Source organism: Pseudomonas sp. NPDC086251, from assembly GCF_044746405.1.
In the GTDB taxonomy this organism is placed as follows: domain Bacteria; phylum Pseudomonadota; class Gammaproteobacteria; order Pseudomonadales; family Pseudomonadaceae; genus Aquipseudomonas.
Window position 1 is genome coordinate 57,672 of the sequence record NZ_JBIVBY010000015.1, and the last position, 57,671, is coordinate 115,342.

Annotated in this window: 48 protein-coding genes (2 of these 48 cut by a window edge); 16 read left to right on the forward strand and 32 right to left on the reverse strand. The window is 59.3% G+C overall.

Annotation, left to right across the window (positions count from 1 at the left end):
* The 3 genes in view from ACIPL2_RS18840 to ACIPL2_RS18850 are tightly spaced (at most 17 nt apart) and all read right to left on the reverse strand, a layout consistent with a single transcriptional unit that may run on beyond the window.
* A protein-coding gene (locus ACIPL2_RS18840) for a GMC oxidoreductase (RefSeq protein WP_401358504.1) crosses the window boundary here: on the reverse strand, positions 1–356 show its beginning. It extends 1,255 nt beyond the left edge of the window; only the first 356 of its 1,611 coding nucleotides appear in the window; it begins with the start codon at positions 354–356; its stop codon lies beyond the left edge, outside the window.
* Positions 357–373: 17 nt separating this feature from the next.
* The gene (locus tag ACIPL2_RS18845) at positions 374–2,161 is read right to left on the reverse strand and encodes a thiamine pyrophosphate-binding protein (protein WP_401358505.1); all 1,788 of its coding nucleotides are present in this window, start codon (positions 2,159–2,161) and stop codon (positions 374–376) included.
* A complete protein-coding gene (locus ACIPL2_RS18850; RefSeq protein WP_401358507.1) occupies positions 2,158–2,883 on the reverse strand; it encodes a ThuA domain-containing protein in 726 nt (241 codons plus the stop codon). Before ACIPL2_RS18850 ends, ACIPL2_RS18845 begins: the two co-directional genes overlap by 4 nt.
* Positions 2,884–3,278: 395 nt before the next feature.
* Here ACIPL2_RS18850 and hisD point away from each other — a divergent pair, with 395 nt between their 5' ends.
* Positions 3,279–4,562, forward strand: a complete 1,284-nt coding sequence (gene hisD / locus ACIPL2_RS18855; RefSeq protein ID WP_401358509.1) for a histidinol dehydrogenase — start codon at positions 3,279–3,281, stop codon at positions 4,560–4,562.
* Between the two features lie 334 nt (positions 4,563–4,896).
* Here the strand turns inward: hisD and ACIPL2_RS18860 are convergent, their stop codons facing one another.
* The 5 genes from ACIPL2_RS18860 to ACIPL2_RS18880 all read right to left on the reverse strand — a co-directional run bounded on the left by ACIPL2_RS18860 (position 4,897) and on the right by ACIPL2_RS18880 (position 10,741).
* Complete coding sequence (locus tag ACIPL2_RS18860) at positions 4,897–6,483, reverse strand: GMC family oxidoreductase (RefSeq protein ID WP_401358510.1); 1,587 nt, start codon at positions 6,481–6,483, stop codon at positions 4,897–4,899.
* A 172-nt stretch (positions 6,484–6,655) separates the two neighbouring features.
* Positions 6,656–7,735: an ABC transporter ATP-binding protein gene (locus ACIPL2_RS18865; RefSeq protein ID WP_401358512.1), complete on the reverse strand. Its 1,080-nt coding sequence runs from the start codon at positions 7,733–7,735 to the stop codon at positions 6,656–6,658.
* A gap of 5 nt (positions 7,736–7,740) precedes the next feature.
* A complete protein-coding gene (locus ACIPL2_RS18870; protein ID WP_401358514.1) occupies positions 7,741–8,532 on the reverse strand; it encodes an ABC transporter permease in 792 nt (263 codons plus the stop codon).
* Between the two features lie 31 nt (positions 8,533–8,563).
* Entirely contained in the window at positions 8,564–9,499 is a 936-nt protein-coding gene (locus ACIPL2_RS18875; RefSeq protein ID WP_401358516.1) for an ABC transporter permease, read from the reverse strand.
* Positions 9,500–9,709: 210 nt separating this feature from the next.
* On the reverse strand, positions 9,710–10,741 hold the full coding sequence (locus tag ACIPL2_RS18880) for a PotD/PotF family extracellular solute-binding protein (RefSeq protein ID WP_401358517.1): 1,032 nt from the start codon (positions 10,739–10,741) through the stop codon (positions 9,710–9,712).
* A 718-nt stretch (positions 10,742–11,459) separates the two neighbouring features.
* Here ACIPL2_RS18880 and ACIPL2_RS18885 point away from each other — a divergent pair.
* On the forward strand, positions 11,460–12,641 hold the full coding sequence (locus ACIPL2_RS18885) for a thiamine pyrophosphate-dependent enzyme (protein ID WP_401358518.1): 1,182 nt from the start codon (positions 11,460–11,462) through the stop codon (positions 12,639–12,641).
* Positions 12,642–12,735: 94 nt separating this feature from the next.
* Here ACIPL2_RS18885 and ACIPL2_RS18890 read toward each other — a convergent pair whose 3' ends face one another.
* Complete coding sequence (locus ACIPL2_RS18890; RefSeq protein WP_401358520.1) at positions 12,736–13,602, reverse strand: XRE family transcriptional regulator; 867 nt, start codon at positions 13,600–13,602, stop codon at positions 12,736–12,738.
* 365 nt (positions 13,603–13,967) lie between these two features.
* Here ACIPL2_RS18890 and ACIPL2_RS18895 point away from each other — a divergent pair, with 365 nt between their 5' ends.
* Positions 13,968–15,137 carry a Gfo/Idh/MocA family protein gene (locus ACIPL2_RS18895; RefSeq protein WP_401358521.1) on the forward strand — a complete coding sequence of 390 codons (1,170 nt, stop codon included), beginning with the start codon at positions 13,968–13,970 and terminating at the stop codon, positions 15,135–15,137.
* 10 nt (positions 15,138–15,147) lie between these two features.
* Here the strand turns inward: ACIPL2_RS18895 and ACIPL2_RS18900 are convergent, their stop codons facing one another.
* On the reverse strand, positions 15,148–15,918 hold the full coding sequence (locus ACIPL2_RS18900; RefSeq protein WP_401358522.1) for a DeoR/GlpR family DNA-binding transcription regulator: 771 nt from the start codon (positions 15,916–15,918) through the stop codon (positions 15,148–15,150).
* Between the two features lie 151 nt (positions 15,919–16,069).
* Here ACIPL2_RS18900 and ACIPL2_RS18905 point away from each other — a divergent pair, with 151 nt between their 5' ends.
* From ACIPL2_RS18905 to ACIPL2_RS18920, 4 genes are all read left to right on the forward strand, one after another.
* Positions 16,070–17,119: a glycoside hydrolase family 3 N-terminal domain-containing protein gene (locus ACIPL2_RS18905; RefSeq protein ID WP_401358523.1), complete on the forward strand. Its 1,050-nt coding sequence runs from the start codon at positions 16,070–16,072 to the stop codon at positions 17,117–17,119.
* Positions 17,106–18,128, forward strand: coding sequence for a glycoside hydrolase family 3 N-terminal domain-containing protein (locus tag ACIPL2_RS18910; protein WP_401358524.1), 1,023 nt, complete (start codon positions 17,106–17,108; stop codon positions 18,126–18,128). The genes ACIPL2_RS18905 and ACIPL2_RS18910 overlap by 14 nt, the downstream gene beginning before the upstream one ends.
* Before the next feature lie 342 nt (positions 18,129–18,470).
* Positions 18,471–19,292, forward strand: coding sequence for a sugar phosphate isomerase/epimerase family protein (locus ACIPL2_RS18915; protein WP_401358525.1), 822 nt, complete (start codon positions 18,471–18,473; stop codon positions 19,290–19,292).
* A gap of 69 nt (positions 19,293–19,361) precedes the next feature.
* Positions 19,362–20,975 carry a GMC family oxidoreductase gene (locus ACIPL2_RS18920; RefSeq protein WP_401358526.1) on the forward strand — a complete coding sequence of 538 codons (1,614 nt, stop codon included), beginning with the start codon at positions 19,362–19,364 and terminating at the stop codon, positions 20,973–20,975.
* 143 nt (positions 20,976–21,118) lie between these two features.
* Here the strand turns inward: ACIPL2_RS18920 and ACIPL2_RS18925 are convergent, their stop codons facing one another.
* The 4 genes from ACIPL2_RS18925 to ACIPL2_RS18940 form a co-directional block, all read right to left on the reverse strand.
* Positions 21,119–22,102 (reverse strand): MDR family oxidoreductase, encoded by a 984-nt coding sequence (locus ACIPL2_RS18925; RefSeq protein WP_401358527.1) that lies wholly within the window; start codon positions 22,100–22,102, stop codon positions 21,119–21,121.
* Positions 22,103–22,366: 264 nt separating this feature from the next.
* Positions 22,367–23,695, reverse strand: coding sequence for an SDR family oxidoreductase (locus ACIPL2_RS18930; protein ID WP_401358642.1), 1,329 nt, complete (start codon positions 23,693–23,695; stop codon positions 22,367–22,369).
* Between the two features lie 78 nt (positions 23,696–23,773).
* Positions 23,774–24,031 carry a hypothetical protein gene (locus ACIPL2_RS18935; RefSeq protein WP_401358529.1) on the reverse strand — a complete coding sequence of 86 codons (258 nt, stop codon included), beginning with the start codon at positions 24,029–24,031 and terminating at the stop codon, positions 23,774–23,776.
* 49 nt (positions 24,032–24,080) lie between these two features.
* Positions 24,081–24,740: a TetR/AcrR family transcriptional regulator gene (locus ACIPL2_RS18940; protein ID WP_401358530.1), complete on the reverse strand. Its 660-nt coding sequence runs from the start codon at positions 24,738–24,740 to the stop codon at positions 24,081–24,083.
* Positions 24,741–24,869: 129 nt separating this feature from the next.
* Here ACIPL2_RS18940 and ACIPL2_RS18945 point away from each other — a divergent pair, with 129 nt between their 5' ends.
* The 4 genes from ACIPL2_RS18945 (at position 24,870) to cydB (ending at position 29,012) form a co-directional block, all read left to right on the forward strand.
* Entirely contained in the window at positions 24,870–26,087 is a 1,218-nt protein-coding gene (locus tag ACIPL2_RS18945; RefSeq protein ID WP_401358531.1) for an MFS transporter, read from the forward strand.
* A gap of 108 nt (positions 26,088–26,195) precedes the next feature.
* The gene (locus tag ACIPL2_RS18950) at positions 26,196–26,477 is read left to right on the forward strand and encodes a DUF1652 domain-containing protein (RefSeq protein ID WP_401358533.1); all 282 of its coding nucleotides are present in this window, start codon (positions 26,196–26,198) and stop codon (positions 26,475–26,477) included.
* A gap of 144 nt (positions 26,478–26,621) precedes the next feature.
* Complete coding sequence (locus tag ACIPL2_RS18955; protein WP_401358535.1) at positions 26,622–27,998, forward strand: cytochrome ubiquinol oxidase subunit I; 1,377 nt, start codon at positions 26,622–26,624, stop codon at positions 27,996–27,998.
* Positions 27,999–28,010: 12 nt separating this feature from the next.
* Complete coding sequence (gene cydB, locus ACIPL2_RS18960) at positions 28,011–29,012, forward strand: cytochrome d ubiquinol oxidase subunit II (protein WP_401358537.1); 1,002 nt, start codon at positions 28,011–28,013, stop codon at positions 29,010–29,012.
* Positions 29,013–29,055: 43 nt separating this feature from the next.
* On the opposite strand, the gene ACIPL2_RS18965 is transcribed toward cydB, so the two are convergent.
* From ACIPL2_RS18965 to ACIPL2_RS19045, 17 genes are all read right to left on the reverse strand, one after another.
* Positions 29,056–30,102 (reverse strand): acyltransferase family protein, encoded by a 1,047-nt coding sequence (locus tag ACIPL2_RS18965; RefSeq protein ID WP_401358539.1) that lies wholly within the window; start codon positions 30,100–30,102, stop codon positions 29,056–29,058.
* A 271-nt stretch (positions 30,103–30,373) separates the two neighbouring features.
* The gene (locus tag ACIPL2_RS18970; protein WP_401358540.1) at positions 30,374–31,855 is read right to left on the reverse strand and encodes a family 16 glycosylhydrolase; all 1,482 of its coding nucleotides are present in this window, start codon (positions 31,853–31,855) and stop codon (positions 30,374–30,376) included.
* Positions 31,852–32,907 (reverse strand): UDP-glucose 4-epimerase GalE, encoded by a 1,056-nt coding sequence (galE, locus tag ACIPL2_RS18975; protein ID WP_401358542.1) that lies wholly within the window; start codon positions 32,905–32,907, stop codon positions 31,852–31,854. The genes ACIPL2_RS18970 and galE overlap by 4 nt, the downstream gene beginning before the upstream one ends.
* A gap of 28 nt (positions 32,908–32,935) precedes the next feature.
* A complete protein-coding gene (locus ACIPL2_RS18980) occupies positions 32,936–34,354 on the reverse strand; it encodes an oligosaccharide flippase family protein (RefSeq protein ID WP_401358544.1) in 1,419 nt (472 codons plus the stop codon).
* Positions 34,355–34,367: 13 nt separating this feature from the next.
* On the reverse strand, positions 34,368–35,321 hold the full coding sequence (locus ACIPL2_RS18985) for a glycosyltransferase family 2 protein (protein ID WP_401358545.1): 954 nt from the start codon (positions 35,319–35,321) through the stop codon (positions 34,368–34,370).
* A 17-nt stretch (positions 35,322–35,338) separates the two neighbouring features.
* Positions 35,339–36,652, reverse strand: coding sequence for an O-antigen ligase family protein (locus ACIPL2_RS18990; RefSeq protein ID WP_401358546.1), 1,314 nt, complete (start codon positions 36,650–36,652; stop codon positions 35,339–35,341).
* Positions 36,649–37,761, reverse strand: coding sequence for a glycosyltransferase (locus ACIPL2_RS18995; protein ID WP_401358547.1), 1,113 nt, complete (start codon positions 37,759–37,761; stop codon positions 36,649–36,651). The genes ACIPL2_RS18990 and ACIPL2_RS18995 overlap by 4 nt, the downstream gene beginning before the upstream one ends.
* A complete protein-coding gene (locus ACIPL2_RS19000) occupies positions 37,758–38,837 on the reverse strand; it encodes a glycosyltransferase (RefSeq protein WP_401358548.1) in 1,080 nt (359 codons plus the stop codon). The genes ACIPL2_RS18995 and ACIPL2_RS19000 overlap by 4 nt, the downstream gene beginning before the upstream one ends.
* A 1-nt stretch (position 38,838) precedes the next feature.
* Positions 38,839–39,543, reverse strand: coding sequence for a WecB/TagA/CpsF family glycosyltransferase (locus tag ACIPL2_RS19005; protein ID WP_401358549.1), 705 nt, complete (start codon positions 39,541–39,543; stop codon positions 38,839–38,841).
* Positions 39,544–39,556: 13 nt separating this feature from the next.
* Positions 39,557–40,897 (reverse strand): UDP-glucose dehydrogenase family protein, encoded by a 1,341-nt coding sequence (locus ACIPL2_RS19010; protein WP_401358551.1) that lies wholly within the window; start codon positions 40,895–40,897, stop codon positions 39,557–39,559.
* 48 nt (positions 40,898–40,945) lie between these two features.
* On the reverse strand, positions 40,946–42,337 hold the full coding sequence (locus ACIPL2_RS19015; RefSeq protein WP_401358552.1) for an undecaprenyl-phosphate glucose phosphotransferase: 1,392 nt from the start codon (positions 42,335–42,337) through the stop codon (positions 40,946–40,948).
* A gap of 155 nt (positions 42,338–42,492) precedes the next feature.
* Positions 42,493–44,823 (reverse strand): GumC family protein, encoded by a 2,331-nt coding sequence (locus ACIPL2_RS19020; protein WP_401358554.1) that lies wholly within the window; start codon positions 44,821–44,823, stop codon positions 42,493–42,495.
* A 2-nt stretch (positions 44,824–44,825) separates the two neighbouring features.
* The gene (locus ACIPL2_RS19025; RefSeq protein ID WP_401358555.1) at positions 44,826–45,359 is read right to left on the reverse strand and encodes a polysaccharide biosynthesis/export family protein; all 534 of its coding nucleotides are present in this window, start codon (positions 45,357–45,359) and stop codon (positions 44,826–44,828) included.
* Between the two features lie 15 nt (positions 45,360–45,374).
* Positions 45,375–46,535 carry an outer membrane beta-barrel protein gene (locus ACIPL2_RS19030; RefSeq protein ID WP_401358557.1) on the reverse strand — a complete coding sequence of 387 codons (1,161 nt, stop codon included), beginning with the start codon at positions 46,533–46,535 and terminating at the stop codon, positions 45,375–45,377.
* A 35-nt stretch (positions 46,536–46,570) separates the two neighbouring features.
* Positions 46,571–47,107: a transcription/translation regulatory transformer protein RfaH gene (rfaH, locus tag ACIPL2_RS19035; RefSeq protein ID WP_401358558.1), complete on the reverse strand. Its 537-nt coding sequence runs from the start codon at positions 47,105–47,107 to the stop codon at positions 46,571–46,573.
* Positions 47,108–48,002: 895 nt separating this feature from the next.
* Positions 48,003–49,040, reverse strand: a complete 1,038-nt coding sequence (locus ACIPL2_RS19040; RefSeq protein ID WP_401358560.1) for an AraC family transcriptional regulator ligand-binding domain-containing protein — start codon at positions 49,038–49,040, stop codon at positions 48,003–48,005.
* A 9-nt stretch (positions 49,041–49,049) separates the two neighbouring features.
* A complete protein-coding gene (locus tag ACIPL2_RS19045; RefSeq protein ID WP_401358561.1) occupies positions 49,050–49,964 on the reverse strand; it encodes a GGDEF domain-containing protein in 915 nt (304 codons plus the stop codon).
* Between the two features lie 448 nt (positions 49,965–50,412).
* On the opposite strand from ACIPL2_RS19045, the gene ACIPL2_RS19050 reads away from it, so the two are divergent.
* The 5 genes from ACIPL2_RS19050 to ACIPL2_RS19070 all read left to right on the forward strand — a co-directional run bounded on the left by ACIPL2_RS19050 (position 50,413) and on the right by ACIPL2_RS19070 (position 56,958).
* Positions 50,413–52,941: a TonB-dependent receptor gene (locus ACIPL2_RS19050; protein ID WP_401358562.1), complete on the forward strand. Its 2,529-nt coding sequence runs from the start codon at positions 50,413–50,415 to the stop codon at positions 52,939–52,941.
* Between the two features lie 41 nt (positions 52,942–52,982).
* Entirely contained in the window at positions 52,983–54,896 is a 1,914-nt protein-coding gene (locus tag ACIPL2_RS19055) for a phytase (protein ID WP_401358563.1), read from the forward strand.
* A 97-nt stretch (positions 54,897–54,993) separates the two neighbouring features.
* Positions 54,994–55,695, forward strand: coding sequence for a protein TolQ (tolQ, locus tag ACIPL2_RS19060; protein WP_401358565.1), 702 nt, complete (start codon positions 54,994–54,996; stop codon positions 55,693–55,695).
* A 13-nt stretch (positions 55,696–55,708) separates the two neighbouring features.
* Positions 55,709–56,155 carry a protein TolR gene (gene tolR / locus ACIPL2_RS19065; protein WP_401358566.1) on the forward strand — a complete coding sequence of 149 codons (447 nt, stop codon included), beginning with the start codon at positions 55,709–55,711 and terminating at the stop codon, positions 56,153–56,155.
* A complete protein-coding gene (locus tag ACIPL2_RS19070; protein ID WP_401358567.1) occupies positions 56,152–56,958 on the forward strand; it encodes an energy transducer TonB in 807 nt (268 codons plus the stop codon). The genes tolR and ACIPL2_RS19070 overlap by 4 nt, the downstream gene beginning before the upstream one ends.
* 26 nt (positions 56,959–56,984) lie before the next feature.
* Here the strand turns inward: ACIPL2_RS19070 and ACIPL2_RS19075 are convergent, their stop codons facing one another.
* Positions 56,985–57,671, reverse strand: the 3' portion of a protein-coding gene (locus tag ACIPL2_RS19075) for a LysR family transcriptional regulator (protein ID WP_401358568.1). It continues 228 nt past the right edge of the window; 687 of the gene's 915 nt are visible here — the last part of the coding sequence; its start codon lies off the right edge, out of view; its stop codon occupies positions 56,985–56,987.

Here is a 57,671-nt window from a genome sequence, read left to right on the forward strand (position 1 = left end):
TAGAATTTCGTGTTGCCGCCGACGTAATAAAACACGCCGGGGGAAAACGGTTGATTGGATTGATCCAGCCACTGCTCGGCATTCCGGTAGCGGCCTTCGGCGAACACCGATTCGGCGCTCCAGTTCTGTATCTCACGGGGCAGAAAGTCACCGCGCTCGACGATCACAATGTCCAGCCCGCTGTCGCGCAGCGCATGGGCAAAGGTCGACCCTCCCATGCCCGAGCCGATAATCACTACATCACAGTTGATATTGCCATCTGCATCAGGTGTCACCACGTCGAGGGCGCGCGGTTCACGCGGCGCCCCCGGTTGTGGATTCAGCTCTGCATGATGCGAAATCAATGCATCACTCATGTGAGCCGCTCCAGTGCTTATAGGTGCTGTTCGGAGTTGCGGATTTCCCAGTACTCGTCCTGACGTTCATCAGTGATGTACTCAGGAATCGGGAAGTCCCACCAGCCCGGTACCCAAGGGCCTGCGGCGTCGCGATCCGTCGGGATTTCGATCAGCACCGGCGCGTTCAGCTCCAGCGCTTCCTGCAGGATTGGCTCGAGGTCTTCAGGGCGCTCCACGCGATAGGATTTCAGGCCGAACGCTTCGCCGACCGCTTTGAAGTCCGGGCTGTAGGGCGTGCCGTCCGGGTGGTTGAACTCGGTGCCGATATGGCGACTGGTTTGCTTGCGCTGGCCACCGCGAATCGACATGTACCCGGCGTTGTTCTGGATCATGAACACAACCGGAATGTTGTTGGTTACGCAAATCGCAATTTCCTGGGAGGTCATCAGGAAGTCACCATCGCCCAGAATGCACACCACCGGTTGGTTCGGCGCGGCCAACTTGGCACCGATCGCGGCAGGAACCGCCCAGCCCATGGACGAGAATCCGCCAGACGTCAGGTGGGTACGCGGGGTGTAGACCGGGAAGGTCTGCTTGACCGCGCCCTGGGTGTTGCCGGACCCGACCACCACGATGGTGTCACGTGGGAATACTTTGCGCAGCGCACCCAGCGGACGTTGAGAGGTGAACGGGAAGCGATCGGAGTCACGACGACCGGCCAGTTTGGTTTCCCATTCGTCCTGATAGCCGCGCAGGTCGTTCAGGTACGCTTCACGATCGACGGTCTGGCCTTTGAGGCTTTCGACGATGGCCGCGAGGGCGTACTTGGCGTCGGCACAGATGCCCACGGTGACCGGATAGTTCTTGCCGATTTCGTGCGGATCGATGTCGATGTGGATCAGCTTCGAGGGCGGAATCGCAAAGGTCACGCCCTTGGCATAACTGGACGATGACCAGTCGGTGAAGCGACAGCCCACGGCGATGATCACATCGGCAGTGGAGGCCACCTTGTTGCCGCACATTGTACCGGTCTGGCCGACGCTGCCAGCGAACAGTTCGTGGTCCTCGGGGAAACCACTTTTACCGTTCCAGGTGGTGACCACCGGGATTTTCCAGGCTTCGGCCAAGGCCAGGATCTCGGCATGTGCTTCACCGGTTATCACACCGCCACCGATGACCAGCACCGGGCGTTTGCAGTCCTTCAACTCTTCGACCGCGCGCGCCGTGGCGGCCGGGTCCGGGAAGCACTTGCCGATCGGGGTGCGTTCTTCCAGGGCGTGCAGGGTGACTTCAGCCGCCTCGGCCTGTACATCCATCGGGATTTCAAGATGAACCGGACCCGGGCGCCCGGTGACCATCGCGCTCCAGGCCCGGTGCATCATGAACGGCAGTTCTTCGACGCGCGTCGCGACCCAATGACGCTTGGTCACCGCTTCGGCGATTTTCGGGAAGTCGTTGTCGGTGTAGCGTTCCAGCTCTTGCAGCAAACCGTGGCCGCGCATGTGCGTGGGCGGCCCGCCGGTGATCAGCATCAGGCTGGTGGAGTCGGTGAAGGCGGTGGCCATGCCGATCACGGTGTTGGCGGCACCGGCGCCGATGGAGGTGACGGCCGCCATCGGTTTGCCGGAAACCCGGTAGTAACCATCCGCGAGGTGAACCGCGCTCTGTTCGTGGAAGACCTGGATGAACTTGAGCTTCGAGTCTTCTTCCAGGAAGGCATCGGTGAGTGTCCAGATACCGTGGCCAGGAATACCGGCGACGTATTCGACGCCATAGTTTTTCAGGGTTTGAGCCACGATCTGGCTGCCGGTCAATTTAGTCATGACAGGACTCCTTGGGTTGATGAAACGGAGGTGGAAGCGTCGGATTGCCCGGAATGTGTGGCGCGCCCGCGGGTCGCCCAGTTCAGGCCCTGCTTGGTCAGGCGGCGGATGTTCGGATCGGCGAGGTTGCTGGTGTCATGCCCGATCGAGTGATAGAAGACCCGGCCCAGGCCCCATTGACGAACCCAGGCGACCGGGCTGCGATGGCCCTTGATCCAGGGAAACGGGTTGCCGTCGAAGGTGGTTTCGGCGAGCACATGGATGTTCGGGTCCACCTGCATGTAGTACTGCTCGGAGCGAACCTCGAAATCCTCGACGCCCTGAGTGACCTCATGGGTGTGATCGATGACGTTGACTTGATAGGGATGGGGAAAGCCTTCGCCCATCGGGTGTTCGAGAAACGATCCGCCCAGCACCCAGTGATACTTGAGGCTTGCACGGAACGCTGCGCCCGCACCGTGCCAACCCACCAGCCCGGTGCCGCTTTCGATAGCTTCGAGCAGGCGGTTTTCCTGAGAGGCGGTCAGCGTCTCCGTGGTGACGGCGTTGTTCCAGCCGATCACGATCAAGTCGTAACCGGTCAAGTCCCTGTCCAGGGTGAAGATGTCGGTCGACTCTTCGACCTCGAAATCCAGCTCCTGGAAAACGGTCCGAGCCCATGCAGCAATTTCATACGGGTAATGGCCGGGCCAGCCACCGAATAAATACAAGACTCGACTCACGGTTGGTCACCTCTTCAAGTTGGGTGTGATTATTAGGTTATACGTATAACCGCTTATTTAAGCTATCACTCCGAATCGCTAAGTCAATGGCTATGTAAATATTTTCCTGTGAGGGCGCTTGTAACCGGCGATTTAGGCGGGTTAGGCCAATGTGGCATTGAGTTTTGCGCACACGTGTAATGCGCCTGCAATCCAGCCGAACCGGTTTTAATAAGAAAAGGTTATACGAATAACGTTAGTTGTCGCGCGAGTGCTTCAACACTGCGTCTGTGCTGCGTCAGATTGCGTCATCAATAAAGAGCCTGCGAAATTGCCGGGGGCAGGGGGGTAAGAAAAGATGGTCGCCAATGCTGAGGGCATGTCGCGTGCCCTCAAGAACCACCTGGAGTCCATTGATGATTCGTTATCTGAAGAAAAGTAAACCTGTCGAAGCTCAAGCGGAGATTGCTTCCCAAGTCCGCGATACGGTTGAGCAAATCATCGCTAACGTCGCCAGGAATGGTGACGCCGCCGTTCGCGAATACTCGAAGAAATTTGATCGCTGGGAGCCGGTGTCTTTCCGCCTGAGCGATGAAGAAATCGCCGCCTGTGTCGCCAGTCTTTCCGAGCAGGAAATCGCCGATATCACCTTCGCCCAGGCTCAAGTACGCCGGTTTGCCGAAGTGCAAAAAGCCTCCATGCACGATGTGGAAGTCGAGACATTGCCCGGCGTAATCCTTGGCCACCGCAATATTCCCGTGAACTCGGTGGGTTGCTACATTCCTGGCGGCAAGTACCCGTTGCTGGCATCGGCGCACATGAGCGTGCTGACCGCCAAAGTCGCGGGTGTGAAACGCGTGGTTGCGGCGGCTCCACCCTTTGATGGCAAACCTCACCCCGCCATCGTGACCGCGATGTACCTGGCCGGTGCCGACGAGATTTATTGCGTTGGCGGGGTGCAGGCGATTGCCGCATTCGCGCTGGGCACCGAGGCCTTCACGCCGGTCGACATGATCGTCGGGCCTGGCAATGCCTATGTGGCCGAAGCCAAGCGACAGCTGTTTGGCAAGATCGGTATCGACTTGATCGCCGGCCCGACCGAAACCCTAGTGATTGCCGACGACAGCTCCGATGTCGAAATCATTGCCGCCGACCTGCTGGGCCAGGCCGAGCATGGCGTCAATTCCCCTGCCGTCTTCCTGACCGACAGCCCTGAGCTGGCCGAAACCCTGCCGGCCGAAATCGAGCGCCAATTGGCCATTCTGTCGACCGCCCCCGTCGCTTCAGTCGCCTGGCGTGATTATGGCGAAATCATCCTGTGTGACACCGTGGATGAGCTGGTCCAGGAAGCCGATCGGATCGCCTCCGAGCACGTGCAAGTCATGACCCGCGACCCGCTGTATTTCCTCGAACACATGACCAACTACGGTGCGCTGTTCCTCGGTCAGCGCACCAACGTCTCCTACGGTGACAAGGTCATCGGCACCAACCACACCTTGCCCACGACGGGAACCGCGCGTTACACCGGCGGCCTGTGGGTCGGCAAGTTCATCAAAACCTGCACCTATCAACGTGTCCTGACGGACGAGGCCTCTGTCCTGGTCGGCGAATACTGCTCGCGTTTGTGCGGGATGGAAGGTTTTGCCGGGCACAAGGAACAGGCGGATATCCGCATTCGTCGGTACAAGAAGCCCGCTTGAGGGCGACGGGTCGGTTGCTGCATTTGGCAAACGGGTAGCGGGAAAAAGGGTCGTTTCTCGCTGCTGCCGGTCACTCTTACCGTCTTGCCAAGTGTGTTCAGGCTCCCCATTCGGGAGCCTTTTTTTTGAACGTGTTCCAGGCTGAGTTCTCGGTACGGATCAGCCAATCCTTGAACGCCCTTGCGAACCGGCAACAACGGTTGATGAATAACTTCAAGGTGCAAAACCTGTAGGAGCTGTCGAGTGCAACGAGGCTGCGATCTTTTGAAGCAAGATCAACAGATCGCAGCCTCGTTGCACTCGACAGCTCCTACGAAGGGATTGCAGTTTCAGGTCAATATGCGCGCTGGATATGGTCCGCTGCTTTCTCGCCGATCATGATCGCCAGCGCGTTGGTGTTGCTGGAACACAAGCTCGGTGCGATCGAGTTGTCGGCGATACGCAGGCCTTCGATCCCGTGCACCCGCAACGCGTTGTCCACCACGGCCATCACGTCCGAGCCCATTTTGCAGGTGCCTACCGGGTGCAGCGCAGCGTGCGCCTGTTGACGCACGAACTTCAGATAGTCGGCGCGACTGCGCAATGGCTCGGCGGGGACGTGCTCACGCAGGATATGCCCGGCCATCGCGCTCTGGGACATGATGTGCCGACCGAACTCGGTCGCTTGCACCATGCACTCGACATCGAACGGGTCGGTCAGGTAGTTGGGTGCAATAGTCGGAAAGTCCATCGGGTCGGCACTGCGAAGTTGCACGGCACCCGTCGAGCGCGGGCGGGTCTGGCACACGTTCAAGGTGCAGCCGTTGCCACCAGGGACGGAACCGACCCCGGCTTCCACGCCGGCACCGGCCATGAAGCAGTACTGGGCGTCCGCACGGTTCTCGGCCACGGACGTCCGCCAGAACGCGCCGCCTTCGACCACGTTGGAAGTCACCGGTCCTTCGCGAAACAACGCGTACTGCAACCCGGCAGCGAGTTTCCAGTGCGGTTTCTTGTACTTGTCGTAGCTCAATGGGCGACGCAGTTCGTTGATCAGTGATACTTCGATGTGATCCTGCAGGTTCTGACCAACCCCGGGCAGGTCATGCAGCACTTCGACGCCTTTCTCGCGCAGGTGATCGGCGGCACCGATGCCAGACAGCATCAGCAGTTTCGGCGTATTGATCGTACCGGCGCTGACGATGATTTCACGCTCGCTCCTGAGTACCCGACGCTGGTTTTTTTCGAGGTATTCCACGCCCGTTGCACGGCCATTTTCGACCAGGATTCGCAAGACCCGGCAATCGGTTTTAACCGTCAGGTTCGCTCGTTTACGCGCAGGCTTGAGGTAGGCGACCGAGGTGCTCGATCGCAGACCGTTTCGGGCGTTGATCTGATACAGCCCGCAGCCATCCTGCACCCCGGAATTGAAGTCGGGGTTATACGCCAGGCCGGCTTGTTGGCAGGCTTGCAACCAGAACTTGGTCAGCGGATGGGTATAACGTTGATCGCTGACGCCCAGCGGACCTTCAGTGCCGTGCGCGTCGTTGCTGAATCGATCGTTGACCTCGCACTTCTTGAAGAAGGGCAGCACGTCCTTGTAGGCCCATCCCTCAGCACCACCCGCCGCCCAGCCGTCGTAATCGGCCGGTTGCCCGCGCAGGTAAACCATGGCGTTGACCGAACTGCCGCCGCCAAGTACCCGCGCTTGCACCATGCTCGGGTTGGCCGCGCCGATGTAGTCCGCTGGCGGCTCCCAGGGGTAACGTTCGACCAGGTCGCCCTGGCTGGTCTTGTAGAAACCGACCGGGAGATGGATAAACGGGTGGGTGTCTCTGGGCCCTTCTTCGAGAAGCACCACTGAAGCCTGCGCATTTTCACTGAGACGTGCCGCAATGACGCACCCGGCTGACCCGCCTCCGACCACGATATAGTCGACCACTGTTGTCTACCGCCCTGATCAAAAAAAAGTCTCACGGATAACGCGACACCGGTAGGAGCCAGCTGGCTGGCGATGGACTCAAGTGCGCCGCGTTGACCCAGACAGCACGCGTTATCGTTGACGACCCTCGCCAGCCAGCTGGCTCCTACAGGGGAAGGTGGACGACCGGCAATCAGGCCGGCATCACCACAAAACTGTCGGGTTTACAGGTGAGCGCCACATCCGATCCAGGCGGCAGCGCGTGGCTGCCAGGCGTCGGCAACTGTTGGCATTTGAGGTCGAGGGTGCCGCCAGCCACCGCGACTCGGTAGATGACCCGATTGCCGATGAACGACGTGTCCTTCACCTTGCCGACAAAGGCGCCTTCAGCCAGTGGAGTGCCCAGAGCAGGCTCAAGGCCAATGGTTTCCGGGCGGATCGAGACATTCACCGGCCCGGCGCCCAGGCTGTTCTTGGCGGTGTGCGCGTAGCGACCGAACGGCAGATCGACATAGCCGCCGCTGGCATCGCCCGGCCCGTAAGTGCCGTTGACGATATTGGTATCACCAAAAAATTTCGCGGCGAACAACGTCCGTGGCGACCAGTACATTTCTTGCGGCCCGCCGATCTGCTCGATGCCACCCTTGTTCAGTAGCACGACACGGTCGGACAGAATCATCGCTTCGTCCTGGTCATGGGTGACATAAACGAATGTGGTCGAGGTCTCTTCGTGGATCCGCTTGATCTCGTTGAGCATGTGGTGGCGAATCTTCAGGTCCAGCGCCGCCAGCGGTTCGTCGAGCAGCAGCACGGCGGGGCGATTCACCAGTGCCCGGGCCAGCGCGACGCGTTGCGCCTGCCCGCCACTGAGCTCGGAAATCCAGCGATTCTTGAAGCTTTCCAACTGCACCAGTTCCAGCGCCTTGGTCACCTCGCGCTTGATTTCGTCTTTCGGTTTCTTCTTCAGGCGCAGCCCGAAAGCCACGTTGTCGAAGACGTCCAGGTGCGGGAACAGCGCGTATTTCTGGAATACCATGTTCACCGGACGGTGTTCAGGCGCCAGGGACGTAGAGTCCTTTCCGTCGATCACGACTTTGCCGGTGGTGGGTTCTTCGAAGCCGGCGATGATGCGCATCAGGGTGGTTTTGCCGCAGCCGCTTGGGCCCAGCAGCGTCAGGATTTCGTTGCGCTTGACGGTCAGGTCGACTTTGCCAAGGGCAGTCAGATTGCCGTAGCTTTTGGATATTCCGGTCAGTTCAATGCTGTTGGTCATGGCGATTACTCTGCAGTTTCTGCACGTTCAAGTTCGAGGCGGCGACGGCGCAAGGTCATGACCAGGCCGGCAATGACAATGATGGCGATGGTCACGACCAGCATGAATACCGAGGCGGCATTGATGGTTGGGCTGACGGCGCGGCGCATCATCGAAAGGATCATGAGGGGCAACGTGGTGTCGCTGCCGGTGACGAACACGGTGATCAGGAATTCGTCCATGGAAAGCGCTACCGCCAGAATCGCGGCACCGGCGATCGTCGGGCCGATGATTGGCAGCGTCACCAGCCAGAACGCCTTGAGCGGCGAGGCGCCCAGGTCACGTGCCGCTTCTTCGAACGAGAGATCGAAGTATTCCAGGCGTGAACGCACGGACTCGACGAAAAACGGAAAGGTGAACAGCGTGTGGCCGATGATCACGGTCAGCAGCGAGCGCGGCAGGCCGATCAGCGAGAAGAAAATCACCAGCGCGATGCCCAGGAACAATCCGGGCAGGGCGATAGGGGCGAAGTTCATGAAGGCAAACACGGTTTTGACGCGACCTTTCATGCGCATCAGCGCCAGTGCCGAGAACGTGCCCAGCAGCGTGGTGAGAATGGCCGAGCCCGCGGCGACGATCGCGCTGTTGGTCAGGGCCGTCATGAAGTCCGAGCTGCTGAACAGCGCTTCATACCATTGGGTGGAAAAGCCTTCGAACGGAAACGACAACGAGGCCGACGAGTGAAAGCTGAACAACGCAATAATTGCGATGGGCGCGTAGAGGAAGAGCATGTAAACGTAAGTGAAGAGTCTGATCATGGCGGTCACCTTGCATTTTTATTGGCGGCATTCAGTCGTGGTAGCGTTTGCCAGGCGCCAGGTTGGCCGCCCGTAGCACGCCCAGCAGCAGCGCATAAACCAGCATGAAGACAATCAGCAGCAGGTAAGCCATCGCCGCACCCAGCGGCCAGTTGCCGACCGAACGGAACTGGTTGGCGATCACCAGGCCCGTGGTCATCGCGTCTCGACCGCCCAACAATTGAGGCGTGACGTAGTCACTGGCGGCGAGGACGAACGTGAACATGAACGAGCTGACGATGCTCTTGTGTGCCATCGGCATGATCACGCGCCACAAGATGGTGGTGCCGCTTGCACCCAGATCGGCAGCGGCTTCCAGGTAGTCCTTCTTGATATCGCGCAAGCCCGAGACCAACAGCAGCAGGGTGAAGGGCAGCATGATGTGGACCAGGGTCAGCACCACCGCGAACTTGCTGAACACCAGCCAGTCCAGTGGTTGATCGACCAGCCCGAGGTGCAACAGCGTCGAGTTGATCACGCCGTTGGTGCCCAGGATCGAGCGCCAGGCGTAGACCCGCACCAGATAGCTGGAGAACCACGAAATCAAGGCCAGGTACAGCACGGCGTTGGAGCGTGTCCGATACACAATGTAGTAGGCGACCGGAGCGCTGATGACCGTCGAGAGCACGGCGGTCCAGAAACCGTTCTGCAGCGCGATCCAGAGCGAGTCATAAAACCCGGTGGCACTCAGTGCCTTCGCATAATTGGCCAGCGTTGCGGCGGGCTCCATGCTGAAGGTCTTGGCGGTCCAGAAACTCGCGACCAGCAGCAGCACCGACGGAATGAGAAAGAACACCACCAGGAAGAACAGTGGAGGCGACGCCAGCCAATACCCGCTCAGGGTTTTTTTGTCGATTTTCACGCGTTTACCGGCCTGCGAATCCCTTTCGTCAAGAATGATGGGTTCGCTGTTGTTGACTACGTTCATGATGAGTTTGCCTTTGCTTTTTTGTTTCGATGACGAGGGCGCCTTGGCGAGCGCATGCACGGTATGGCGTGTGCTCTTGCAGAACCGTACGAACGGCATCGACAGGCCATTCCATCGCCTCCATCGAGCAGAGAAGCGCGCGTTTGCAAACACGCACCCTCCGGTACAGTTCCCTCAAACAGTCCTTTCAATACCAGCTTGCCGACAGCTCTAGAACGAGCCTTTAAAGTTCGCCCACTGATCAATCCATTCAGCATAGGTCACATACTTATCGGAGCTCAGGGGCGGCTGGCCGTAGAGTTTCGATTTCTCGAAAAAGCTGTCCAGGTTGGCGTAGTCGAAGGTGCTTCTCAGCTCGGCGGGCAGCAGCGGCACGGCTTTGGTGTTGACCACGCCGGAGAACATGGTCGTGGCCATCTTGGCTTGCGTATCAGCCTCGAGCGTCTTGTTGATGAACTCCAGCGCCAGCGGAACATCCTTTGCCGTTTTCGGGATGAACAAGGCATCGCACCACAGGGCTGCGCCTTCTTTGGGAACCGACAGTGCCGTTTCTACGCCGCGCTTCCTGGTCTCGCTAGGCGTGTTGGCTGACGCCGAAAACACCACGTCCACTTCGCCCGACACCAGCAGGGAAACCGCATCTCCCGAGGAGGCCGCAAAGACCCGGCACTGATCACGGTACGGTTTGAGTTTCTCGAACGCATCGTCGAATTCGGCACGGGTCAGGTTGGGGAACTTGTCGCCGTAGCCGGCAATGATCGCGATGAGTGACCAATTCGACGTGCCGTCATCAACGAAGGTCAGCTTGCCCTTCAGTTTAGGATCCAGCAGGTCCTTGTATTCGAGAGGTTTGTTGACGCGTTTAGGGTTGTAGACAATCGTGTTCATGCCCCACAAAAGCGGCACGCCCCACTGTTTGCCATCCCAGTACCAGCGGCTGCCTTTATAGAACAGCGGGACGGTATTTTCCGCCGAATAGTTGGGGATCTTCGACGTATCGATGGCCTTGAGCAGGCCCATTTCCTGATAGATGGTCTCGTAACCCAGCGCGTACATGGTCAGGTCGAGCTGCACCGGATCGGAGCCGGCCAACCGCGCCGTAATGTCGTCCTGGTTGCTGGCGTAGCTGGAACGTACGGTGATGCCACGCTGCTTGCGCCAGTCGGCCAACTCGGCGTCACCGGTTTCACCTTCCCAGCCAAGAATCTCCAGGTGGCCTGCGGCGGCAAATGCGCTGGGCACGAATGAACCGAAGTACAACCCTGCGGCCGAAGCGGCAGCCCCCAGCAAAAATGTGCGGGCTTCAAGCTGATCGAATCCAGGTCAATGCCGGTGAGTCCATAACCCGTCTCTGTTTCTTTTTTCATTTCGAGTTCCTGCCTAGGGTGGTGGTGAACAAACGATCAGCAACGTGCAATGGCTGTGGCTCGGCGAGTGTTGCCGGGCACATCCTTGTGTATGCAGTCATGGACATCGGCAGTGTTATGGCCAGCAGTGTTTCCATCCAGCTGGGGAGGTTGGCTGCACGTGAATGCCCGGTAGAAAGGGCATTGCGCAGTGGGTCTCCACTGGTCCGATTGACTCTTCCTTGGCTGGGCTGCGTGCTGCGTTCCTCGTGTTGCAAGGTCAGGAACCGAAGCGGCGCGCCCAGCGCTTGATAGGCTCGGCTTGTTGTTTTCATGGATCGAGTATTGGCCTGGCAGGCACAGCACTCAATTTCGCAGCGCTTATAAAAGCGACGCACTCTGACGCATCAAAGTGACCGAATCGGCGCAGCTGATGCTCCCTGACGATAGTTCTCCCTGAGCGGGTGAGCAGCGTTGCTCATCTGCGTCAACGTGCGTCTCTTTTGCCCCGGGTGCGAAATTGAGCCATTCCGGTCGCGGGCGAATACTCCATTGACGATCCTGAGACGGGGCCAGGTGCATTCGCCCCTGCGCCTGATTGATTGGAGTGTCTTGTGAAACTCACTGGTGGCCAGATTATTGCGAAAGCTCTGAAAGCGAACGGTGTCGACTACGTGGCGGGAATGCCGGGTGACGGCTCATGGTCCCTGGTGGACGCGTTGCTGACCGCCGGCACGGATATCCCGTTCATACAAGTCATGCAGGAGCAAAGCGGCGTGCACCTTGCCGACGGTTACTTTCGTGCCTGCGGTCGTCCCATGGCTGTTTTGCTTGCGGAACCGCTGGGCCTTTCGAAAGCGCTTGGCGGGATCGCGGCGGCGTCGGCGCAGGCATCGGCCATGCTGGTGATCAGTGGCGGCGATACTCAATGCAACGGTGTCCGGCCGGCCGCTGCGTCCAGCGGCATCACGAAAGAACAGGTGCGCGTCGCACAGATTGAACAACTGCCGGAGTTCCTGCGTCAGGCGTTCGATACGATGTTCAGTGACCGCGTCGGTCCGGTCAGCCTGGATATTCCGGCGGCGGTCCAGAGCGCCTCGATGGACGTCAACCTGGCGCCCGCCACGTTGCGTGCGACCAGTGAAGTGCAACGGGCAGACCCGCGACTGAAAATCGACACTGTGTGTCAGGATCGAGCAGCGCCTGGGATCGAAGACAGCACCAGCGACATCCCGCCTTTGAATGTCCAGCGGGCTTTGGCCGAACTGCGGGCGGTCCTGGAAAAGGAGGCGATTGTGCTGGTCGGTGCGGGGAGCATTCAGGCCATCGTCAACGAGATGTTCCCGGCCAATCTTCCCGGCACTTGTCTCTGCGCCGGCACTGTCGGCACGATGGGTTGGGCGGTGCCAGCGGCGATCGGCGCCAAGCTCGCCATGCCGGCGCGCCAGGTGGTCTGTGCCGTGCGGGGCGGGGATTTCTTGCAGTCGATGCAGGAGATGGCGGTGTGCGTGATGCACAGCATTCCCGTGGTCTTCCTGGTGTTCAACAACAGCGGGTACGTGTCATTGAGCGATGTGCAAACCCCTGCGGTCGAACAGCACCGCGCCGGTGAGTTCAACCTGCCGGACGGCAAACCCTATTCGCCCGATTTCGCCGGCGTCGCGCGCAATTTCGGTCTGGATGCCTGGCGAGTCGAACATGCGTCGCAACTCAATCCAACGTTTATCAAGGCGCTGAACAGCAAAGGGCCGTCGTTGGTAGAAGTGATTACGGTGCGCGGTGCGCGAGGCAATTGATCAAGCCGTCTGACGGTCGTTGAGGCGCCGCCGATCATCATCGACGGGCACTCTCACAAGGGCTGACCATTGACGAGGCGGTCTTCCGGTCGCCCTAGTCCTGACCGCCCCAGACGATCGTGGCGTTATCGCCGGTCATGTATTCGCGCACTTCCAGCGGCAAGGATTGATCGCTGGGCAGCACGGCGGTTGCGTTGCGCAGATGGTGTTTGCGGATCTTGCCTTTGTCCACGAGCCCCAGTGCCATGCGGGTGGAGAAGGGCTGGCGGAATGAAGAAGAGGCCACCCCGGTGACCAACCCATAGAGGAAGCGGATCGGTCGGCGATGCTGCGGAGTCAGAATCGAGAACGTCATCTCGTTACGTTGCTTGCCTTCAAAGTCCACCAGGAACAGGCGGTCCCCGAGGAGCAGGCAAAAACCGTGATAAGTGAACGAGTAGCCGATTTTCCCGCTGCCATCCAGCAAGGGAAAGCGTTCTACCGTGACGTACTGGACCAGTGAGTCGGCGCGATAAAGGCAAGTGACCGAGCGCAGGATTCTGCCCTTGTAGATCGAGGAGTTGTGATAGCGGTAATAGACGCCCAGATAGTCTTCAAGTAAATCGGCCGACTGTTTTGCCAATGGCAGGAAATGATTGAATTGCGCCGAGGCACGCAAGTCCGTCGGCAATTCGTTTTCATAGCCTTCGTAGAACTTCTTGAACTCGGCGGGCGGCCGGAAAAGATCCTCGGCTTCCATCATGAAGTAACGACCGATTTTCTGAAGAATCTTCTGTGAAGGGACGTGCTGGCCCACCAGGTATTTGTTGAACTGCTGGCGATTGACATCAACCTTGCGGCACATGTCTGCAACTGACCGGCACGACTCGACAAGTGTACTGAGGTTCTTTTGCACGTTGGCCTGCAAGTCGCTGCGAACCTGCTGTCGCTCGGGGTGCGAGGTGGCGGCAGTTAACGACATTGGAGGCGGGTCTCCTCGACTGGGCATTGTTATCTCGATCTGGTCAGTTCGGATGAGGCGGTGGTTATACAAGTTATAGAGTAGTTATCGAAATAACCTTTCGCATAACCGTTATAAACTCAATAACTTAAAATATTTTCAATGTAATCAAGCATGTTTCATGCCGTGTTGGCTTCATAACTTTTCAATACGCGGCTGCGTCAGATTGTAAGCGGTTTTGCGCGATTTTCGACAGAGATAAACGCGTTGGAATCATCGCCTGGCAGGCCACTTGAAAGATCCGAAGTTACTCGTGATCCCAAATCAGTAACACATTGATTTTTCCGGGGTAACACCCTGTTGACAGCTATTGGAGGCTTTAAGCTATGGCAAGGTTAACCAGCGATATTCCAGGGCAAAGGCGCTTCAAGGTCGGCATGGTGGGCGGTGGGCAAGGCGCTTATTTTGCCAGTTACCATCGTGCTGCCATGCGCCTGTGCAATCGCTTCGATATTGTCGCCGGTGCCTTCTCCTCGGACGCGGGAAAATGCCGTGAGGCCGGGGCGGCGTTCAACCTCGAGGAAGACCGGATTTATCTGTCGTTCGCGCAGATGGCGGCTGCCGAGTCGCGGCGGCCGGACCCGATCGAGGCGGTCGTCATCGTGACGCCCAATCACCTGCATTTTGAACCGTGTCGGCTCTTCCTACAGGCCGGCATCCCGGTGATCTGCGACAAGCCGTTGGTCAATCATCCGCAAGAGGCCTACGAGCTGGCGAGCATTGCCGACCGCCACAACACTTTTTTCGCAGTGACGTACACCTATCAAGGTTATCCCATGGTCAGGGATGCTCGCAGCCGTATCCAGGCCGGCGAACTGGGTGATGTGCGCTTCCTGTATGTCGAGTACCTGCTGGAATGGTTGGCGCCCGGCGTCGAGGGACTGAGCAAAAGCCTTGCGTGGCGTGGCGATCCTGAAAAGGCCGGCCCCACCGGCGCTTTGGGCGATGTCGGCACACATGCCTTCAACATGCTTGAGTTCCTGTCCGGGCGACGCTGCACGAATCTGCACGCGAAGTTGAGCACGGTTGTACCCGGCTGGGGATTGGACGACACCTGTGTGGTGCAACTGGAGTTCGAGGGCGGTGTCGATGGCTTGTTGTGGGCCAGTTTCGCGGCACCGGGTCATCGCAATGGATTGCGTTTCAAGATCGTCGGCAGCAAGGCTTCCATCGAGTGGTGCCAGGAATCACCGGAAACGCTGCTGTTTACGCCCATTGACGGCGCCGACCGAATCTATCGCCGCGGCCAAGGCGACAACGCCGCTCAAACATTGACCTTCACCAGTCTGCCGCCAGGCAATACGGAAGGTTATCTGGAGGCGCTGGCCGTTCTGTATGCGGACTTCGCCGACGCACTCGATGCCGGGGTGGATTGGCGCACCGCAACCACCGTGCCGTTACCGGATATTCACGAGGGCGTGCGCGGCGTGTTGCTGTCCCAGGCGTGTGTCGAGTCCAGTCAGCGGCGTGCCTGGGTGCCTTTCCCGGAACGGTAAATCATGTCGATCAAGAGGCGACGACGATGTTCGACACCTTGGCCTGGATGGGGCCCAGTCGTTCAGCAGGGGCGTCTTTTTCCACCACCAGCACACCCAGCTCCTCGCATGACGCCACCTGATAATGCGCGATGCTCGACAGCTTTTCATTGGTCACGGCGACCACAATTTGCCCGCTGCGGGAAACAACGGTGCGCTTGAATTCTGCATCGTCCATGTCAAACGCCGTCACGCCTTTGATGGCGTCAATGGCACAGGCGCCCAGAAAGCACAGGTCGAAATTGAAATTTGACAACTGCTGAATGGCCGTCAGGCCGACGGTGCTGCCGGTCGCTTTGTGCAGGCGTCCACCGAGCAGGATCACATCGGCTAATGGCAGCTTTTCCAATTCGATTGCGATCGCCGGGGAGTTTGTCGTGATCGAAACTGCAAGATTGTGATCGATTGCGCTCGAAATGGAGGCGTTGGTGGTGCCGCCATCCATGAAGATGTGTTGCCCGGATTTGATCAGCGCAGCAGCGGCCAGCCCGAGCGAGTGCTTGCGGTCAACCTGTTGGCTTTGCGCATCGTCGTCGCCGCGCACGGGCGCCACGGAGATAGCGCCGCCGTACACGCGCTTGCAGATTCCCGCTTCCGCCAGCGCCGCCAGGTCTCGCCGGATCGAGTGCTCGGAAACGTTGAATTCCTGGGCCAGATCGCCCGCCAGAACCCGGCCATGAGTCGCCAGCCGTTGCGCGATCAGGTTCTGCCGTTCACCGGGGAAAGCTTCATGAGTGAGCATTGGTTTAAAGTATTCCTTGCGTAATGCGAGCATAAACGAGCATATTTTGGTTTGTGTTGTGCTCGAAGTTGATCGGTATCATGCGTGGCACTCCGTCACGCGTCAATAAAGTTGAGCGTTCTGCTCAAAACAACGGTGTTGAGGAAAAGCGATGTCAAGCGAACTGCACAGAGCTGCGTATTCGGTACTGCTTCCCGCGTTCGGCGATTTGCGCCTGGACGACACTGTCCGGCGTTATCTGAGCCGCGGCGGCGTATCCATTTTGCTGGGCGAGACCCGCGATGAGTACGTCAGCAGAGACATGAGTCCCGAGCGCAAGGGCGCCGAAACACGGGCCGACTTTGTCACCATCATTCGGGAAGCGGCGTCATTGGCCGGTGCGCCGGTGCTGATCGCAGTGGATCAGGAGCTCGGCGGTATCGAACGCCTTCACCAATTGGTCCCGGCAGTCGCATCGAGAGAACAATTCAAGGACCTTGGGTCACAGGACATCGAGCAACGCTGTTTTGAAATGGCCCGTGTGGCGCGCGGCCTGGGCGTCAATCTTTTCCTGGCGCCGATCGTCGATGTGGTCACCGGCGCCAACCCCTGGCTGCACAACCGGCATCTGGGCGAAGATCCTGTTGAAGTCAGTCGGGTGTCCTGTGCGTTTATCCGTGGGGTGCAACGCGCTGGCGTCATTGCCACGGCTAAACACTTTCCCGGTCACTACGTTACCGAGGCGGATCCGGCCATCGCTGAAGCCACCGTACCCGGACCGCTGGAGTTGCTTCATGACAACCTCGAAGTGTTCAAGGAAGTCATCGCTACGGGTGTGCAAGCGGTGATGCCAGGGCCTGCGGTTTTTCCTGCCATCGACCCTGAACATTCCGCGTCGACTTCATCCAGGGTCATCGGGGTTTTGCGTGACACCCTCGGATTCAAAGGCTTGATCATTTCGGATGACTTGGACGCAGTCTCTATCCTCAGGGGCAACGCCATCACGGACACGGCAGTCGCTTCGCTGGCGGCCGGCGCCCATCTGCTGCTCGTGTCCAGCGAGTCGGGCCTTGATGCCATTGCTGACGCCATTGTGGCGGCTGTTCATGCAGGTGTTCTGGACCGTCAGGTTCTGTTGGACGCTGCCTTCAAGGTTCGTGAACTGGCTGCGGCCAATAACGCCCAGCACACCTCCAGCGGGATTGATCATGAGTTCAATTGAAAGCAAGGCATACAGCGTGCTTTTTCCGGTTTTGCTCGATCTGGACATGAACGACGGCGTGCGCAGATTTCTCGGCAGTGGCGGGCGCAGTCTGTTGTTCGGCGAGACGGCGCAGGAGTATGCCAGCGGCAAAATGAGCGCGAGCCGCCTGCAATCGGAAACGCTGGAACAGTGGCAACGGTTCACCGGCACGGCAAAAGAACTCGGCGGGCCGCTGCTGTTGGCGGCCGATGCCGACATCTCAGCCGTTCACCGTTTACAGGGCATAGCGCCCGCGCTTCCGGAACCCGAACGGGCCCGAGCCATGGGGATTGTCGAGCTTGAAGAGGCGTGTTTTCAGGTGGCAACAGCGGTGCGAAAGGCCGGCATCAATCTGCTCCTGTCGCCGACAGCCGATGTGGTGGCTGGCACCAATGTGTGGCTACAGGGGCGAACGCTTTCCGATGACGTAGACCGGACCGCCGCCATGGTCGGTGCCTATGTGCGCGGAGTGCGGCGCGCCGGGATGGCGAGCACCCTGAAGCATTTTCCCGGACATCCCGCGTTGCTGCGCCAACCGTCAATCGAGGAGGCGGTGGTTGCCGAGTCGCTGGATCAGCTACGTGCCTATTGGCCCGCGTTTCAAGCCGGGGTGAATGCAGGCGCGGACGCGGTGATGATGGGGCCGGCCATTTTCGCGGCCTGCGAGCCGCCCGTTGCGGCCTCCGTTTCACCAGAACTCATCGGTTTGTTGCGACATGAACTGGGGTTCAAGGGATTGGTCATGACCATCGACCTGGACCACCGCTCCACACTCCGGAACTCATCGCTGGGTGAGGTGGCGGTTGCGGCGCTGAATGCCGGGGCGGATCTGTTACTGATCTCCGCAAAGGCGATGCCTGAGATTGCGCAGATTGTCCGCGCAATCACGCTGGGGGTCGCTCAGGGGATCTTGCCGCTGGAGCGACTGGATGCCGCTGCGAAAGCCGTTTCTGCATTGGCCAATCGCCTTGGGAATTCTGTTTCGTAACGCCCGTGCCCATGCCGTAGATGTGTGTTCGACGCAGAAGAAATGTGGGAGCGGGCTTGCTCGCGAATGCGTTGGGTCATTCAACATCATTGCTGGATGACATATCGCATTCGCGAGCAAGCCCGCTCCCACAGGTTGGTCGCGGATAGGGTGACCTCTTAACAAACTATCGAAACCTGACGCAGCCACTGCGTCAGGTTGCGCCGCATTTCCTGCGAGTGCGAAATCACTTCCGGAGCCCTATTTCTCTACACTGGAAATCAACGGTAGGAGCTTTATATGAACTCTCAAAACAACATCCTGGCCCTGCATTCCACAGTCGCAAAACATTCGACGCTGGCCATGGACATCGACATTGCAAAGGCTGTCGGATTCGATGCGCTGGAGATCTACAGCGGCAAACTGGAAGCGTATTTGCAGGCCGGTTATTCGGAGCCGGAACTGCAAGCGTTGCTCATGGATATTCCCGTCACAGGCATCGGTTACCTGCGGGATATCGAACGCCAGGGTGCGGAACTCGATGATTTGCTGAAAGAGGCTGAACGGCTTTTTCATTTGGCCCAACTGGTCGGCGCCAAGGGCGTTCAAGTGCTCACCGGGCCCATCAACGTTCAAGCGGTGATCGATTACCAGCAGCACGGCAAGAGCGCTTATTACAGTGGTTTGCTGGGGCTGGACGAGTCTGAACAATATGCATTGACTGCCCGCAACCTGGCGCTGCTCGCCGACCTGGCCAAGCAATACGACGTGCTGCTTTACCTTGAAGCATTGTCATGGACGCCACTGAATACGCTGGCGCACCAACTGCAGCTGATTGATCGCACCGAACGTGACAACGTGAAAATGGTGATCGACTACTGGCATTGCTTCACGTCCGGCGTTAAGCCCGAAGACATCGCGCGCATGAACAAAGACGTTATCTACGGCGTGCACGTGTGTGATTCGCTGCCGTTTGACGGCGGAATTCCCAATGAAGAAATACTGCGCGACGTACCGACGGGAAAGGGGATCTTGAACCTTGCCGAGTGGACGGCCGCGGTGAAGGCTACGGGTTACGACGGATGGTGGAGCTGTGAGCTGTTTTGTAAAAAACAGCAGCAACAAAACAGTTATGAGGTCGCGAAAGATCTGAAGGCGCTGTTGACCAGACTGGTGAGCGGTTAAAGCGCCTTTCGCCCGGATTTAAAACCCCCGTTCTTACAATGTGTACCTCATAAAAGGCATTAGGTCGTCATGGTGGATTTCATCGTAATCGGAGGCGGCTCGACAGGCTGCACGGTGGCATCGAGACTCAGCGAAGATGCGTCTGCGTCCGTGGTTCTTTTTGAAGAGGGGCCGCGTGACCGCAACCCCTACATCCATATTCCCGGCGCCTACTATAAAACGGCGCAAGGGCCGCTGCTCAAGCGCTATGCGTGGGAGCCCACGGAAGATCAACGTCGGACTGAAACGCCGACCATGGTCCAGGCCAGCGTGCTGGGTGGCGGGAGCTCGGTCAATGCTATGATTTACATACGCGGCGTACCTGCCGACTACGACGGCTGGGTCGAGCAAGGGGCAACGGGCTGGTCCTATAAAGACGTTTTGCCTTACTTCAAAAAAGCCGAGGACAACGAGCGCTTCTGTAACGACGCGCATGGCGTTGGCGGACCGCTCGGCGTTTCTGACCCGATCAATATCCATCCACTGACCAAAGTGTGGCTTCGTGCTTGCCAGCAGTACGGCCTGCCATACAACGAGGACTTCAACTCGGGAAAACCTGAGGGCTGCGGGCTCTATCAAATCACCGCTAAAAATGGGTTTCGCAGCAGTGCGGCCGTGGCCTACCTGGCGCCCGCCAAGTCGCGCAAGAACCTGACGGTGAAGACGGGTTGTCGCGTGATTCGTATCCTGACGCAGGGAAACAAAGCCATTGGTGTTGAATACATCGAGAACGGCGTGCGTCAGGTCATGCACGCCGAAAAGGAGATTGTGCTGTCGGCCGGCGCCATCAATTCACCACGCTTGTTAATGTTGTCGGGCATCGGTCCTGCCGCGCAACTTGAAAAGCATGGCATCAACGTGATCAAGGATTTGCCCGGCGTGGGCCAGAACCTTCAGGACCATATCGAAGTGTCGCTCGTCTATGAGCTGACGGGGCCGCACAGTTACGACAAGTACAAGAAGCTGCATTGGAAAATGATGGCGGGCTTGCAGTACGCCCTCTTCAGACAAGGCCCGGCGGCGTCCAACCTGATTGAAGGTGGGGCTTTCTGGTGGGGAGATAAAGCTGCAACCAATCCGGATATCCAGTATTTCATGGTCGTTGGCGCGGGCATTGAAGAGGGCGTCGATTCGGTTCCCGGGGGCAATGGCTGCACCTTGAACCTGGGGCAGATCCGTCCCAGGTCCAGAGGTTATGTCGAACTGTATTCAGCAGATCCGATGTCGCCTCCGCGTATCGTGCCCAACTACTTTTCCGATCCCTATGACATTGAAAGCCTGGTGGATGGCTGCCTGGTGGGCGAGGAAATCATGTCCCAGGCCGCTTTCAAACCCTATCTTGCGAAGCGCCATGTGCCGGACGCAGCGGTCACGTCTCGAGAGGCCATGAAGAAGTTCTGCCACGAAGAAGCTCATGCCGCGCTGCATCCTTCGGGTACCTGCCGCATGGGTGTGGATGAGGGTTCGGTGGTGGCTCCGGATCTCAAGGTGCATGGCATGGAGGGGCTGCGCGTCGCTGACGCATCGATCATGCCGACGCTGATTTCAGGTAACCCTAATTCGGTCTGCATCATGATCGGAGAGAAGGCGGCCGACCTGATAAAAGGCGGTCGAATGGACCGCCGTCCGGCCAGCGTTCAATAAACCTTTGATCAAGGCAGGGCAGTAACCGGTGCATCACCTGTTACTGCCGAGCTCAGTCGGACAGTCATGCCCAAGGGCAGGGCTCAGACGTTCAATTCGGCCTGTCATTGGGACAAAAGCCGCTGGTGTCCACGGCAATTGAATCAACGATTCACATCAACCACCACGCGTCCACGTACTTCGCCCGCGAGCAATTGATTGGCCGTCTGAGCGACTTCGCCCAAACCAATTTCGCGGGTTATTTCTTTCAGAATGGAGAGATCCAGATCTCGTGCAAGACGATCCCAGGCAGCGATGCGATCCCTGCGAGGACGCATCACGCTGTCGATCCCCGCTAGCGTCACACCCCGCAAAATGAACGGGGCGACGCTAGCGGGTAAGTCCATCCCTTGTGCAAGTCCGCAGGCCGCAACAGTGCCTCCATAGCGTGTGCTGGCACAGACGTTGGCCAAGGTATGGCTTCCCACTGAGTCGATGGCACCTGCCCAGCGTTCTTTCGCCAGTGGCCGACCTGGCCCGCTTAAAATCGAGCGATCAATGATCTCCGAGGCGCCGAGTCTCTTCAGGTATTCCGCTTCTTCGAGGCGACCGGTTGAAGCCACCACGGTGTAGCCCAAGCCAGCGAGGAGAGCGATAGCGAAACTACCGACGCCACCATTGGCCCCGGTCACCAGGACTTCGGCTTTATCCGGCGTCACGCCGTTGCGCTCCAGGGCGAGCACCGAGAGCATCGCTGTATAACCTGCTGTGCCAATCGCCATGGCTTGTTGGGCGGTGAACCCCCTGGGCAGTGGAATAAGCCAGTCGCCATTGACCCGAGCCTTTTGAGCGAGACCGCCCCAATGTGCTTCACCGACGCCCCAACCGTTGAGTAGCACATCGTCACCCACTTTGAAGTCGGGGTTGCTGCTGTCTTCAACCGTCCCCACCAGATCGATGCCGGGCACCATTGGAAACTTGCGAACGACCGGGCCTTTCCCCGTGATGGCCAGTGCATCTTTGTAATTCAACGTGCTGTAAGTCACACGCACGGTGACGTCGCCGGCTGGAAGTTGTGACGTCTCCAGGTCGGTGATTCTGGCGAGGTGAGTGCCGTCGGTGTTATCAATCAAAATGCCGCTGAACATAGGATTTCCTCTATTAGACCGATCGTCTTTAAATGGGCCAAAAAAAATTGGCGGGGTAGTCCGCCATAGATCCGTTGATGAAAATGCAGCAGCGAATTGTCATATCGCCGATATTAGACTGATCGTCTATAAAGTCAATCCAGTCAGACCGACCGTTGGATGACTGGGGAGTGACGGATGATTCTTCAAAAAGTAAGCAACGCTCCAGCTGCCAGCGCGACCTGGCAGCTGTTTTGCCTTCGGTGATACCCAAAAATCCTTTCTTCAGTGAGCACGCTCTCGCCGTCCACGACGATTAAGCGCGATCAGCGCTCCGCCCAGTAACAGGGTTGCGCCGACGGCCAGTAGCAGCGAAGGCCTCTGCCTGGCTGCACGCCAGCCACCTTCAACGCGACGTTGACCGTTGGGCGGCGCGAACAGATTGCCTGATGAGGATGCCGACTGGGGACTGTGTTCCAGGCCCATACGCGTCAGCCATCCATACAGAAAGGGAAAGCCGGGCAGCAAAAAATGCGCCAGTCGCGCCAACGTCGCGGCACCTCCGACGGTGGTACTTGGCCTCGGCCGTAACGCGCAGGCAACCATCGCTTGGGCGACGAGATGCGGATCATAAATGGGTGGCGGCGGCTTGAGCGCATGACCGGTGAAATTACCGCCGTCACGAAACCCGGGTGTGTCCATGACGGCTGGGTAAATGTCGCAGACATGGATATCGGGATAGTCAGTCAGCTCACCGCGTAACGCCTCGCTCAAACCGCGCAACCCGTATTTGCTGGCCGAGTAAGCGGCTGCATAGGGTTGTGCGACCCAGCTTCCGAGTGAAAGGGTATTGATCAAAATGCCGCATTGTTGCGCCTTGAAATATGGCCAGGCCACATAGGCGCCGCGCAGGTAACCGAGCAGGTCCGTTTGCAATACCTGCTCATGAGCTTCAAGAGGTGTTTCCTCGAAATTGCCCACCGCACCGACACCGGCATTGTTGATCCAGATGTCGATGCGGCCACCACCAAAAGCGGCGGCTTGATCGGCCAACGCGCGCATGTGTTCGCTGCTCGTCACATCGGTTCGTACGGGTAGGGCGGTGGCACCGCGTGCGGCACATTCTTCGACGACGTCGGCAAGCGCGGCTTCATCACGAGCAGCGAGCACCAGGCGGGCACCCTGGCTGGCGAACGCCTGTGCCGCCGCACGACCGATGCCGCTCGAGGCCCCGGTGATGACCACCAGTTTGTGGCAGAGCGGCCCGGATGCCGGGCGACGGTAAAGGTCAGGGGTGGCATTGATCCCTTGTGTGGGAGGATCGGCCTCGGCGTTATAGCGCACCTGGTTGACCTTCAGGCGCGCTCCATCGGCCAGGGTCAATGTCAGGTCTTCGATGGTCCCCACAACCCGATTGGGAAAGACCGGTTTACCAGCAGGATCCAGTTCGTCATACAGAAACTGTTGACCCTCGAGCCATCCGACGGCGGTCATTAATTCGGGTTTCAGGTAATACTTTCCATCGAGAAAGAAACCCGGAAAATCACGACTGCCTTCGAGGCTTTCGACGGCATAACGCTCGCCTGGCTTCATACCGGTTAATGAGTGGATCATGATCACGTCCTCAGGTTCGCTGGTGTTGCGATAGAGGATCGGGCTGCCATCAATGTTCCATCGAGATGACCGAAAGGGTCATACGTCGATCTGAAATTCCAGGTCACCGTTAGCGGCCTTGCGAGCGTGCGCTACCGTGCCGATCAAGCGCTCACCGGTCGCAAGGAAGACAGTCAGGGAATGAGCTTTGTGCAGATCATCAGGCACCGGCGAACGCACCTGCACCTGAAACGCCCCGGGTGTAATGGGTGTGACGATGACCTCGCAATCAATGGATTTAGCGATAGGGCCCAGCAGGGTGTCGTTCAAGTAATTCAAACGTGCGCGGTCGGTCATAGCCATGTCCTCTAACGCCAGTGAATTGAGGCTTGGTTTCTGTGCTCTATTATGCGCCAGACGTTGGCCGTGAAGGTCCCTCCGAGCCGCCTGGCACGGTAGAGGCCGCAATGTCCCACGTCAGCAGTATCTGGGTGATCGCCGCATCAATGACCTCATGTGGCGTGTTATCCCGAGCAAGGATGGAAACACCCTGCAGGAAACTGTCAAACACCGTCGCCATCGCGGGCACATTAACGTCGCCCGGCAACTGACCGGCGCTGGCACCCCGTTCAACACACGCCAGAATCCCCGCGCGAGTGCGGGCGCGAGAGTGGGTCAGGGCATCGACCACCCGCGCATTCTCCGGGCTGGGCGCGCTCATCACGCCGAGGGCCACCATGCAGCCCTTGGGATGGCCGTCTTCACACTGCATGCGCGCAGACTGGCGCAGTGCGGTCTCGATGGCCTGGCGTGGCGGCAGGCGCTCGTCCCACAGGCATTCGGTGACCTGGGCGAAGGTGGCCAGGTAACGCTGCACACACTCATCAAACAACGCTTCCTTGGAACCGAACGCCGCGTAAAAACTCGGCGCGGAGATTCCGCCACCCAGGCCGGCTTTCAACTGAGCGAGAGAGGTCGCGTCGTAGCCATGTTGCCAAAACAGGTGCAAGGCCTGTTCCACGGCGTGGTCGCGGTCGAAGGTACGGGGGCGGCCCATTTGCGCCATTTCAAGGTTCCTCTGGATGACGAGATAAATACTAGTCGATACATAAGTCGTTGACAACGAGCGCTGCCGACCCTCAACATTTATATCGATCAGTATTTAAGTCTGAAATCCTCACGCAAGGAGTCGCCCGTGACACCCTCAATCACCTTATCGGCAGCCGCCGACCGCCTGCCCATTGGCGCGTTGCTCGCGCTCGCCATGACCGGCTTCATCTGCATCGTCACCGAAACATTGCCCGCAGGTCTGTTGCCGCTGATCAGCGAAGGCCTGGCAATTTCCCCCTCCATGGCTGGCCAGATGGTCACCGCCTACGCGTTGGGCTCGGTACTGGCGGTCATCCCCATGACCATCGCAACTCGTGGCTGGCGTCGCCGTAATGTGCTGCTGCTGACCATCGTCGGTTTTTTGCTGTTCAACTCCATCACCGCGCTGTCCTCCCACTACGGCGTGACCCTGGTGGCGCGTTTCTTCGCCGGTGTCGCGGCGGGATTGGCCTGGAGCCTGCTCGCCGGCTATGCCCGGCGAATGGTCGCGCCCCATCAACAAGGCAAGGCGCTGGCGCTGGCGATGGTCGGCACCCCGATTGCCTTGTCGCTGGGCGTACCTCTGGGCACCTGGCTGGGCGGGCTCGTGGGTTGGCGCACCACCTTCGGCATCATGTCGGCCCTGACACTGGTGCTGATCGCCTGGGTGCTGGTGAAAGTCCCTGACTACCCGGCGCAAGCCGCGCACCGGCGCATGTCGCTGCGCACCGTGCTGACTACGCCGGGCGTGCGACCTGTGTTGGCGGTGGTGATCAGTTGGATGCTGGCGCACAACATTCTCTACACCTACATCGCACCGTTCGTGGCCCCGGCAGGGTTAGGGGATCGGGTCGACCTGGTGTTGCTGGTATTTGGACTTGCGGCGTTGGTGGGGATTTGGTTGACCGCCAAATGGGTTGAGCCATTGTTGCGCAAGACGGTGTTGGTGAGCCTGGCGACGTTTGCCGCGGTTTGCCTGGCGTTTGGTTTTTTGGGCAGTGTGCCTGAGGTGATCTTCATCGGCGTGGCGGTTTGGGGGTTGAGTTTTGGCGGGGCGGCGACGTTGCTGCAAACCGCGCTGGCGGATGCGGCGGGGGACGGCGTGGATGTGGCGTTATCGTTGAACGTGGTGGCCTGGAACAGTGCGATTGCGGGGAGTGGAGTGCTGGGTGGCGTGTTGCTGGACAGGTTCGGCGTCGCCTCTTTTCCGTGGGCAATGGTGGTGTTGGTCGGGGTGGGATTTGCGATTGTCTGGGGCGCTCGTGCGCACGGCTTCAAATCGGGCCCGCGTGCGGCTGGCAAGCCTGCGGTCGCGGGGCACTGAACCCTAAAAAAAGCCGCTATCCGAAGGGCTAGCGGCCTTCAAAATCCAGTGGGTTGGCTATTATTAAAAGGCAGAAATCAAATCATCCTGACTCTGAGGACGAAAGTCATGATTTCTCTACTTGAGCTTCGCCACATCATTGAATGTGGGTTTCTGCCTCTGTCCTGTACCTGCACTGCGAATCCCGACGGATCGCTGATGATCAAAGTGTTTGATGCGTCGTCCGGACAAATAGAATTGTTGGTCACCGCTGTTTCAACGCAGACGCTCACGTCCAGCCGAGCGATTGCGGAGCTTATTGCGGAACTGCGCAGTGAAATGCTCAGTCGGTGCACGACGATTGCCAAGGATCAACAGGTGTCCGCCGTCAACGCGATCCAGCCTGGTTGAGGCATTGCGCGATATCAAACAGTCCGGCGATGAAGCGTTTGAACGTTGACATTCGGAATCATTGTCGATCACGAGAGTCAACCGACCAACACCGCATCGGACATGTGCCATGCCTCTTCCCGCCAACACCTTCTACGCTCGAGCATGGACGCGATTGATTCTGCGCTGATGGCGGCGCGCGCCCAGTTCGCGATCACCATCAGTTTTCACATCGTGCTGGCAGCGTTCACCATCGGTTTGGCCAACTTTCTGGTGGTGCTGGAAGCACTGTGGTTATGGCGCGGGCGCAGGATCTACCTGGACGTCTACCGTTACTGGCTAAAAGTGTTTGCCTTTAACGTCGCAATAGGCACGGCCTCGGGTCTGATTCTGGAGTACCAGTTCGGGCTCAATTGGTCGCGGCTGTCGACCCAGGCAGGGGACATCCTCGGCCCGTTAATGTTCTACGAAGTGCTGGCGGCATTTTTCCTGGAAGCTGGCTTCCTCGGCATCATGTTATTCGGTTTGAAAAAAGTCGGCCCACGCCTGCATTTTTTGGCGACCTGTGCGGTCGCCCTCGGCTCACTGATCAGCGCCTTCTGGATTTTGTCGGCCAATTCATGGATGCAGACACCCGCCGGTTACGCCATTGGCGCCGACGGTCGCTTCATTGCCGAGGATTGGTGGGCGATCATTTTCAATCCCTCGTTCCCCTACCGGTTTGCGCATATGACCCTGGCCACGTTGATCGGCAGCGCCACGCTGGTGGCCGGTGTCAGCGCCTGGCAGCTGTTACGTGAGTCCGAGAACCCGCGCGCTCGGCTGACCTACTCCATGGCGCTGTGGGTGATTGTGGTGCTCATGCCGCTGCAAATCCTGGTGGGCGATCTGCACGGTGAGCACAGTCTGAAAGTACAGCCACAAAAGGTCGCCGCCATCGAAGGCTCTTGGACGCGACCGGCGGAGGGTGCAGGGGAGCCGTTACGCTTGTTCGCTGTGCCCGACATGACTGAGCGGCGCAACCATTGGGAAGTGGCGATTCCGCGTATCGCGTCGCTGTACTTACGGCATGACCTGAGCGGCACCATCGCCGCCCTCGACGAATTCCCGCCGCAGGACATACCGCCCGTGCCCACGGTGTTCTTCGCTTTTCGGGTGATGGTCGGCCTGGGTCTGTTGATGCTGGGGCAGGGCTTGATCGGTGGGGTGTTGCGCTGGCGTCACCGCTTGTACACGGCGCGCTGGATGCTGCGAGGGAGTGTGTGGATGGCCCCGGCCGGATTCCTGGCGATGGTGAGTGGCTGGGTGGTGACCGAGGTCGGACGCCAACCCTTCACCGTCTATGGCTTGCTGCGCACGGCTGACAGCCTGTCTTCGGTGTCTCGGCAGCAGGTGGTCGGCGCGACATGGACCATCCTGGCGTTTTATCTGGTGATCTTCGGCGTGGGTCTCTGGGTCCTGCTGCGATTATTGCGTGAGCCGCCCCATGAGGGCGAGCCGGGGCCGCAACCCACGTTGGCCGACGAGACGGGTGAATCCTGAGGGCTTGAATCCATGGTGGACATTGACTGGATCACACTGCTTTCTGCCGCTGCCTTGGGGTTTTCGGTGCTCAACTATGTGCTCTTGGACGGTACTGATCTGGGTGTCGGCGTCCTGATGGGCCTGACCCGTTGCAGCCAGCATCGCCGCGCCATGGCGGTGACCATCTTGCCGATATGGGATGCCAATGAAACCTGGCTGGTGCTGGGCGGCGGTGGATTGCTGGCGTTGTTTCCGCTGGCTTACGCCATCCTGCTGCCAGCGCTTTATCTGCCGTTTATCGCGATGTTTCTGGCGTTGATTGTTCGTGCGTTAGCACTGGAATTTCGCGACTACTCGCCCAGCGCCAGGATCAAGCGCCTGGTCGATGGCTTGTTGCTGTGCGGTTCGTTGGTGGCCGGGATCACTCAGGGGGCCGTGTTGGGCACGCTGGTACAAGGCGTGCCTGATCGGGGCGGGCAGTACAGCGGGGACGGCTGGGAATGGTCGGGTCTGTTTCCACTGTATTGCGGGGTGGTGCTCGTCTCGGGCTACACGTGGTTGGGCGCCTGCTGGCTGTATTGGCGCACGGTAGACGACCTGCAACTTCGATCAGCTCGGCAGGCGCGGGCGCTGGCAATCGTGACGGTGGTGCTGTTGGCCGTGCTGGTGGTCTGGACAGCGACACTGAACATTCAATATGCGCATCGGCTTTCCCTTCGTGTTGTCTGGCTGCCGGCTGCCACGCTGCTGATTGCCCTGTTGATCGGCTTCACGTTGGGTTTTCGAAGCCGATGGCAGTCTCTGCCGCTGTTCGCCGCCTTGGGGATTTTCGTTGTGGCCTTCGCATTGATGGTCGCGGCGCTGTATCCGTTGATTGTCCCGCCGCAGCTGACCTTGCAAGCCGCTGCTTCGAGTCCGACCAGTCAGGTCTTCATGTTGGTCGGTTTCGCCGTGCTGATACCGGTGACGCTCATCTACAACACCTACGGCTTCAGCGTCTTCAGCGGAAAGGTTCGTGCCGCGGGTGATTGAGCAGTGACGCGCTGTCGTGCAGCAGGCGTTCTGTCAGGGCTCATCAGCCTCTGACATGGATCAAGGAAAATGACAGGAATTTCTTCATGGATCTGGCAATGGGGACTTCTATTGTTTTGTGAATGAGATAAGACCCACCGATCATCAAGGCGACCGTGCCCCATAGCAATAGGTGCGGGTTAACCGCCGGATAAACAATGTTAAAGATCATGAACCCGATCATTTGATGTAGCAGATAAAGTGGATACGTCAGCGCGCCTAATGCCGTCCAGTTCAAGGCGCCTATGGCCGAAGTTTTGTTCGTTGCGATCATAAGAAAAATTATGAAAAACAGGATGATCATGCTGCAGATGATCAGGTTGTTGTAGTCGGTCAAGTATTTGGTTTCGAGCACGTCGGCCCAGACAATGGCGGTGTAGCCGGCTAATACCAATGCGCCCACCAACAGGAACACTCGTGTGATGGTAAAGCCCTTGGTCCATATCACGTAGAACGTCGCACCCGCTATGAAATAGGCCGCGTAATCGGTCACTAATACCCAGCGCAGTTTTTCCATGACGAAGATTTCTGATACGGCAGAAATCAGCAGCCAGGCCACGAGGTAGGCCTCTATTTTTTCTATTTGTTTGAAGCCCAATAAAATGGAGATCATTAGATAGAATTTAATTTCTGCAAACAGAGACCAGTAAACCCCGTCTATCGGCAGCACACCCAGCGCGTCGCTGAGGAACGTCATGTTCATCACGTATTGATAAAAGTCAGCCGTATACCTGGGTTGCCCGATGGCCAGAGTGATGACAAAAGTGAGGGTGCAGCACACCCAGAAAGCCGGGCAGATGCGCACGACGCGGGATATGAAAAACGCTTTGAGATTATTGTTCGAAGCGGTCATCAGAATGACAAATCCGCTGATCATGAAAAACAGTTCGACCCCCAGATAACCGTATTTGGCAGGCTCAGCCAATAGGGGGTAGGGCATTGTGGACATGTCGCCCCTTGCATAGCCGCGAAACGCATAGTGAAAAATCACTACGGCGAGTGCAGCGAGAAAGCGCAGCAAATCCAACTCTTTCAGCCGGCGCTTGATCATGCATATGCGCTCCAGATTTTTGCGCTGATTAAAACTGACCACCCTGCCGATGAAAGTTGGCCTGGGGCGAACGCTCTCGCAGCAGTAGCGCCCCATGCACTTCAATTGAAGGAGCAATGCCTTCTTGCGTCGGCTATCACGCTTTCGGGATAACAGGTCGTATCAGCTCGATGGCCAGGCTGGCCCGCGATGCGATGGCGTCAGATAGGTAGTCGGCAGTGGCTGGCCGACGTTACTGCAGCTGCGAAGCAACCCAGGCTTGGTGCAAGGGCTATCGACTACGTTGCCACACCTTGACGTAGTCGACGCGGAAGGTGGAAGGCAGGTCAGCGTCGTCGACAACACCGAACCAATTCCACATGGCTTCACTGTCAAAGATGATCTGCATCGGAAAGAAGAAGTGCGTGTTCTTCGTTTCCCTGACCAGCACGCCATCGACGTACCAACGCAGGGTGTCGGGCTGCCAGTCGAAGCCGTAGACATGAAAGTCCTCTGCCAGGCGCCAGGGACTGATCCACACGCTGCCGTTGGCGATATGTTCGCTGCTTTGCGGCGTGGCCCAGAGGTGGGCGTTCATGTTGTATTTGCGGTCATGGGCGCTGTCTTTGGTCTTGCCACCGATTTCGAAGATGTCGATTTCGGTGGCGTTGTCCGCCATGCCCGTCCAGGCGAGCCAGAATGCGCTGGAACCTGCGGAGTTCATGGGTTTGGCCCGTGCTTCGTAATACCCGTAAAAACTGCGATCAATGGTACGAACCATGGCGGAGCTGTAGTCCTTGAAACCGAGCTTGACGTACTTCTGCGGCAAGGTTTCCTTGCGAAAGACAATGTTCAGGTTGCCATCGGCCAGGAAGGCATTGGCCGGCCTGAACAGCGCCGGTTTGCGGCCCAGGGATTCATTGCCTTGGGCATTGTTGACGTGCCAGCGCACGGAGTCGAGAACGTCGCCATTGAAGTCATCGGACAGTTTGCTGTCGAATATCCAGTTGCCGGCATTGGCCTGATCGGACAGGGGCAAGCCAGCGTCGCCGGGTTTCGGCAACTTGCCCAGCGGTCCGACCCGGGTCCAGGTATCGGCTTGCCGGGGAACGGTCACCGACCACTTGTTCGCCAGGTATTGATACGCCGCTTGTTGCTGCGCCAGGGAGGCAAACTGACGGTCGTACACCAGTATTTCCGCAATATCGCCTTTGAAGTTTTCGGCATTGCCGACCACGTTACGCCCGACTGCATAGGGGCCAATCGGCACGTCTTGAAGTTCGAGGACGGAAATGGTCGGCGCATACGCGTCTGACTGTTGCAGGCTGATGGCGAAATTCGGCAACACGTTATCGTTGTCGGCGGTCTGCGGGCGTGAGCTGAACAACCGTTGCCAGGGATCGACCGGGGCGTGTTCGGGCAAGCGCCGGGACACGATCAATACCGTCACAGGGCCGTTGGCCTTGCGGAGGGTGTTGCCGAGAAACCCGGAAACGCCACTGAAACGCACGACCGAATGACCGTTCAGCGCGTTGGCTATCCGCTCTGGCGCCGAGGCGGCACCGTCTACCGTGGCGTCATTGGCCTTGGCGGATTTGTCGCTCCAGCGCTGGAGCCGGTTCTGCGCATCCAGCGTCATGGTTGTCGCATCGGCCGCGTCCAGCCACAGCACCAGCCCGTTGGTGGGTACAGGGGAGGGCGTTTGTGCGGCGTTGCCAACCAGCGAAACCGACAGCAGCACTACCAGTAGGCATTCTTTAAACATCCGCATCATTTCACTTCAATCAGCGCCGGTACCTCGAAGGAAGACTGATACCCCAGCGGATTGCACGACTGCCACCGCCAGGTATCGATGATCATCTGTTCCAGGCCGCGTTGCGCGCGCCAACCCAGTTCACGTCCGGCCTTGCTCGGGTCGGCCCAGCATTTGGCAATGTCACCGAGACGGCGCGGGGCAAAGCGGTAGGGCACGGTGATGCCAGTAATGTCCTCGAAACTGTGGATGATTTGCAGCACGCTGTAGCCGATGCCGGTGCCGAGATTCCAGTAGTGGATGCCGTTGTGGTGCTGCAACACCTCCAACGCCTTGAGGTGTCCGTTGGCCAGGTCGACCACGTGAATGTAGTCGCGTACGCACGTCCCATCCACGGTGGGATAGTCGCAGCCGTACACCGTGAGTTCGGGAAGCCGCCCAATCGCAACCTGCGTCAGGCACGGCAACAGGTTGTTGGGGCGGCCGTGGGGATCCTCTCCGATCAGCCCGCTTTCATGGGCACCAATCGGATTGAAGTAACGCAACAGCGCGATGCTCCAGCGGGGATCAGCGTTGCACAGGTCAGTGAGCAACTCCTCGATCATGAGCTTGGTGCGGCCGTAGGGGTTAGCCGGTTTGCCGGTGCCGAAGTCTTCCAGGATCGGCGTCTGCACGGGGTCGCCGTACACCGTCGCCGAGGAACTGAACACCAGTTTGAACACCCCGTGATGCGCCATCGCCCGGCACAGGTTCAACGTCCCGCCGACGTTGTTGGTGTAATAATCCAGTGGCTTGAGCGTGCTTTCCTCAACCGATTTCAGGCTCGCAAAATGCACCACGGTATCGATGTCATACCGGCTGAAAATGTCGGCGAGCAAGCTCGAGTCGCAAATATCGCCATTGATGAAATCGATCCGCGTATGGGCCAGGTACTCAAGTCGCGCGATGCACTCTCGACAACTGTTGCACAGGTTGTCGAGCACCAGCACGTTATGGCCGGCATCGATGAGCGCCAGGGAAGTGTGGGAGCCAATGTAGCCGGCCCCGCCCGTAATCAACGTCGTTTTGCGCATGGTGGGTATTCCTGTCTCAGGACTGGATTCAGCGAGCAGTGAAAACCGTTTTGAATTCTTGCGGCCAGCGCGGGTGCAATACGCTGTAGGCCACGGCATAGGTCATTGCGCCAATGCCGATGTTGCAGATCAGGTGCAGATAGCCTTGAAGGCCCAGTTGCCCGGAAGCCACGATGACGGTCGCGGCCATGACGAGCGAGGCGACCACGCTGCGATAGTTGGATTCGAAAAACCGCCGCCACCCGTAACCGATCGCCGTGTTGAGTCCGCGGATTTGCAGCGGCGTGATGAGCAGCATCCGCGCCAGCAGGGCGAGCGCCGCGGCCATGCCGCCATAGAGGCTGCCGAAGCTATAGACCAGCGCCAGCGCCAGTAGCGTGGTTGCCACTTCGGCCTTGATGGTCAGGTGGCTGCGATTGACCGCGACCAGTGCAGTGGTGGCGTACATCGCCGTGTTGCCGATGGCCGCTGTGCACGCAAGCACTTGCAGCAGGGGAATGGCCTCGGTCCATTTGGCGCCGAAGATCAACAGGATCACGTCGTGCGCGGTGAGTGCGATGCCGATGAACAGGGGCGTCAGCAGGAAGCCACTGACGGCGGTCGAATCGCTGATGATCGCGAGCAACCGTGATTGATCGGCGCTGCGCCGGGCGAACGCCGGCAGCGCATAGCTGATCAGGCCGTGATAGATCGCCGTACGCGGCAGGTCGATGATACGCATCGCCATGTTGAACATGCCCACCGCGTTGGTGCCGGCCGTCATGCCCAGGACCACGTTGACCCCGCGCTGCAGCGTTTGCGAGCTGAGCGAGTTGATGGCAACCGGTGCGCCGGCCTTCAACAGTTCGCGCAAGAACGGCCCGTCAATATGAAAAGCAATGCGTCGCGGGTCGGCGCGCATCAACACAATGATGGAGACGAGTTCCATGATCACAGCCTGGGCAATGACCGCCCAAGCGCCCAAGCCCCACAGCGCGACAGCGATGCCGCCGACGCCGCCACACACTTTGCCCAGTAACGTGCGCGACGCCAGGGCCCTGAAGTTGCCGCTGCGGCGCATTTCTGCCACATAGACCCGCGCCATCATGGTGAACAGGATTTTCACCGAGGCCACCGCCGTCATCCATTGCAATACCGGGTCGGGCGTGTACAGAACCGCCGCGCCCGAGATGACAACGATGGACACCAGGCTGACGAGCACCGCCGCCCAGAAGGCCGTGCTGATGTGCTTGTCCTCCAGCCGCTCAAGTCGAACCAGCGGGTCCTCCAGCACCGATGAGTAAACCAGGCCGATCAACTCGATGATCGCAATGATCACCGTGCCCACGCCCAACTCTGCGGGCGACAGCAGCCGGGCATACGCGACAAAGGTAATCATCGACAGGAAAATAAGGCCGAATTTCTCGGTGAAGATCCAGATCAATGTCACCAGACGGTGATTGGCCATGGTGGATACCGGTTCAATGAGCGGTGGTGGATGCAGCGGCCTTGCGCCATGTCTTGGCGCACGCATAGAGGTAGCGCAAGGTCGGTTTGCCACTGTCGAAGATCAGCGCTTGCCAGGAACAGTCGAGCATTCGCCGGTACACGCCGATCACCTCGGCATGCTCGCCTTTGCGGGAAAACGCATTGAGAAAGTCGGTGTGGTTGCCCAGCACGAAATCGATCCGTTGCTGCTTGCTCAGCTGCTCGCCATAGCGGGCCAGGTACACGTCGATGAACCTGAGTTTGTTCGGGTAGTACTTTTTTGGGTTTGCGGTCATGTTGCCGGCGTTGACCGTGCGCTCCAGCAGCACCTCCGGCACCGTGTGGACCTCCCAGTGTTCGGCGATCCGGGTCCACATGTAGCGGTCTTCGGAGTAACGCAGGCTGGCATCGAAGCCGCCGAGTTGCATGATCACGTCGCGCTTGACCAGCGCTGTGGATACGCCATTGACGACGTTTTCGTGGATGAAATCGTAGAAATGCCGGCCGCTCTTGCGATGGTTGTCCAGTTGCTGCCTGCCGTCGCTGTAATTGACTTGCGTGTAGCAGTCGATCAGCCCCACCGGCCGTCCCTGACGAGTGAGTTCGTCATACAGGGCCAGTTGCAGCTCCAGCTTTCGCGGGCGCCATTGGTCATCGGCATCGAGCATTCCCACAAACGTCTCTTCGGAGTGCCGCATTCCGTGGTTGCGCGCGCTGGCCTGGCCTTCGTTGGCCTGATGCAACAGCGTCAGGCGAAACGGCGCGACGAAGTCTCTGACCCGTTGTGGTCCGTCATCGGTGGAGCCATCGTCGATGACGATGACGTGATCGGGCAGCCGGGTTTGCTCGGCCAGCGACGCCAGTGTTTGCTCAATGCTGTCGGCGCCGTTGTACATTGGGATCACGACGCACACGGTATGCGGTAAAGAGGGGGCTTGATCTGACACGGGTATTTCTCCTTTTATTACGCCTGGGCAGAGTCGCGCGTTGATGCCCTGCCAGACGGACGCTGACGCAGAGGGGCAGGGGACAACTCGGGGAATGTCACGTGGTGATGCCGGAAAGACAGGGCCAGGGTGCAGAACACCAGAAACTCGGCGGAGCGGTAGTTAGGGATCACATAGGCCACATAATTGGTGACAACGAACATGCCGATGATTACCAGCGCGCTGGCGCGAAACTGCGCCGCCTGGTTCGCCGTCACAGCGCGGTATTGTTTGAACAGCGCTTCGCCCATCAGCAAGGCCAGCGCTATCAACTGGACAATGCCGCCGTTGAGCAGGGTTTCCATATAGCCGCTGTGGGCGTTGCCGATGTAACCCCAACGCCTGATGAACACATCGGCGTCGGGACTGGCCCAGAAGGCGCCGAAGCCGTACCCCTTGAGCCATTGTTGGTCGACAAACGGTGCGAGCAGCTCCCAGATCATCGTGCGGTCCGTCAGCGACGGATCGCGCCCGGCCATCTCCAGCAGCACCGCAAGTTGGTTGTAGATCAACAGGCAAACCAGCAGGAACACCAGCGTGCAACCGAAGAACAGCCACTGCGAGCGGTTCATGCGCAAGCGGATCAGGGTCAGGAAATACCAGTAGCTCACCGTGCCGGAAACGATCAAGGCCACGCCGGTCGCCGACTGGGCGAGAAAAACCGCGACCAGCGAAAAAAACGAGCAGAAGAGAGCCCAGCGATTGCGCTGGCGAATCATCGGCAGCAACAGCAGGATGGCGATTGCGTTGAGCCGTGCGCCAGCGTTTTTCTCGCTGAAAATCCCCTTGAATGCGCCGTCGCGAATGCCACCGGCAATGAACGCGACGTTGGGCATGACCACCGCGAGTATCAAGCCGATGAGTGCTGCCGCGCCAATGGCACAGCCGAGCATGAAGGTGATTTTTTCGAGGCTGTAGTTGTAGGCGATGAAGCCGGCGAAAAACACCACACTGATCATCGCGACAAACCGTTTGAGGCTTAACATCGGGTCGTGCGACCAGCCGATCGACGCTAACACGCAAAACAGGAACACCAGCAGAAAGAAGTTGTTCCGATAAAAGCTTTTGCTGAGGAACACCTTGTTGCGGATGAAGAAAAACAACGGCACCAGCAGGGTAATCAGGCCGCAGACCTGGTTGGCCACGTTGCCTTCAAGGTCCTTATCAATGTCGTCAAAATTCGCTGTTCCGCCCAGCCCCAGGAAAAACGTAATCACCTGGATGTAGAACAGCACGCCGAACAAGGTGAAGGCGTCGCGTAACGTGGAATACCTGATCTCCAGCGTGTTCATGGCGATGGACTCCCAAGCAACGCGGCGAGGTAGGTCTTCACCGCGCTGGCATTGATGAAACGGGCGGCGGCATCGATTCGGGCCTGGCGGTGCAGATCCCGTGGTGTGGACAGTTGCAGGGCGATTGCCTGCGCCAGCGCGATCGGGTCGTCGACGGCCACCAGCGGTGCGACGAGGCCGTCCATGAGGATGTCTTGCGGGCCATGGGGGCATCGGGTCGACACCACCGGCGTGCCGGTGGACAAGGCTTCCACCAACGCGTTGGGACTGCCCTCGAAACGCGACGACAACACGTAGCAGCTGGCCGCGGCGACCTCAGCCCTCGGATCACGGGTATAGCCCGGCAGATCGAAGCGATCAGCCACACCCAGTGTGCGTGCCTGGTCAAGCAATCGAGTCCTGAGCGGGCCTTCGCCAAAGATGATCAGACGGGCGCTGCGATCCGCTAACGCAGCGAACGCGGTGAGCAGGGTGTCGAAGCCTTTTTGCGGCGCCAGGCGACCCACGGCGACAATCACCGGGCACGACTTCTCCAGCAGCCAGCGGTGACTTGGCAGCCCGGGCGTCTGGTCGCGAAAGTCGTTGTCGAGGACCGGATTGTCGGCAATGGTCACATCCCGGTGCCGCGCAATGGTGGTGTCGACCAGGTCCTGGGCGACGCCTCGCGAGACGCAGATCACCGGATTGGGAATCAGCCGATACAGCAGCGGCGCCACCAGGTACGCCACCCGCGCCATGAAGTCGGGGTTGACGTACTTGTCGTGGGAAAACGCGTTGCGCTCGCTGACGTGCAGCCGCGCCAGCGTTCCCGACAGCGCAGCAGCGGCGATCGCGACCACGTTGACGTGAGTGAGCGCAGCCAGTTGGGCGTCGAAGCGATTGGCCCGCAAAAAACGTGCAAGTGCCGGCACCGCGCGTGAGCTGCGCGGGCTTTGCAGTTCAACCTTCTTTACGCGCGGGTCGAGGTGCGCCGCGTTGATGCCGCCGCCGGTGAGCATCAGCAATGTCACGTCATTGCCCGCGTCCACCAGTGCGCCGGCGAGGCGCGCCATCATCTTTTCAGCCCCGCCCGCGCCGAGGTCATGCAGGATAATCAGCAGCTTTTTCATTGGTTCCATACCTGGTAGTACGCTTGCGCGGCGTACTGGCTGGTATACGGGTGGATGGCCTCGGTGAGCATTTTTGCGCTGGGCGCCACGTAACCCTGTGACGTCAGGCTTTGCAGCATTCCACTCGCCAGCGCGGGGACGTCGTTGACGGCGACCAGTTGGCCCAGTCGCCCGTTGTCCAGCAATTCCCTGGGCCCGGTCTCGCAGTCGCACGCCAATATGGGCGTGCCCAGCGCCAGTGCCTCGATCAGCACGGTCGGCATGCCTTCCTGCACCGAACTCAAAATGAACAGCTTTGCCTGCCTGAGCAGTGGATAGGGATTACTCAGGAAACCGGTGAAATGCACCCGGTGCGCGACGCCCAGGCGCTGTGCCTGAGCGGTCAGCGCGCCAAGCAACGGGCCGTCGCCGACGATCACCAGATCGGGCAACGCTGCGCTGCGCAGCGCCAAGGCATAGGCATCGAGCAACAGATCAAAGCCCTTGGGTTCGACCAAACGGCCCAGGCTCAACCAGTAGTCGTTGGGCAATCCGTCGAGCAGCGGCGCGTGTGAGGCTTGCAGCAGTTGGTCAGTGACGACGGCGTTGGGGCAATAACGGATGCGCCGCTGACCCCACGGCATTAAATCGACGAGGGCCTGGCGCAGGGCCGTGGAGACCGTCACGACCTTGCCGTTGCCGCAGAGGTACAAGCTGTAGAGCAGGCGCAGGCTTGAGGGGCCGGTGTTCTGTTCAGTGCAATCAAGTGTCGCGTGGCGGCTATAGATGACTTTGCAGGCACTGCCCAAGGTGGCGAACCAGGTGCAGAGATTGGCCTGCTCCTTGGCCGAGATGAGGTGGGTGACGCCCTCACGGCGAATGAGCCGGCGCAGCAGAACGATGGATTTGAGCAGGCCGACGATGCCGCTGCCGCCGCCGTTGAGGTGTTGCACACCGTCGGTGTCGGGCCTGTCGCCATTCATGACGAAGAAGCTCACACGCCGGCCGTCCTTGAGAAATTGCTCGGACAACCGTTGCTGGACGCGCTCGACACCGCCGCCCGGCTTGAAATCCTTGAGGATAAACAGGATGTGCATGTCATTCCCCCACGCTGATGGCGACTTTGTGCCGGGCGAGCATGGCTAACAGGTGCAAAAAGTTGCTTGGATAGTCGATGAGGTAGCGTTTGATCGTATGGGGCTCGCGATACATTCGATAAAACGCGCGCAAATGCAGGCGATTGATCAAGGCCGGGTAGTAATTTCGCGTGGCCGTGGCTTCCTGGCGAATGAACCCGCCACACGTGAAGGCGACACCGCCGAAGCCCGCGCGCAGCGTGTCTTGCTCGAACTGCTCTTGCCGACCGGCGCCCAGGCCCACGATCAGGATGTCCGCCTGGCTGCGGCAAATGTCGGCCCGAATGCCCTCGGCCTGCGACGCATCGAAGTAGCCGTTGTGCGAGCCGGCGATGCTCAGCCGCGGATAGCGTGCCTTGATCTTGCTGAGGAACTGCTCCAGTTCAACCTGCCGGGCGCCGACGAAATACACGCGCTTGCCCTGTTGCTCGGCACCGCTGAGTACCAGGTCGGCAATCGATGTGAAGTCGAAGCTGACCCGGCCGATCGTTCGGCCCGTCACGCGCGACATGAACGCCGACATCAACATGCCGTCGCAAAAATAGGCGACGGTGCTGGGCGTCTGCTCGAAAAAACTGCCGATCGACGCAAAGTTAATGAAGGAATAAGCCTGGTTGGCATCCAGCAGTTTCGGTGAGTAATGCCTGACTATTTCCAGCCTGATCATGGCGCGACACCTTTCAGAGGACCGAGTGGGTCCGCCGGCCCACGGAGAGGTAGGTAAAGCCGCGTTGGCTCATACGCTGCGGATCGAACAGATTGCGTCCATCAAAAATCAGCGGTTGCCTGAGCTGCTGCCTGAGCAGGTCAAAGTCCGGCACGCGAAAGGATTGCCACTCGGTGACGATGACCAGTGCGTCGGCATTTTTCAGCGCTGCTTCCTTGGTGCCCGCCAGGGTCAGGTCATCACGCGAGCCATACAGGCGCTGGGCCTCTTCCATGGCTTTCGGGTCGAACGCCTGGACGCTGGCGCCGGCGTGCCACAAGGCTTCCATCAAGACCCGGCTGGGGGCTTCGCGCATGTCGTCGGTGTTCGGTTTGAAACTCAACCCCCACAAGGCAAAGGTCTTGCCGCGAAGGGCACCGTCGAAGTGCTGGAAAATTTTGTTGAACAGGCTGGCTTTCTGTTCGTGGTTGCGCGCCTCGACGGCCTTGAGCACCCGGGCATCGATATCGACGTGGGTGGCGGCCTGTATCAGCGCCCTCACGTCTTTGGGAAAGCACGAGCCGCCGTAGCCCAGTCCCGGGTAGATAAATTGATAACCGATGCGCGGATCCGAGCCGATGCCAAGGCGTACTTTCTCGATATCGGCGCCGAGTTTTTCGGCGAGGCAGGCCATTTCGTTCATGAAGCTGATCTTGGTCGCCAACATGCAGTTGGCCGCGTACTTGGTCAGCTCGGCGCTGCGCACGTCCATGACGATGATTTTTTCGCGGTTGCGATTGAACGGCTCGTACAGTTCGCGCATGACCGCTTCGGCGCGCGGGCTGTCGGTGCCGATGATGATCCGGTCCGGGCGCATGCAGTCTTCCACTGCGCAGCCTTCCTTGAGAAATTCCGGATTGGAGACCACGTCGAACGTGAGATCGCGGCGATCGTTGTCGGCCAAAACCTGCTCGATGCGCGCCCGCACCACGTCACCGGTGCCGACCGGCACGGTGGATTTGTCGACGATGACGTGGTGCCGGTCCATGTTCAGCGCGATGGTTTGCGCCACGCTCAACACGTAGGTGAGGTCCGCCGAACCGTCTTCGTCAGGCGGCGTACCGACGGCAATCAACAGCACATCGCCGTGGTGGACAGCGCTGGCCAGGTCCGTGTCGAACCGCAGGCGTCCACTCTGGTAATTATCGCGGACGAGGCTTTTCAGGCCAGGCTCGTAGAGGGGCAACGTGCCTTCCTTCAATGCCTCGACCTTGGCAGCGTCGACATCGACACACAGCACAGAGTGGCCGACCTCGGCCAGTGCGGCGCCTTGGACAAGGCCGACATAACCAATACCGAATACGCTCACATTCATGGTCAACCCTCGGGTCGTCGTGACAGTGATCAGCGATGGGACGGGGTGTCAGTAGATGTTTTTCGAGAACAACGTGAAGGGGGTCTTGATCAGGATTTTGATGTCGAGCCACAGCGACCAATGGTTGATGTAGTGGAGGTCCTGAGCGACGCGCAGCTGCATCTTTTCGACCGTCTCGGTTTCGCCGCGATGCCCGGTGATCTGGGCCAAACCGGTAATGCCCGGTTTGAGGCGATGGCGAGCCATGTAGGCGTGCACTTTTCCGGTGTAGTAAATGTTGTGCGTGACGGCATGCGGGCGCGGGCCGACCAGGGCCATTTGGCCGAACAGGACGTTGAACAGCTGTGGCAACTCGTCGATGGAGCTGCGGCGCAGGAAGCGTCCAAGCGGTGTGACGCGATCGTCTTCTCGCGTGGCCTGGCGCACTTCACTGTCGTCGTGGAGGCGCATCGATCGAAACTTCCAGACGCTGATCACTTCACCGTTGCAACCGTGTCGATTTTGCTTGAACAGCACCGGGCCGGAGGAACTGAGCTTGACGGCCGCCGCCACCACCAGCAGCAACGGGCTAAGCAGAATGATCGCCATTGCGGCCAGGCTGCGTTCCAGCAGGTCCTTGCAAAACAGGCTGGCGGGATGAGAGCTGAGCAGGCTTTCATTGAGGTAGATGGCCGGCATGCGCTCGATTTCCGAGATCGAATGGTTGAGCAGCACCATGCTGCCGAAATCCGGGATCCACACCACGTCCACGTTCATGTCCAGCAGGTCGATGTACAACGCTTCGATGACTGAGGCATGCGCCATGGGCAGGACGATGTAGACGCGGCGCACTTCCAGGCGGGTGATGATTTCGCGGATCGAGTCGACGTGGCCCAGCAGCGGCAAAATACTGGGGGCCGGGCCGCTGTTGTCCGCTTCGGCAATAAAACCCAGCACCAGCGCACGGTTCGGTCTGCAGAGTTTTTTCGCCAGCTCATGGGCGGTCGGGCAGGTGCCGATGATCACCGAGCGACGCTCGTTGCAGACCATCCGCGAGTGCAGGCGGGCGAAGTAATGCAGGGGCAGAAAACTGATGGCCTGGACCACGTAGCCCAGCACCGCCCAGATCATCATCACCTGGCGCGAATAAATCGCACTGGTCTGGGTGATGAAGGCAATAGCCGCCAGCACGGCCAGCAAAATCAACCAACCGGCCAGCAACCTGGCGAGCCCGACCAACAGGCCATGGCGCTTGTGATAGACCTGCATCACGCTGTAAATCGGCACTGAGCCGAGCACAGTCAGAATGATCAAGATGCGGTAATCGCTGGTCAGGCTGCCGACACGCCAATAGACGAGCAACATCAGCAGCGAAGTGACCAGCGTCAGCGCACACAGCCATTGGCCCCAGAACGTCAGGCCTCGGCGGTGTGCCATCTGAGCGGTATAGATCGGAGTCATGGGCTTGACCTCAAGGCAGACGTTATGAATTGGCGCTGACGGGCAGACACGGCGTGGCTCCCGCAGGCTTTTCCCTGGCTCGGCAGAGGTGAAGCAGCGTGTTGTGAGGATGTGATGGCAGAAAGAGGTGTAGCGACAGTCAGGTGCGCGGGGCGTTACCGAGGCGCGAAGTCGTAGTTATAAAGCGTCTTGGAATGGTGATAGCCGTACTTGCGCGCCTTGCGCAGGTCGACCTGGTTGAGCACGGTACCAAACACCGATACATGGCTCTGCTGCAACATGGCAATGCCCCTTTGCACTTGGCTGATCGGCGTGCTGTCGGCCTTGACCACGTAGATCACCGCATCCGAATGCTGGGCCAGCAACAGCGCGTCGCTGATCATTTCGGCGGGTGGTGAATCGATAATGATGTGGCGGTAACGCGACTTGAGCGCGTCCAGCATGCGCGCCATGCGCGGTGAACTCAGCAGATCCTGCGGCGGAGGTTGGCGGGCCGGGTTAAGCGGGTCGGCAGGGGAAGGCAGGCGCGGCGCGTCGAACAGATCCAGTGAAGGAGGCGTGACCTTGCCGGCCGGTATCATGTCCAGATTGCCCACCGAAACGATGCAGTCTTCGAGTCTGGCCGTGCCGGCAATGACATTGGCGAGTCCCGGGCTGTCAGGCGGAAAATCGAAGTTCAGCGAAAGGGTTGGCTGGCGCATGTCGGCGTCGATCAGCAGCACCCGTTCCAGCGACGAGAGCGAACTGGCCAGGTTGTTGGCAATGGTGCTTTTGCCCTCTCCGGCAACGGTCGACGTCACCAGTACCACCTGCGACGGCATATCACTGCTTTGCAACATCAGCCAGGTGCGCAGGTTGCGAATGGTCTCGGAAAAATGCGGGTTGTCGTTGTCTTCGAACAAGCGCGCCAATTGCCGCCGGCTTTTCTTCCTCACTAGCGGTACGACGCTGAGCAGAGGAATGTTCAGCGCGCTTTCGATCGTCTCGTCGGTTTTGAAGGTGTTGCTCAGGCTGTCGAAGAGCAACGCCAACGCTACGCCGATGACCGCAGCGATCATCCCGACGATCGCCACAATCAGTGTTTTACGCGGCTTGCTTGCTTCAGTCGGGACAATGGCGGGGTCGACGATGCGCACTTTGGTCGAGTCCATGTCGGCGGTCGCCGCCGTTTCTTTCAAGCGGGTGACGAAGGTTTCATACAGCGCGCGAGTGCTGTCGACCTCACGCTGGAACTCGCGCAACTGGAACTCTTTGCGAGCAATGTCCTGGATCTGCGCCTTGTTGTTGTTGAACGATTGGCGCAACGAGGCTTCACTGGCCGAGGCGAGTTGGTATTGCCGCTCGATACCGGCCACCACTTGCTGCACCTGCAGTTGCAGGCTGGTGGTGGCTGCGCGCAATTCGGACTGCGCGGAAATCAGGCTGGGATGTTTGGGACCATAGCGCCCCGCCAGTTCATCAACCTTGGCCTGGGCCTTGGCCAGGTCGGCCTGAAATTGCTGGACCAATGGGTTACTCAAGACCGCTGGCACGCTGGAAAGCCGGCTCAAGTCGCCGTTGCCCAGGGACTTCGCCTGCCGGTACTGGCTCTCGGCTTCAGCGCGGTTACGACGGGCGTCGACCATGCGATTGCCGGTCATTTCCAGTTCGTTGGCGCTGATGGTGGCGACGCCTCCAACGTCGACCAGACCTTGCTCTTCCCGGTAGCCCTGAAGTTTTTTCTCGGCCACGCGCAGGTTGTCGCGCAGTTTGATCAGTCGTGTGTTCATCCACGCGGTGGTGGTTTGCGAGGACTTTTCGCTGGTGTCCAGTTGGCTGTCGGTAAAGCCCTGGGCCAAGGCGTTGGCTGCCGCTGCCGCCAGCGCCGGGTCCGGCAGCTCGACCTCGATTTCGAGCAATTGGCTCTTGCCGACAAATTTGACGCTGGTGTGCAGCATCAGGTTCTGCGTGACCTGATTGAAGACGTCTTCTTCAGTCGGTGTTTCTTTCACCGGCGACAACAGCGGCAGGCCCGGTAGCCATTGATCAAGGTCGAGGCCAAGGTAATCGTCAAGGTCCGCCAGCCACTTGCGCGGCGTGAACCAGGGCGCCGGTTGCTGGCGCGGGTCGGTGATCGGGTTAGTCGTCAGACCGAGTTTGGTCACCGCGCGTTCGGCAAGGTCCCGCGATTGCAGGAGTGCTTGTTGTGTCTGCAAGTACTCGGTGGCGTTGCTGCCCGAATCCTTGACTTGCTGGAAGGACATCAGCGGTGGTGTCTTGTCGTTGAACAGCAACGTGGTGCTGCCGATGTATTGCGGGGTAATGGCCGAGACGGCAACGGCTGCCAGCACGCAGCACAACAGGACCATCCACCCGATGTTCCATTTCGCGCGCCAGATCACCCTCCAGAGTTTTAGGAGGTCAATGGTGTCCTTGTCTTCGCTGTACGGCTGATGCACATGCGTTTGCAGAGGACGTTCGACGTAGGTGCTAGGGCTGTTGTCCATGATCAGAAAAACCCTTGTGCAATGGAAATGGTGTCGCCGGGGGCAATCGTGGTAGTTCGTGTGACGGTATCGGTCAGGGTCGGGCCGCCATCGCCGCGCACGATGGTCACGCGTTTGATCGACGCTCGCTCGGTCAGGCCACCGCCCAAGGCGATGGCCTTCTCCAGTGTCAGGCCGGGCACGAAGGGGTAGCTGCCGGGTTTTTGCACTTCGCCGTTGATGTAGAACGAACGGTATTCGATCTGGCTCAGACTGACTTTGGGGTCGATCAGGTAGCCTTGTTTAAGTCCGTCGACGATGATCTTTTCGACCTGGTTGGGGGTGAGTCCCTTGGCGGAAATCTCTCCCAGAAACGGGTAGGAAAAGGTGCCGGCATCGCTGAGGCGGATCTTTTTCATGCTCAGCTCCGGCTCACCAAACACGATGATGCGCAAGACATCGCCAGCGGCCAGTTTGTATTGGGTGCCGGGGTCTGCTGCATACGTATGGGGTATAAACGCCAGGGTGAATAACAAGCCAAGAGTGTGTGCGTTCATATCGAAACCCTCTTGCTAAAGGCTTACGTTGAAGCTGATCTGGAAAACGTTGCGGGTGAAACTTTCATCGTCGGCATCGGAATTGTTATCGCGGTAGCGATAGCCAAGTTCGATATCCAGCCACCGACGCATCGCGTAGATCACCGCCAGGTTGTAATCCTGGAAGTCGTCCGTGCGGCTCTGGCCTTCGTAGACATAACGACCGAGCCCGGCCTTTGCCACCGTGGTGATGCGTTCGGTCCAGCCATGGCGCCAACCGACCTGGGTGAAGGTCGACTTCACGGCATCGGCGCCATCGTCGCCTTCGGCCAGGGCTTGGCGGGCCAGGAAGGTAAACGTGGAGTAAGTTCGTGGTTTCCACTGCAGATCGACCTGCCAGGTGGGGTTGTTGAGGTCTTTGGATTCGCTGTTATCGAAGTTCTTTCGTTCATAACCGATGCGCACTTTACCGGTCGTACGTGCGGTGACATCCCACACGGCACCGGCGAGCACCGCATCAGATTTACTACTGCGCAAACTGTCGGATTGCTTGTAGTCAAAAATCGTGTGGTCGTATTCCAGCAGGCTGCGCGTGTTACTGCCGACACGGTGGTACCAGGTGGAGGTCAGGCCGGTGGTATTACGTTCTTTGTCGTCGTTGATACCGTCAGCGTTGTCGTAGCGCAGTTGCGCGTAATTGGCACCGAACGCCAGTTGGTTGTCAGCGGTTTTGGCGCCATAGGTGTAGAGGCCGCCCACCCGTTTATTGTTGATCTTGTCATTGACGCCTTCGACCGCTGTCGATTCCGTACGCTCGTATTTACGGTATTCAGCGTCGAGCTCCAGACGATGTCGGTCGGTGAACTCCATGATGCTGTCCGCCAGCACGCGTTGCGATGTGTACGAGGCATCCGACTCGCTGTGATAGATGTAGCGAGTGGGCTGCCAGATCAGTCGTGTGGCGCTGTTGCGATCTTCGGCCTTGAGTGCGAAGGAGGGCGCCAGCTTGGTGATCATCGAGGACTGAACGTTGTTCTCCAGTTCCCGGAAGTTATCGTCATAGCTTTCCGTCAGCATGAAAGTAGGTACGAAATCGAACCCATAAACATCGATTGGCTGGGGATCAATGCTCCAGGCCACCCCCGGGTATAAAGAGGCCATGATCAGTGCAATAGGGCAGCGTGACATCAAGGCCATATCTTTAGCTCCTTGGGGTAAGCATCGTCAGATGACTAGATAGTTGTTTGAATCGAGGATTGCTGTCGTTCGAGATTGCTCAATGGCACACAGACAGCGTGTTCCCGATTCAGAAACTGTAGCAGGATCATGACGCGCTCAGTCCCTTGCGAAGAAATGAAAATACCCTCCAGTGTCGACAAGGGCCCTCCAACGATGCGCAAGTGTTCGCCGGGCTTCAGGGGTTCATCGATGGGCGATTCGGATGACTCAATACAGCGCGCACGCAGGTGCTCGATGACGTTCTCGGACACCGTCGCAGGACCATGATTGAATTCGACAATACGACTGACGCCGCGCGTGGAGCGTATGGGCGCCCAGTTGTCGTTACCGCCAAGATGGATGAACAGATACCCTGGGAACAGAGAATCTCGCACCCTGTGTGCTTTGCCGCGAATCACGCGCTCACTCACGAATTGAGGGTGAAACACGACATAGTTCTGTTGCACCAGGTTGACGTGGGCACGTTCATCCTGGTGAGGCTTGCATTGCAGAAGGTACCAACTGCTTCGGTCGGAGCTGATTGCTGGCATGCTGGTAAACTCCGTAAGTTTCGAAAGTTTAAGCAGGCAGAGGATTAATTGGATCCAGGAAGTGATGTAGCCAAGCGCGTTATTGTTTTAAAGCGGTTGCGTCAGTGTGTCTCATAGTTGAATCAGGTGTTGCGCGGGTGAAACATATAACAGTGAATTTCGTTATATCTGACAGCGTGTCGGGTATAACCATCGAGCACTTTGATTTAGGCAAAGCTACCGCACGGTCCGTACCAAAGGCCGTTAAAAAAACAAGTTGTTCACAAGTTGTCTGAAGAACAGCGCACAACGAGCAATGCGCACTCGTCGCCTGTTCAAAAAGACCGTTTTAGTTATCGACCACTCTTGGCGGCGTGTCAAACGTTCCCTGTCAAAAAGCATGCCTTTTATCCAATAGTAAATACCTCGCATTCTAACTGTTTGTATTTTATAGATATTGTTTTTCCGTCGAACGGCTTAAACTTTTTAAAACTTTTATAGTCGTGCTCTGGGGAGATAATCCTGAGACCATTCCCCATTAGTGGGGCTTGTTAAGGAGTCTGGCAACCTGACATTACAACGCTATAACTTACGGCCGGGTGGCGGGCAATGGAGCAGGGCACTGTCCCCGCTCTTATGACGGACATTGCAACGGGTCATCGGGCATTACACGGTCCAACCGCAGTGCTGGGGAGACCTTGAAGTAGTCGATATCGACAACCTCAAGAAACACTGTTTGGATATCGAGTACGTGCGATTAAAAAGCTAAGCTTGCTATACACTTTCTCTTTTCAGTCAATGGATGTCGCAGTCTATTCCCGGCAGTGACTGCGATCAGAAGAGCGATGTTTGGCGGATTCCTTGAGCCGAGATGTTCCATCGTTTCCTGGCTTATCGCACACTCAAAAATCCGCCTTCAACCGGTATTGAACAGCTCGCGGATCAGGTTGGGCGTGCTGCCGGTCCAGCGCTTGAAGGAGCGCCGGAAGTTGGCCGCATCGTTGAACCTCAAGTAGTCCGCCACTTCTTCGTTACTGAATCCCTTGATCTGATACAGGTACAGCGCCACGTGCTTGCGCACCAGATCCACCTGCTGTTGAAAGCCTGTGTCGTGTTTTTGCAGTTTGCGCTTGAGCGTGGCGGGGCTCATGGCGAAGGCCTGGGCCGCCTGTTCAAGGTTCGGGGCTTGGCGCACATGGGTTTGCAGGTAACGGTAAACACAGTCGATGAAGCTTGAGGCAAAACCCAATTGTTCGATTTGTCGGTGAGCTTCCTGACGGGCGACCTGGCCCGCGGTGGCCGAGGCGTCGGGCCAGGATTGGGCGAGAAATTCCCGGGGGATGCGCATCAGGTCCAGCGGGCGGTTGAACTGTGTGTGCTCGCCCAGGTGCACCCAGTACTGCTCGACATAACGCGGTTCGGCATGGCTGAAGCTGCATTCCCACGGCAGGCGTTGGCCACTCTGTGAGCGGCTCATGGCCACAATCGAAGTCATGCTGGCCTCCAGCAAAAAACGCCATTGCTCGCCCGCGCCGCAGCTGTCCAGCCAGTAGAAATAGGCGTGTTTTTCATCCAGCACCAGGCGCGGCGCGGCCAATGGGCTGAGCAATGCCTGTTGCTGCACCAGGGTGTCGAGGGCCTGGTGCAGGTTTTGCGCGTGGCGCAGGGCGTGGCTGGCGGGGCCGTAATGCCCCGGGAGCAAGCGTTGGCCGAACAAAAAACTGCTGTCGTCGGCATCCAGCAAACGCCGGCTGTTGCCGATCAATCCGAGAAACTGCTGCGGGCTGAGACGCGTCTGGCCGGCCAGAATGTCCTCATGAAACAGGCCGGTCCCGCGCAGCAGGCGATGGCTGTCAATGTCTCGCGACAGCGCCAGATCAATCAGGGTCGCGGGTTGGTAATGCCCGGGAATGAAACGGCTGTCGGTTTCGAACCAGGTGTTTTTCAGGGTCATGAGCAGGCCTCAGGCAGTTTTTGCCAAGGGCTGTTTGGCCCGGGCCAGTGCCAGGTTGAGGCGTTTGAGCAGGGCATCCGGCGTTTCATCCACGGCCATGACCACCGCAGTAGCGGCCGACAGGTGAATGCGCTCGCCGTGTTGTCGGGTTTTGTGGGCCAGGCCCTGAACGGCCTGTTGCAGTTCCAGCGCCAGCAGGCGTGCCTGGCTCTCGCCGGTGTTGGGCAGCAACACCACGAATCGGTCGCCGGCCAGTCGGCAGAGCAGGTCCTGGCGGCGCAGGTTGAGCAGCAGTAAATGACTGAGCGCCTGCAACACGGCATCGCCTTCGGCATGCCCGAAGGCCTGATTGATCGCCGCGAAGTTATCGACGTCCAGCACCAGCAATGACAAGGGTTGCGCCTGGCCTTGGCTGTCTTCGAGGCTGGTGATCAACTGGCGCTTGAGGTAATCGGCACCGCCCAATGGCGTGAGTTTGTCGAACAGCCGGTGTTCGCGAAAAAGCTTTTCGCGCTTCTCCATCTGCGCGCTGATCGCCAGTTGTTCGCGGTGCCAGTGATAGATGCCGAGGGTCAGCAGAATCATGCCCACCGGCATCGGCCCGGACTCCAGCCAGTGGTCCCAGGTGATGCTGTCGGGCAGGCGGATGAACTCGTCGAGGCTGTCGATCCACCAGGAGAAAAAGATGCAACTCAAGCCCAGCGCCAGGTAGTTAGTGACGCGCCCTGCCGGGCGACTCTTGAGCACCAGCCCCAGCCAGACCAGCGCAAGCAGCGCGGAGCCACCTTCGCCGACGATGTCCAGCCAGACCCATTCGCTGACGCTTTTCAACTCACCGCAGGCCAGGTGCAGCAGCAATCCCATGTTCGCCGCCAACAGCAGCAAGGCGAGTTTCCAACGATGGGGTTTGAGCACTGAGAACATGGCCGTGATCCTTTGGCGAAGAGGTATTGCGCGTCAGCACAGCAGATGTTTATGACAGCGGGGTGACTGGGCGGTGAGGTCGAATCAGCTCACGGCCCTGCGCAGTTTTCCCCCGAAAACCCCCGCACTCCCTGTAGCAGCTGCCGAAGGCTGCGTTCGGCTGCGCAGCAGTCGTCAATCCAGCCGACGCGGTCTGCCTGATGCACCGCGTGCTCCGGGTTTACGACTGCTGCGCAGCCGAACGCAGCCTTCGGCAGCTGCTACAGGGAATGCGTGATGGCTGGTGACGGGTCAAATCAGCTCAGTTTGCCTCGCAATCCCGGCAAAACCCCGGTTTAAAGCGCTCCCTTCCAACCGTTGTCACAGGACTGTCATCCGCCGAACCTAGCGTGCCCTTCCAGTTGCCGGGCCACTTGCCTGGCGTTATCGGACTCTGGGGAGGACCACCATGTACCAGCGCAGCAGTACCGCCGGGATCGTCAGCTTTACGCTCACCGCCTTGGCCATGGCGATGGCCAGCGAGCGCCTGAGCGCCGCCGAGACCGCACCCAACACTGAACACGTCGAAGTGGTCGGGCAGGCGGCGAGCATTGATCAAGCGCTGAAGGAACAGCGCAATTCCGACAGTATCAAGAGCGTGGTGCATGCCGACGGCGTGGCTCAACTGCCGGACGAAAACGTCGCCGAAGCGGTGCAGCGATTACCGGGCGTCAGTGTCGAGCGTGATCAGGGCGAAGGGCGGTTTGTCAGCGTGCGCGGCCTGGGGCCGGACCTTAACAGCGTGACCATCAACGGCACGCTGGTGCCGTCGCCGGAAAGCGAACGCCGCGCCGTGGCCCTCGATGTTTTGCCGGCAGAACTGGTGCAATCCTTGTCGGTGATCAAGACCCTGACCCCGGACATGGACGCCAACTCGCTGGGCGGCACTGTTGATGTGCAGAGCCTCTCGGCCTTCGATCACACGGGGCTGTTCTTCACCGGCAGCAGCGAGGCCAGCTATGACCAGAACACCCACCAGACCAGCCCGAAGTTTTCCGGCGCGGCCAGTGACCGTTTCAGCCTCGGCGACGGCATCGACAACTTTGGTGTCGCCGCCGCGCTGAGCTGGCAGAAGCGCGACTTCGGTTCGGACAACGTCGAAACCGGCGGTGCCTGGGATTTCCAGCAGGGCGCTAAACTCGAGGAGTTCGAGCAACGGGACTACGACATCAGCCGCGAACGCACCGGCGGCGGCCTGAACTTCGATTACAAGCCCGACGACCTCAGCAGCTATTACCTGCGCACGCTCTACAGCCGCTACAAGGACAGTGAAACGCGCAACTCCACTAGCTTCGAATTTGCCGACCCACAGGCTGCGGGCGAACTGGGCGATGCCGAAGGTTCGCGCAAACTCAAGCAGCGCGAAGAGACCCAGGAAATCCAGTCCTACGTGCTCGGCGGCGAGCGTATGTTCGGCCTCTGGACCCTCAGCGGCCAGGCCGGTTACAGCCGCTCCAGCGAGGACAGTCCGGGCCACATCGCCAATGCCGAATTCGCCGGTATTGATGACTTCACGGACACAGGTTTCTACGACAACGACAAGCCACGGCCGATCATTGGCCAAGCCTTCTATGACCCGAGCAATTTCAGCCTCGACAAAGTCGACTGGGAAAAACAGAAAACCACCGACACCGAGAAAAACCTGCGCCTGGACCTCGCTCGCGACTACGACTTCAAAGGCTATGCGTCCCAGGTCAAGTTCGGCGGCAAGGTCAGCCGGCGCAACAAGGACAACAACCTCGATGCCTGGGTCTATGAAGATTTCGACGACCTGGGTTTCAGTGATGACCAACTAAATCTGACGCAATTCAAGAAGGGCACTGTCGACTACCGTCTCGGCCAGTTCGGGCCGGGTATCAGTGGCAGTGCGGTCAAGCAGTTGATCGGCGGCCTCAATCAAGCGGACTTCTATGACGAGACCGAATCGCGGGTCAACGACTTCAAGATCAGCGAGGACATCAACGCCGGCTACCTGATGAACACCCTGGATATCGATGACTGGCGCTTCATCGCCGGCCTGCGCTACGAGGGCACCGAGTTCGAAGCCAAGGGCACTGGTGTCACCGATGGCGAGTTCCAGTCCACCGAGACCAAGCGCCGTTATCACCACTGGTTGCCGGGGCTGCATGCGCGCTATCAGCTGGACAAGAACACTCAGGTGCGCGCGGCCTGGACCAAGTCCGTGGTGCGCCCGACCTTCGGCCAACTGGCGCCGGGGTTTGTCATCGACGATGACGAAGCGACCTTCGGCAACCCGGATCTCAAGCCGCTGGAATCGAGCAACCTCGACCTCGGCATCGAACACTACATGGGCCGCGCCGGCACCGTCTCGGCGTTCGTGTTCTACAAAGACATCAAGAATTTCGTCTACAACACCGACCTCGCCGGCACCGGTGCCTGGGTCGATTTCACCGAGGCTCACACGTTCGCCAACGGCGACAGCGCCAAGCTGTATGGCCTGGAACTGGCGTACTCGCAGAAATTCGACTGGCTGCCCGCGCCCTGGAACGGCCTGCTGATTGGCGCCAACACGACGTTCAGCCGCTCGGATGCCGAGATCAAAGGCTTCGACGCTGCTAGTGGCGTCAACCGTAAACGCAGCATCGATTTGCCCAATCAGTCCGACACGGTCGGCAACCTGATGCTCGGTTGGGAAGACGACAAGCTGAGCCTGCGCCTGTCGGCCAACTACAAGTCGGATTACCTCTTTGAGTTGGCCTCGATCGACGACAAGGCCCACGACCTGCACGTCGACTCCCAGACCTTTGTCGACTTCAGCGCGCGTTACTCGCTGACCAAGAACCTGCAAGTCAGCTTTGAGGCGCAGAACCTCACCGATGAACCGTATTTCGTTTACACCGGCCACCGTTCCTACAACGGCCAGTACGAAGAATACGGCCCGACCTACAAAGTCGGCCTGACCTTCACCCACTTCTAAGCCCCGATGCCGCTGCCCCACGACAAGGACTTTGCCTGTTCATGAGTATTTCGTTTCTACCCACGCGCCACGTGTTGGCTGCACTGATTTGCCTGACTGCCGGCCAGGTGTTGGCGGCCGCACCGACCCTGACACTCAAGCCCTGGGCCGCGAACCTGTCGGTCGATGCGGTGGCGTTTCTGCCCGCCAGCGCCGACGGCGAACGCCTGGCCGCCAGCGAGCGTGATGGCCTGCTCTTGCTGGATGCGCAAGGCAAGGAACTGGCGCGCTTGAAGGGATCGTTCAATGGCGTGGACAGCCGCGCCGCCGGCCAACAGGTGGTGGTCGCGAGCCTCGACAGCAGTCGTCAGCAAGCGCTGCTGGTCAGCCTCGATCCGGGCAAGCGCACGTGGGGTCAGCCGGTGTATCTGCCGACGCGGGATTACCCGGTCAACGGCCTGTGCCTGTACCGCGACGAAGCCAGCAACCTGTTCCTGTTTCTGGTGGGCGAGGAGGGCAAGGGCGAGCAATGGCTGGTGGGCAATGGCGCGACGCTCAACCCGCAGCCGCAACGTGTGCGCGGTCTGCCGCTGCCACCTTCGGCCACCGATTGTCAGGTCGACGATGGCGCCAATCAATTGGTGGTCAACGAGGAAAACGTCGGTTGGTGGGCTTACCCGGCGCACCCGGAAGCCGATGTCACGCGCAGCCCGGTGGCCCTGCGTGAGCCGTTCGGCGAGATCAAGAAAACCGCCGGCGCCGTGGCGTTGGTGCCGGGTGGTGTCGTCGCGCTCGACCCGAAAGCGGCGCAATTGCACCTTTATCAGCAGCAGGGTGAACGCTGGTCCGCTCAGGCAACCCTGGCGCTACCCGGCTTGAAGGAGCCGGAAAACCTCGCCCTGCGCCCAACCGATAAAGGCCTGCAGATACTCCTGCGTGACGATGACGACGGCCGACTGTATCAGGGCGAACTCGACTGGCAGCCCACGCCGGTGCCGTTGGCGCCCGTGCTGCCGAACGTCAAGGCGCTGAGTCAAAGTGATCCGGTCGGGCGTCAGGGCGATGCGGCGGACGATCCGGCGATCTGGATTCACCCGCAGCAACCGTCGCTGAGCCGCGTGCTGGGCACCAATAAAAAACAGGGGCTGCTGGCGTACGACCTGCAAGGCAAGTTGCTGCAGGACCTGCCGGTCGGACGCCTGAACAACGTCGACGTGCGGGCGAATTTCAAACTGGGCCAGCAGACGGTCGACCTCGCCGTGGCGAGCAATCGCGATCGTAACAGCCTCAGCCTGTTCAGCATCGACCGGAGCAGCGGCGAGCTGCGCGAAGCCGGCGAGATCCCCTCGCCGCTCAAGGAGATCTACGGCATCTGCCTGTTTCAGCCGGCGAGTGGCGAGCTCTACGCCATTGCCAACGACAAGGACGGCACCTTCCTGCAATACCGCCTGAGCGCGCCGAACGGCACGGTGCACGGTGAGTTGGTGCGCCGGTTCAAGGTCGATAGCCAACCCGAAGGGTGCGTGGCCGACGACCAGCGCCAACGGCTGTTTCTCGGTGAAGAAGACGTCGGCGTCTGGGCGGTGGATGCCCGCGCCGATCAACCGGCGACCTTGAGCAGCGTGATCAAGGTCGGGTCGCAACTGCAGGCCGATGTGGAAGGGCTGGCGCTCTATCAAAGCGCGGCTCACGACTATCTGGTGATCTCCAGCCAGGGCAACGACAGCTACCTGGTGCTGGACGCCGAACCACCGTTTGCTGCGCGCGGCGCCTTTCGCGTCGGTCTGAACGCCGAACTCGGCATCGACGGCGCGTCAGAAACCGACGGCTTGGAAGTCACTTCGGTAAACCTCGGGGGGCCTTGGAGCCAAGGCCTGCTGGTGGTGCAGGACGGCCGCAAACGCATGCCCGAGCAGACGCAGAACTTCAAATTTGTGCCGTGGGCCGACGTCACCCAGGCCCTGAAGTTGCCTTGACCCGACCTGTCATCAACGCGTCATCCGTTTTTCATCGAATAGCTCAACGGCCGTCGCGCATCGGCGGCCCGAGGGCATCAGACAAGGAGTTTTCACCATGCAGGCCACGCTCGAACACATGACGATCTGGGGGCTGATCAGCGACGCCAGCCTGTTAGTCAAAGCGGTCATGCTCACCCTGTTAATGGCCTCGTTGCTCAGCTGGTACCTGATCATCCAGCGCAGTCGTGTGCTGCAACAGCGCGAACGGCAGATGAACGGGTTTGTGCAACGCTTTCGCGGCGCCTCGGACCTGCTGTCGCTGTACCGGGAAACGACTGACAGCGAGCACGGCGTCGAGCCGATCTTTCACGCCGGGCTTCACGAGTTCAATCATCTGCATCAGCACACCGGCAATACCGCCGACGTGGTGCTCGAAGGGGTGGAACGCGCGTTATACGTCGCCATCAGCGAGCAGGAAGTGCAGTTGGAGAAAGGCTTGCAGTTCCTCGCGACCGTCGGTTCGGTCAGCCCTTACATCGGCTTGTTCGGCACCGTTTGGGGGATCATGAATTCGTTTCTCGGCCTGTCTCAGGTGCAGCAAGCGACGCTGTCGACTGTCGCACCGGGGATCGCTGAAGCGCTGATCGCCACGGCCATCGGCCTGTTTGCGGCGATACCCGCGGTGATTGCCTACAACCGTTTTTCCTCGCGCAGCCAGACCTTGCTCACCCGTTACTACGCCTTCGGCAATGAGCTGCAAGTGCGCCTGCATCGCACGTTGCACGGCAAGCCATTGAACCTGGCCGCCGCAGCCTGAGAGGAGCATCAAGATGCTGGTCAGACCGCAACGCAAGCACGGGCCCAAGGCCGAAATGAACGTGGTGCCGTACATCGACGTGATGTTGGTGTTGCTGGTGATTTTCATGGTCACCGCACCGATGCTGACTCAGGGGGTGAAGATCGACCTGCCCAAGGTGGCCAGTGAAGCCCTGGCCATGGACACGCACCAGCAAATCCTGACCCTGTCGGTGAAGGCCGAGGGCGGTTACTACTGGAACCTCGGCGCTGAACTCGACACCCGGCGCCAGACCGACAGCGCGGTGACGCTCGAAGACATGCGGGCCAAGGTCGCGCAGATTGTCAGCGAGCGGCATGACACGCAGGTGTTCATCCGCGCCGACAAGGACGCCGGCTATGGCCGCGTGGTCGCGGCCATGGCGGCGTTGCAGCAGGGCGGCGTCAGTAACCTCGGGCTGGTGACCGAGGCCCCGCAATGACGGCGATGATCATGCACACTCCGACCCTGACGTTGCCGCGCAGCGTTCGCAGCAAGTTCTGGCACAACAGTCTGGCGGCGGGCCTGGCGGTGGCGCTGCACGTCATCGTCCTGGCCTTGTTGGTACACGGTTGGTCGCTGGAAAAAACACCCGTCGCGCAGCCGACGGTGTTGAGAACCCAGTTGGTGATGCTGCCGCCAGAAGCTCAGCCGCAGGCCCCCGAACCCGCACCGGCATCAGCCCCGCCAGCACCTCCCGAGCCTGTTGCTGCCGCACCCGTCGAGTCGATCAAACCGGCTGTCGATCCACAGCTCCAGGTACAAAAGAAACTCGAACAGGCCGCCCTTGCGCGCAAGCGGGTCGAGGATAAAAAACGCGAGCAGCAAGCCGAGCGACTGGAGACGCAACGACTCAACCGAGAGGCCGAGCAGCAGCAACTCGCCCAGCAACAAGCACAGCAAGCGCAACGCGCCGAGCAGGCCAGGCTGGCGGCAGAACGCGCGCGCCAACTGGCCGCCCAGACCGCTGCCGACAGTCGTCAGTACTTGCCCCTGAGCAAGGAAGCGCCGGACTATCCGCAGCGGGCGCTGGACAAAAACATTGAGGGTGATTGCTCTGTGGAATACACCGTCAACCCACAGGGCAAAGTCGAAAACCCAAGAGTGCTCGAAGGCTGCCACCCGCTGTTTATTCGTCCATCGCTGGCCGCCGCCAACACCTTCCGTTACCAACCGCGAATCGTCGATGGCCAAGCCGTTGCTGTGCCGGCCGTGCGCAATACGTTCCACTATCGGATCAAGTGAGAGGTCATCCGGGGGCCTCTGATCCTCTAGCGTTCCAGCCAGTCAGAGTGGAGCTGTGGAAAGCGCTCTTGCAGCCACTCGATAAAGACTTGTACCTGCGGTGCGATGTGCGTCCGGCTTGGGTAGAGCACCGTGACAGGCCGAGGGGCAGGGCGGTAGGGCGTTAGAATTTCTACCAGGGCGCCGCTGCTCAGGTATCGGGCGACGGCAATGCCTGGCGCTTGAATGATGCCGAAGCCCGCTACACCGCATTGAACATAGGCGTGTGACTCGGTAACGGTGATTCCCGCGTTGCTGATGTAGGCCTTGTCCTGACCCTCAACCGTGAAATGCCACGGCAATGTCCTGTTGCTGTGTCCGGACAGGAAGTTGACGCCTTGATGGGCCGCCAGGTCTTCCAGCCGTTTGGGTTCGCTGTGTTCGCGCAGATAGCTCGGGGCTGCGCACGTCACCATTGTGGCCATTCCAATCGGGCGTGCGATCAAGGTTGAGTTGGGCAGTTCGCCGATGCGCAGCGCGCAATCAATCCCTTCACCCACCAGGTCAACGGTCCGGTCAGTCACGCCAAGCACCAGGTTGATCGCCGGAAAGGCGCTGGTGAACTCTTTCAGACTGTCGATGAGCTCAACTTGAGCGAATGCAGTCGGCACATCAATACGAAGCCTTCCACCCAGTGTTGCCCCGGACCGGTCAAACATTGACGTCGCGGCGGC

Excerpts from the sequence above, each read along its gene's own strand:
- ACIPL2_RS18845 (WP_401358505.1), bottom strand. The coding sequence starts at position 2,161 with ATGACTAAATTGACCGGCAGCCAGATCGTGGCTCAAACCCTGAAAAAC.
- hisD (WP_401358509.1), top strand. The coding sequence starts at position 3,279 with ATGATTCGTTATCTGAAGAAAAGTAAACCTGTCGAAGCTCAAGCGGAG.
- ACIPL2_RS18865 (WP_401358512.1), bottom strand. The coding sequence starts at position 7,735 with ATGACCAACAGCATTGAACTGACCGGAATATCCAAAAGCTACGGCAAT.
- ACIPL2_RS18870 (WP_401358514.1), bottom strand. The coding sequence starts at position 8,532 with ATGATCAGACTCTTCACTTACGTTTACATGCTCTTCCTCTACGCGCCC.
- ACIPL2_RS18875 (WP_401358516.1), bottom strand. The coding sequence starts at position 9,499 with ATGAACGTAGTCAACAACAGCGAACCCATCATTCTTGACGAAAGGGAT.
- ACIPL2_RS18890 (WP_401358520.1), bottom strand. The coding sequence starts at position 13,602 with ATGTCGTTAACTGCCGCCACCTCGCACCCCGAGCGACAGCAGGTTCGC.
- ACIPL2_RS18895 (WP_401358521.1), top strand. The coding sequence starts at position 13,968 with ATGGCAAGGTTAACCAGCGATATTCCAGGGCAAAGGCGCTTCAAGGTC.
- ACIPL2_RS18900 (WP_401358522.1), bottom strand. The coding sequence starts at position 15,918 with ATGCTCACTCATGAAGCTTTCCCCGGTGAACGGCAGAACCTGATCGCG.
- ACIPL2_RS18905 (WP_401358523.1), top strand. The coding sequence starts at position 16,070 with ATGTCAAGCGAACTGCACAGAGCTGCGTATTCGGTACTGCTTCCCGCG.
- ACIPL2_RS18910 (WP_401358524.1), top strand. The coding sequence starts at position 17,106 with ATGAGTTCAATTGAAAGCAAGGCATACAGCGTGCTTTTTCCGGTTTTG.
- ACIPL2_RS18915 (WP_401358525.1), top strand. The coding sequence starts at position 18,471 with ATGGACATCGACATTGCAAAGGCTGTCGGATTCGATGCGCTGGAGATC.
- ACIPL2_RS18920 (WP_401358526.1), top strand. The coding sequence starts at position 19,362 with ATGGTGGATTTCATCGTAATCGGAGGCGGCTCGACAGGCTGCACGGTG.
- ACIPL2_RS18925 (WP_401358527.1), bottom strand. The coding sequence starts at position 22,102 with ATGTTCAGCGGCATTTTGATTGATAACACCGACGGCACTCACCTCGCC.
- ACIPL2_RS18930 (WP_401358642.1), bottom strand. The coding sequence starts at position 23,695 with ATGATCCACTCATTAACCGGTATGAAGCCAGGCGAGCGTTATGCCGTC.
- ACIPL2_RS18935 (WP_401358529.1), bottom strand. The coding sequence starts at position 24,031 with ATGACCGACCGCGCACGTTTGAATTACTTGAACGACACCCTGCTGGGC.
- ACIPL2_RS18940 (WP_401358530.1), bottom strand. The coding sequence starts at position 24,740 with ATGGCGCAAATGGGCCGCCCCCGTACCTTCGACCGCGACCACGCCGTG.
- ACIPL2_RS18950 (WP_401358533.1), top strand. The coding sequence starts at position 26,196 with ATGATTTCTCTACTTGAGCTTCGCCACATCATTGAATGTGGGTTTCTG.
- ACIPL2_RS18955 (WP_401358535.1), top strand. The coding sequence starts at position 26,622 with ATGGACGCGATTGATTCTGCGCTGATGGCGGCGCGCGCCCAGTTCGCG.
- cydB (WP_401358537.1), top strand. The coding sequence starts at position 28,011 with ATGGTGGACATTGACTGGATCACACTGCTTTCTGCCGCTGCCTTGGGG.
- ACIPL2_RS18965 (WP_401358539.1), bottom strand. The coding sequence starts at position 30,102 with ATGATCAAGCGCCGGCTGAAAGAGTTGGATTTGCTGCGCTTTCTCGCT.
- ACIPL2_RS18970 (WP_401358540.1), bottom strand. The coding sequence starts at position 31,855 with ATGATGCGGATGTTTAAAGAATGCCTACTGGTAGTGCTGCTGTCGGTT.
- galE (WP_401358542.1), bottom strand. The coding sequence starts at position 32,907 with ATGCGCAAAACGACGTTGATTACGGGCGGGGCCGGCTACATTGGCTCC.
- ACIPL2_RS18980 (WP_401358544.1), bottom strand. The coding sequence starts at position 34,354 with ATGGCCAATCACCGTCTGGTGACATTGATCTGGATCTTCACCGAGAAA.
- ACIPL2_RS18990 (WP_401358546.1), bottom strand. The coding sequence starts at position 36,652 with ATGAACACGCTGGAGATCAGGTATTCCACGTTACGCGACGCCTTCACC.
- ACIPL2_RS18995 (WP_401358547.1), bottom strand. The coding sequence starts at position 37,761 with ATGAAAAAGCTGCTGATTATCCTGCATGACCTCGGCGCGGGCGGGGCT.
- ACIPL2_RS19000 (WP_401358548.1), bottom strand. The coding sequence starts at position 38,837 with ATGCACATCCTGTTTATCCTCAAGGATTTCAAGCCGGGCGGCGGTGTC.
- ACIPL2_RS19005 (WP_401358549.1), bottom strand. The coding sequence starts at position 39,543 with ATGATCAGGCTGGAAATAGTCAGGCATTACTCACCGAAACTGCTGGAT.
- ACIPL2_RS19010 (WP_401358551.1), bottom strand. The coding sequence starts at position 40,897 with ATGAATGTGAGCGTATTCGGTATTGGTTATGTCGGCCTTGTCCAAGGC.
- ACIPL2_RS19015 (WP_401358552.1), bottom strand. The coding sequence starts at position 42,337 with ATGACTCCGATCTATACCGCTCAGATGGCACACCGCCGAGGCCTGACG.
- ACIPL2_RS19020 (WP_401358554.1), bottom strand. The coding sequence starts at position 44,823 with ATGGACAACAGCCCTAGCACCTACGTCGAACGTCCTCTGCAAACGCAT.
- ACIPL2_RS19025 (WP_401358555.1), bottom strand. The coding sequence starts at position 45,359 with ATGAACGCACACACTCTTGGCTTGTTATTCACCCTGGCGTTTATACCC.
- ACIPL2_RS19030 (WP_401358557.1), bottom strand. The coding sequence starts at position 46,535 with ATGGCCTTGATGTCACGCTGCCCTATTGCACTGATCATGGCCTCTTTA.
- rfaH (WP_401358558.1), bottom strand. The coding sequence starts at position 47,107 with ATGCCAGCAATCAGCTCCGACCGAAGCAGTTGGTACCTTCTGCAATGC.
- ACIPL2_RS19040 (WP_401358560.1), bottom strand. The coding sequence starts at position 49,040 with ATGACCCTGAAAAACACCTGGTTCGAAACCGACAGCCGTTTCATTCCC.
- ACIPL2_RS19045 (WP_401358561.1), bottom strand. The coding sequence starts at position 49,964 with ATGTTCTCAGTGCTCAAACCCCATCGTTGGAAACTCGCCTTGCTGCTG.
- ACIPL2_RS19050 (WP_401358562.1), top strand. The coding sequence starts at position 50,413 with ATGTACCAGCGCAGCAGTACCGCCGGGATCGTCAGCTTTACGCTCACC.
- ACIPL2_RS19055 (WP_401358563.1), top strand. The coding sequence starts at position 52,983 with ATGAGTATTTCGTTTCTACCCACGCGCCACGTGTTGGCTGCACTGATT.
- tolQ (WP_401358565.1), top strand. The coding sequence starts at position 54,994 with ATGCAGGCCACGCTCGAACACATGACGATCTGGGGGCTGATCAGCGAC.
- tolR (WP_401358566.1), top strand. The coding sequence starts at position 55,709 with ATGCTGGTCAGACCGCAACGCAAGCACGGGCCCAAGGCCGAAATGAAC.
- ACIPL2_RS19070 (WP_401358567.1), top strand. The coding sequence starts at position 56,152 with ATGACGGCGATGATCATGCACACTCCGACCCTGACGTTGCCGCGCAGC.